64 protein-coding genes (1 of these 64 only partly in view) are annotated in these 56,476 nt (G+C 48.6%); 50 read left to right on the top strand and 14 right to left on the bottom strand.

Annotation, left to right across the window (positions count from 1 at the left end; translation table 11 throughout):
• From ACFSUO_RS08540 to ACFSUO_RS08515, 6 genes are all read left to right on the top strand, one after another.
• On the top strand, nt 1-69 hold the 3' portion of the coding sequence (locus ACFSUO_RS08540) for a F0F1 ATP synthase subunit delta (RefSeq protein WP_382393050.1). The gene continues 474 nt to the left of window position 1, outside the view; the window shows 69 of its 543 coding nt (coding positions 475-543); its start codon lies beyond the left edge, outside the window; the stop codon is at nt 67-69.
• A 21-nt stretch (nt 70-90) separates the two neighbouring features.
• Nucleotides 91-1,602: a F0F1 ATP synthase subunit alpha gene (atpA, locus tag ACFSUO_RS08535; RefSeq protein ID WP_382393048.1), complete on the top strand. Its 1,512-nt coding sequence runs from the start codon at nt 91-93 to the stop codon at nt 1,600-1,602.
• A gap of 99 nt (nt 1,603-1,701) precedes the next feature.
• Nucleotides 1,702-2,568 carry an ATP synthase F1 subunit gamma gene (gene atpG / locus ACFSUO_RS08530; RefSeq protein ID WP_382393046.1) on the top strand — a complete coding sequence of 289 codons (867 nt, stop codon included), beginning with the start codon at nt 1,702-1,704 and terminating at the stop codon, nt 2,566-2,568.
• A gap of 132 nt (nt 2,569-2,700) precedes the next feature.
• Nucleotides 2,701-4,104 carry a F0F1 ATP synthase subunit beta gene (gene atpD, locus ACFSUO_RS08525; protein WP_382393044.1) on the top strand — a complete coding sequence of 468 codons (1,404 nt, stop codon included), beginning with the start codon at nt 2,701-2,703 and terminating at the stop codon, nt 4,102-4,104.
• Nucleotides 4,105-4,296: 192 nt separating this feature from the next.
• The gene (locus ACFSUO_RS08520; RefSeq protein WP_382393042.1) at nt 4,297-4,692 is read left to right on the top strand and encodes a F0F1 ATP synthase subunit epsilon; all 396 of its coding nucleotides are present in this window, start codon (nt 4,297-4,299) and stop codon (nt 4,690-4,692) included.
• A gap of 48 nt (nt 4,693-4,740) precedes the next feature.
• The gene (locus ACFSUO_RS08515; RefSeq protein WP_382393040.1) at nt 4,741-4,971 is read left to right on the top strand and encodes a hypothetical protein; all 231 of its coding nucleotides are present in this window, start codon (nt 4,741-4,743) and stop codon (nt 4,969-4,971) included.
• A gap of 344 nt (nt 4,972-5,315) precedes the next feature.
• Here the strand turns inward: ACFSUO_RS08515 and ACFSUO_RS08510 are convergent, their stop codons facing one another.
• On the bottom strand, nt 5,316-5,456 hold the full coding sequence (locus ACFSUO_RS08510) for a hypothetical protein (RefSeq protein WP_382393038.1): 141 nt from the start codon (nt 5,454-5,456) through the stop codon (nt 5,316-5,318).
• Nucleotides 5,457-5,562: 106 nt separating this feature from the next.
• Here ACFSUO_RS08510 and ACFSUO_RS08505 point away from each other — a divergent pair, with 106 nt between their 5' ends.
• From ACFSUO_RS08505 to ACFSUO_RS08475, 7 genes are all read left to right on the top strand, one after another.
• Nucleotides 5,563-5,796 (top strand): DUF1146 family protein, encoded by a 234-nt coding sequence (locus tag ACFSUO_RS08505; RefSeq protein WP_382393036.1) that lies wholly within the window; start codon nt 5,563-5,565, stop codon nt 5,794-5,796.
• Between the two features lie 101 nt (nt 5,797-5,897).
• Nucleotides 5,898-6,614 carry a YwmB family TATA-box binding protein gene (locus ACFSUO_RS08500; protein ID WP_382393034.1) on the top strand — a complete coding sequence of 239 codons (717 nt, stop codon included), beginning with the start codon at nt 5,898-5,900 and terminating at the stop codon, nt 6,612-6,614.
• Between the two features lie 35 nt (nt 6,615-6,649).
• Nucleotides 6,650-7,984, top strand: a complete 1,335-nt coding sequence (gene murA, locus ACFSUO_RS08495; RefSeq protein WP_382393032.1) for a UDP-N-acetylglucosamine 1-carboxyvinyltransferase — start codon at nt 6,650-6,652, stop codon at nt 7,982-7,984.
• 361 nt (nt 7,985-8,345) lie between these two features.
• Complete coding sequence (locus tag ACFSUO_RS08490) at nt 8,346-9,281, top strand: ABC transporter permease (protein ID WP_382393031.1); 936 nt, start codon at nt 8,346-8,348, stop codon at nt 9,279-9,281.
• Nucleotides 9,278-10,237: an ABC transporter permease gene (locus tag ACFSUO_RS08485; RefSeq protein WP_382393029.1), complete on the top strand. Its 960-nt coding sequence runs from the start codon at nt 9,278-9,280 to the stop codon at nt 10,235-10,237. Before ACFSUO_RS08490 ends, ACFSUO_RS08485 begins: the two co-directional genes overlap by 4 nt.
• Nucleotides 10,238-10,247: 10 nt before the next feature.
• On the top strand, nt 10,248-11,255 hold the full coding sequence (locus tag ACFSUO_RS08480) for an ABC transporter ATP-binding protein (protein WP_382393028.1): 1,008 nt from the start codon (nt 10,248-10,250) through the stop codon (nt 11,253-11,255).
• A gap of 15 nt (nt 11,256-11,270) precedes the next feature.
• Nucleotides 11,271-12,917 (top strand): peptide ABC transporter substrate-binding protein, encoded by a 1,647-nt coding sequence (locus ACFSUO_RS08475; protein ID WP_382393026.1) that lies wholly within the window; start codon nt 11,271-11,273, stop codon nt 12,915-12,917.
• A 90-nt stretch (nt 12,918-13,007) separates the two neighbouring features.
• Here the strand turns inward: ACFSUO_RS08475 and ACFSUO_RS08470 are convergent, their stop codons facing one another.
• Complete coding sequence (locus ACFSUO_RS08470) at nt 13,008-13,427, bottom strand: hypothetical protein (protein WP_382393024.1); 420 nt, start codon at nt 13,425-13,427, stop codon at nt 13,008-13,010.
• A gap of 28 nt (nt 13,428-13,455) precedes the next feature.
• Between ACFSUO_RS08470 and ACFSUO_RS08465 the strand changes: the two genes are divergently transcribed.
• From ACFSUO_RS08465 to ACFSUO_RS08435, 7 genes are all read left to right on the top strand, one after another.
• A complete protein-coding gene (locus ACFSUO_RS08465; protein WP_382393164.1) occupies nt 13,456-14,415 on the top strand; it encodes a S66 peptidase family protein in 960 nt (319 codons plus the stop codon).
• Between the two features lie 18 nt (nt 14,416-14,433).
• Nucleotides 14,434-15,528, top strand: coding sequence for a mandelate racemase/muconate lactonizing enzyme family protein (locus ACFSUO_RS08460; RefSeq protein WP_382393022.1), 1,095 nt, complete (start codon nt 14,434-14,436; stop codon nt 15,526-15,528).
• A 122-nt stretch (nt 15,529-15,650) separates the two neighbouring features.
• Nucleotides 15,651-15,773, top strand: coding sequence for a hypothetical protein (locus ACFSUO_RS08455; protein ID WP_382393020.1), 123 nt, complete (start codon nt 15,651-15,653; stop codon nt 15,771-15,773).
• A gap of 108 nt (nt 15,774-15,881) precedes the next feature.
• Nucleotides 15,882-16,130, top strand: coding sequence for a hypothetical protein (locus ACFSUO_RS08450; protein ID WP_382393018.1), 249 nt, complete (start codon nt 15,882-15,884; stop codon nt 16,128-16,130).
• Nucleotides 16,105-16,263 (top strand): hypothetical protein, encoded by a 159-nt coding sequence (locus ACFSUO_RS08445; RefSeq protein WP_382393016.1) that lies wholly within the window; start codon nt 16,105-16,107, stop codon nt 16,261-16,263. The genes ACFSUO_RS08450 and ACFSUO_RS08445 overlap by 26 nt, the downstream gene beginning before the upstream one ends.
• A gap of 196 nt (nt 16,264-16,459) precedes the next feature.
• On the top strand, nt 16,460-17,419 hold the full coding sequence (locus ACFSUO_RS08440; RefSeq protein ID WP_382393014.1) for a C40 family peptidase: 960 nt from the start codon (nt 16,460-16,462) through the stop codon (nt 17,417-17,419).
• Nucleotides 17,416-18,429 (top strand): ABC transporter ATP-binding protein, encoded by a 1,014-nt coding sequence (locus ACFSUO_RS08435; protein ID WP_382393012.1) that lies wholly within the window; start codon nt 17,416-17,418, stop codon nt 18,427-18,429. Before ACFSUO_RS08440 ends, ACFSUO_RS08435 begins: the two co-directional genes overlap by 4 nt.
• A gap of 116 nt (nt 18,430-18,545) precedes the next feature.
• Here ACFSUO_RS08435 and ACFSUO_RS08430 read toward each other — a convergent pair whose 3' ends face one another.
• A complete protein-coding gene (locus ACFSUO_RS08430; protein WP_382393010.1) occupies nt 18,546-18,935 on the bottom strand; it encodes a hypothetical protein in 390 nt (129 codons plus the stop codon).
• 208 nt (nt 18,936-19,143) lie between these two features.
• Here ACFSUO_RS08430 and spoIID point away from each other — a divergent pair, with 208 nt between their 5' ends.
• The 6 genes from spoIID to ACFSUO_RS08400 all read left to right on the top strand — a co-directional run bounded on the left by spoIID (nt 19,144) and on the right by ACFSUO_RS08400 (nt 24,771).
• Nucleotides 19,144-20,277, top strand: coding sequence for a stage II sporulation protein D (gene spoIID / locus ACFSUO_RS08425; protein ID WP_382393008.1), 1,134 nt, complete (start codon nt 19,144-19,146; stop codon nt 20,275-20,277).
• A 322-nt stretch (nt 20,278-20,599) separates the two neighbouring features.
• Nucleotides 20,600-21,643, top strand: a complete 1,044-nt coding sequence (locus tag ACFSUO_RS08420; protein ID WP_382393006.1) for a peptidoglycan DD-metalloendopeptidase family protein — start codon at nt 20,600-20,602, stop codon at nt 21,641-21,643.
• 508 nt (nt 21,644-22,151) lie between these two features.
• Nucleotides 22,152-23,162 (top strand): AimR family lysis-lysogeny pheromone receptor, encoded by a 1,011-nt coding sequence (locus ACFSUO_RS08415; RefSeq protein WP_382393004.1) that lies wholly within the window; start codon nt 22,152-22,154, stop codon nt 23,160-23,162.
• Nucleotides 23,163-23,274: 112 nt separating this feature from the next.
• Entirely contained in the window at nt 23,275-23,409 is a 135-nt protein-coding gene (locus tag ACFSUO_RS08410; RefSeq protein ID WP_382393002.1) for a hypothetical protein, read from the top strand.
• Nucleotides 23,410-23,886: 477 nt separating this feature from the next.
• Entirely contained in the window at nt 23,887-24,174 is a 288-nt protein-coding gene (spoIIID, locus tag ACFSUO_RS08405; RefSeq protein ID WP_382393000.1) for a sporulation transcriptional regulator SpoIIID, read from the top strand.
• A gap of 456 nt (nt 24,175-24,630) precedes the next feature.
• Complete coding sequence (locus ACFSUO_RS08400) at nt 24,631-24,771, top strand: hypothetical protein (protein WP_382392998.1); 141 nt, start codon at nt 24,631-24,633, stop codon at nt 24,769-24,771.
• A 349-nt stretch (nt 24,772-25,120) separates the two neighbouring features.
• On the opposite strand, the gene ACFSUO_RS08395 is transcribed toward ACFSUO_RS08400, so the two are convergent.
• Complete coding sequence (locus tag ACFSUO_RS08395) at nt 25,121-26,164, bottom strand: nuclease-related domain-containing protein (RefSeq protein WP_382392996.1); 1,044 nt, start codon at nt 26,162-26,164, stop codon at nt 25,121-25,123.
• 203 nt (nt 26,165-26,367) lie between these two features.
• On the opposite strand from ACFSUO_RS08395, the gene ACFSUO_RS08390 reads away from it, so the two are divergent.
• The 9 genes from ACFSUO_RS08390 to ACFSUO_RS08350 all read left to right on the top strand — a co-directional run bounded on the left by ACFSUO_RS08390 (nt 26,368) and on the right by ACFSUO_RS08350 (nt 32,653).
• Complete coding sequence (locus ACFSUO_RS08390) at nt 26,368-26,571, top strand: hypothetical protein (protein ID WP_382392994.1); 204 nt, start codon at nt 26,368-26,370, stop codon at nt 26,569-26,571.
• Nucleotides 26,572-26,982: 411 nt separating this feature from the next.
• Nucleotides 26,983-27,399 (top strand): hypothetical protein, encoded by a 417-nt coding sequence (locus ACFSUO_RS08385; protein WP_382392992.1) that lies wholly within the window; start codon nt 26,983-26,985, stop codon nt 27,397-27,399.
• 473 nt (nt 27,400-27,872) lie between these two features.
• Nucleotides 27,873-28,874, top strand: coding sequence for a rod shape-determining protein (gene mreB, locus ACFSUO_RS08380; RefSeq protein ID WP_382392990.1), 1,002 nt, complete (start codon nt 27,873-27,875; stop codon nt 28,872-28,874).
• Nucleotides 28,875-29,010: 136 nt separating this feature from the next.
• Nucleotides 29,011-29,310, top strand: coding sequence for a hypothetical protein (locus ACFSUO_RS08375; RefSeq protein ID WP_382392988.1), 300 nt, complete (start codon nt 29,011-29,013; stop codon nt 29,308-29,310).
• A 167-nt stretch (nt 29,311-29,477) separates the two neighbouring features.
• Nucleotides 29,478-30,359: a DNA-directed RNA polymerase subunit beta gene (locus ACFSUO_RS08370; RefSeq protein ID WP_382392986.1), complete on the top strand. Its 882-nt coding sequence runs from the start codon at nt 29,478-29,480 to the stop codon at nt 30,357-30,359.
• A gap of 240 nt (nt 30,360-30,599) precedes the next feature.
• Nucleotides 30,600-30,794: a hypothetical protein gene (locus ACFSUO_RS08365; protein ID WP_382392984.1), complete on the top strand. Its 195-nt coding sequence runs from the start codon at nt 30,600-30,602 to the stop codon at nt 30,792-30,794.
• Nucleotides 30,764-31,228, top strand: a complete 465-nt coding sequence (locus ACFSUO_RS08360; protein WP_382392982.1) for a hypothetical protein — start codon at nt 30,764-30,766, stop codon at nt 31,226-31,228. Before ACFSUO_RS08365 ends, ACFSUO_RS08360 begins: the two co-directional genes overlap by 31 nt.
• A gap of 267 nt (nt 31,229-31,495) precedes the next feature.
• Entirely contained in the window at nt 31,496-31,915 is a 420-nt protein-coding gene (gene fabZ / locus ACFSUO_RS08355; RefSeq protein WP_382392980.1) for a 3-hydroxyacyl-ACP dehydratase FabZ, read from the top strand.
• Nucleotides 31,916-32,245: 330 nt separating this feature from the next.
• Entirely contained in the window at nt 32,246-32,653 is a 408-nt protein-coding gene (locus tag ACFSUO_RS08350; RefSeq protein WP_382392978.1) for a hypothetical protein, read from the top strand.
• A gap of 131 nt (nt 32,654-32,784) precedes the next feature.
• Here ACFSUO_RS08350 and ACFSUO_RS08345 read toward each other — a convergent pair whose 3' ends face one another.
• Nucleotides 32,785-33,351: a hypothetical protein gene (locus tag ACFSUO_RS08345; protein WP_382392976.1), complete on the bottom strand. Its 567-nt coding sequence runs from the start codon at nt 33,349-33,351 to the stop codon at nt 32,785-32,787.
• A 140-nt stretch (nt 33,352-33,491) separates the two neighbouring features.
• Here ACFSUO_RS08345 and ACFSUO_RS08340 point away from each other — a divergent pair, with 140 nt between their 5' ends.
• From ACFSUO_RS08340 to ACFSUO_RS08325, 4 genes are all read left to right on the top strand, one after another.
• Nucleotides 33,492-33,992, top strand: coding sequence for a competence protein ComK (locus ACFSUO_RS08340; RefSeq protein WP_382392974.1), 501 nt, complete (start codon nt 33,492-33,494; stop codon nt 33,990-33,992).
• Nucleotides 33,993-34,643: 651 nt separating this feature from the next.
• A complete protein-coding gene (locus ACFSUO_RS08335) occupies nt 34,644-35,507 on the top strand; it encodes a TetR/AcrR family transcriptional regulator (protein WP_382392972.1) in 864 nt (287 codons plus the stop codon).
• 286 nt (nt 35,508-35,793) lie between these two features.
• Nucleotides 35,794-36,663, top strand: a complete 870-nt coding sequence (locus tag ACFSUO_RS08330; protein ID WP_382392970.1) for an efflux RND transporter periplasmic adaptor subunit — start codon at nt 35,794-35,796, stop codon at nt 36,661-36,663.
• Nucleotides 36,660-39,722, top strand: a complete 3,063-nt coding sequence (locus tag ACFSUO_RS08325) for an efflux RND transporter permease subunit (RefSeq protein WP_382392968.1) — start codon at nt 36,660-36,662, stop codon at nt 39,720-39,722. Before ACFSUO_RS08330 ends, ACFSUO_RS08325 begins: the two co-directional genes overlap by 4 nt.
• Here ACFSUO_RS08325 and ACFSUO_RS08320 read toward each other — a convergent pair.
• On the bottom strand, nt 39,719-40,345 hold the full coding sequence (locus tag ACFSUO_RS08320) for a hypothetical protein (RefSeq protein WP_382392966.1): 627 nt from the start codon (nt 40,343-40,345) through the stop codon (nt 39,719-39,721). The two genes, ACFSUO_RS08325 and ACFSUO_RS08320, sit on opposite strands and share 4 nt — an antisense overlap.
• 117 nt (nt 40,346-40,462) lie before the next feature.
• Between ACFSUO_RS08320 and ACFSUO_RS08315 the strand changes: the two genes are divergently transcribed.
• On the top strand, nt 40,463-41,419 hold the full coding sequence (locus tag ACFSUO_RS08315) for a nuclease-related domain-containing protein (RefSeq protein WP_382392964.1): 957 nt from the start codon (nt 40,463-40,465) through the stop codon (nt 41,417-41,419).
• A gap of 35 nt (nt 41,420-41,454) precedes the next feature.
• On the opposite strand, the gene ACFSUO_RS08310 is transcribed toward ACFSUO_RS08315, so the two are convergent.
• Complete coding sequence (locus ACFSUO_RS08310; protein WP_382392962.1) at nt 41,455-41,718, bottom strand: hypothetical protein; 264 nt, start codon at nt 41,716-41,718, stop codon at nt 41,455-41,457.
• 347 nt (nt 41,719-42,065) lie between these two features.
• On the opposite strand from ACFSUO_RS08310, the gene ACFSUO_RS08305 reads away from it, so the two are divergent.
• Entirely contained in the window at nt 42,066-42,356 is a 291-nt protein-coding gene (locus tag ACFSUO_RS08305; RefSeq protein ID WP_382392960.1) for a hypothetical protein, read from the top strand.
• Between the two features lie 153 nt (nt 42,357-42,509).
• On the opposite strand, the gene ACFSUO_RS08300 is transcribed toward ACFSUO_RS08305, so the two are convergent.
• The 4 genes from ACFSUO_RS08300 to ACFSUO_RS08285 all read right to left on the bottom strand — a co-directional run bounded on the left by ACFSUO_RS08300 (nt 42,510) and on the right by ACFSUO_RS08285 (nt 45,735).
• Entirely contained in the window at nt 42,510-42,947 is a 438-nt protein-coding gene (locus ACFSUO_RS08300) for a threonine/serine exporter family protein (RefSeq protein WP_382393162.1), read from the bottom strand.
• Between the two features lie 129 nt (nt 42,948-43,076).
• Nucleotides 43,077-43,847, bottom strand: coding sequence for a threonine/serine exporter family protein (locus ACFSUO_RS08295; RefSeq protein ID WP_382392958.1), 771 nt, complete (start codon nt 43,845-43,847; stop codon nt 43,077-43,079).
• 541 nt (nt 43,848-44,388) lie between these two features.
• Nucleotides 44,389-44,817 carry a DUF2935 domain-containing protein gene (locus tag ACFSUO_RS08290; RefSeq protein ID WP_382392956.1) on the bottom strand — a complete coding sequence of 143 codons (429 nt, stop codon included), beginning with the start codon at nt 44,815-44,817 and terminating at the stop codon, nt 44,389-44,391.
• A gap of 159 nt (nt 44,818-44,976) precedes the next feature.
• The gene (locus ACFSUO_RS08285; protein WP_382392954.1) at nt 44,977-45,735 is read right to left on the bottom strand and encodes a hypothetical protein; all 759 of its coding nucleotides are present in this window, start codon (nt 45,733-45,735) and stop codon (nt 44,977-44,979) included.
• Between the two features lie 640 nt (nt 45,736-46,375).
• Between ACFSUO_RS08285 and ACFSUO_RS08280 the strand changes: the two genes are divergently transcribed.
• The 3 genes from ACFSUO_RS08280 (at nt 46,376) to ACFSUO_RS08270 (ending at nt 48,405) form a co-directional block, all read left to right on the top strand.
• Entirely contained in the window at nt 46,376-47,452 is a 1,077-nt protein-coding gene (locus ACFSUO_RS08280) for a glycosyltransferase family 4 protein (RefSeq protein WP_382392952.1), read from the top strand.
• A gap of 101 nt (nt 47,453-47,553) precedes the next feature.
• Complete coding sequence (locus tag ACFSUO_RS08275; protein WP_382392950.1) at nt 47,554-47,838, top strand: AbrB/MazE/SpoVT family DNA-binding domain-containing protein; 285 nt, start codon at nt 47,554-47,556, stop codon at nt 47,836-47,838.
• Nucleotides 47,839-48,006: 168 nt separating this feature from the next.
• A complete protein-coding gene (locus ACFSUO_RS08270) occupies nt 48,007-48,405 on the top strand; it encodes a putative toxin-antitoxin system toxin component, PIN family (protein ID WP_382392948.1) in 399 nt (132 codons plus the stop codon).
• A 57-nt stretch (nt 48,406-48,462) separates the two neighbouring features.
• On the opposite strand, the gene ACFSUO_RS08265 is transcribed toward ACFSUO_RS08270, so the two are convergent.
• The gene (locus ACFSUO_RS08265; RefSeq protein WP_382392946.1) at nt 48,463-48,645 is read right to left on the bottom strand and encodes a hypothetical protein; all 183 of its coding nucleotides are present in this window, start codon (nt 48,643-48,645) and stop codon (nt 48,463-48,465) included.
• Nucleotides 48,646-48,907: 262 nt separating this feature from the next.
• On the opposite strand from ACFSUO_RS08265, the gene galU reads away from it, so the two are divergent.
• Nucleotides 48,908-49,795 carry a UTP--glucose-1-phosphate uridylyltransferase GalU gene (gene galU / locus ACFSUO_RS08260; protein ID WP_382392944.1) on the top strand — a complete coding sequence of 296 codons (888 nt, stop codon included), beginning with the start codon at nt 48,908-48,910 and terminating at the stop codon, nt 49,793-49,795.
• Nucleotides 49,796-50,896: 1,101 nt separating this feature from the next.
• Nucleotides 50,897-52,357, top strand: a complete 1,461-nt coding sequence (locus ACFSUO_RS08255; protein ID WP_382392942.1) for an APC family permease — start codon at nt 50,897-50,899, stop codon at nt 52,355-52,357.
• Nucleotides 52,358-52,406: 49 nt separating this feature from the next.
• On the opposite strand, the gene ACFSUO_RS08250 is transcribed toward ACFSUO_RS08255, so the two are convergent.
• Nucleotides 52,407-52,679, bottom strand: coding sequence for a hypothetical protein (locus ACFSUO_RS08250; RefSeq protein ID WP_382392940.1), 273 nt, complete (start codon nt 52,677-52,679; stop codon nt 52,407-52,409).
• Between the two features lie 223 nt (nt 52,680-52,902).
• Between ACFSUO_RS08250 and ACFSUO_RS08245 the strand changes: the two genes are divergently transcribed.
• Nucleotides 52,903-53,565 carry a hypothetical protein gene (locus ACFSUO_RS08245; RefSeq protein ID WP_382392938.1) on the top strand — a complete coding sequence of 221 codons (663 nt, stop codon included), beginning with the start codon at nt 52,903-52,905 and terminating at the stop codon, nt 53,563-53,565.
• A gap of 96 nt (nt 53,566-53,661) precedes the next feature.
• A complete protein-coding gene (locus ACFSUO_RS08240) occupies nt 53,662-53,871 on the top strand; it encodes a YdbC family protein (protein ID WP_382392936.1) in 210 nt (69 codons plus the stop codon).
• A gap of 244 nt (nt 53,872-54,115) precedes the next feature.
• Here ACFSUO_RS08240 and ACFSUO_RS08235 read toward each other — a convergent pair whose 3' ends face one another.
• Nucleotides 54,116-54,805, bottom strand: coding sequence for a C39 family peptidase (locus tag ACFSUO_RS08235; RefSeq protein ID WP_382392934.1), 690 nt, complete (start codon nt 54,803-54,805; stop codon nt 54,116-54,118).
• A 143-nt stretch (nt 54,806-54,948) separates the two neighbouring features.
• Between ACFSUO_RS08235 and ACFSUO_RS08230 the strand changes: the two genes are divergently transcribed.
• Complete coding sequence (locus ACFSUO_RS08230) at nt 54,949-55,767, top strand: hypothetical protein (RefSeq protein ID WP_382392932.1); 819 nt, start codon at nt 54,949-54,951, stop codon at nt 55,765-55,767.
• A gap of 141 nt (nt 55,768-55,908) precedes the next feature.
• A partial coding sequence (locus ACFSUO_RS08225; RefSeq protein WP_382392930.1) for a UTP--glucose-1-phosphate uridylyltransferase occupies nt 55,909-56,476 on the top strand: 568 nt, incomplete at its 3' end.

Here is a 56,476-nt window from a genome sequence, read left to right as displayed (position 1 = left end):
ACCATTTACGATGGATCTATTCAAGGCAAACTGAAACGGATCGAACGGGGTATTTTAACGGCAAACTAATGAAGATAGGGGTGAAATGGTATGAGCATCAAAGCTGAAGAAATCAGTTCGCTGATTAAACAGCAAATCGAGAATTTTGACTCTGATATCGAAGTCAGCGATGTTGGCACGGTTATTGAAATCGGTGATGGTATCGCACGTGCTCATGGCCTTGATGATGCCATGGCCGGTGAGCTAGTTGAATTTTCGAACGGTGTCATGGGTATGGCGCAGAACCTGGAAGAATCAAACGTCGGTATCGTCATACTAGGCCCGTATGCAGATATTAAAGAAGGCGATGAGGTCCGCCGTACAGGCAGGGTCATGCAAGTACCTGTTGGGGAGGATCTTCTTGGACGCGTGGTGAACCCGCTTGGACAGCCGATTGACGGCAAAGGTCCAGTGGAAACATCAAAAAACCGCGCCATTGAGTCACCTGCACCATCCATCATGGATCGGCAGTCCGTTGACGAGCCGCTGCAGACCGGTATTAAAGCGATTGACGCATTGGTGCCAATCGGCCGCGGACAGCGTGAATTAATCATCGGTGACCGTCAGACAGGGAAAACAACCATCGCAGTCGATACAATTTTGAACCAAAAAGAAGAAGATATGCTCTGTATCTATGTGGCAATCGGACAGAAGGACTCAACCGTCCGCTCAACAGTGGAAACATTCCGCCGCCACGGTGTGCTTGACAAGACCATTGTCGTGTCCGCCGGCGCGTCAGAACCTGCACCACTATTGTACCTTGCACCATATGCAGGGGTGTCCATGGGTGAAGAGTTTATGTATAACGGCAAGCACGTGCTTGTTGTCTATGATGACCTGACAAAACAAGCCGCTGCATACCGCGAACTTTCCTTGCTGCTGCGCCGCCCGCCAGGCCGTGAAGCATTCCCAGGGGACGTTTTCTACCTGCATTCACGTCTATTGGAGCGTGCAGCGAAACTGAATGACGATAAAGGTGGGGGATCGCTTACCGCACTGCCATTTGTTGAAACCCAAGCTGGCGATATCGGTGCCTATATCCCGACGAACGTCATATCCATCACGGACGGACAAATCTTCCTGCAGTCCGACTTGTTCTTCTCCGGTGTACGTCCGGCGATTAACGCAGGTCTGTCGGTATCCCGTGTTGGTGGTTCGGCACAGCGGAAGGCGATGAAGAAGGTTGCCGGAACACTGCGTCTTGACCTTGCGTCCTTCCGTGAACTGGAAGCATTCGCACAGTTCGGTTCGGACCTTGACAAATCAACACAGGCCAAGCTTGACCGTGGTGCCCGCACAGTTGAAGTGCTGAAGCAGGGGCTGCATAAACCGCTGGCCGTTGAAAAACAGGTTATGATCATCTACGCCCTGACAAAAGGATTCCTTGATGACATTGCAGTCGAGGATGTGACAAGATTCGAGGATGAATTCCATATATGGCTCGATGAAAACCGCAGTGAACTGCTTTCCGTTATCCGCGAAACAGGTAAACTAGCGGAAGCAGAAGACATGAATGAAGCAGTCGAAGCATTCAAAAAGAAATTTATGCCGACTGAAAAGTAATAACGGACGATAAGAACAGGTTTGGAATAGAGGTCCCGATTGCCGGAATATGACCTCTGACCTCCTGCCTCTTTGTGAAGGAAGGGTGGTGAACAAAGCTTGGCATCCCTTAGAGATATACAAAAACGTATTGATTCAACATCAAAAACGAAAAAGATCACCAAAGCGATGGAGATGGTTTCCGCTTCCAAAATGAACAAAGCAGAAGCAAATGCAAAGGCATTTGTGCCATATAGCGAAAAGATTCAGGAAGTGGTCGCTAATATCGCAGGCAGCAGCGTTGATGCATCTCATCCACTGCTGCAGAAACGGGAAGTAAAGAAAACCGGCTATTTCGTCATTACATCTGACCGCGGCCTGGCCGGTGCCTATAACAGCAGCGTTCTGAAAAAGACATATGAAACCATTCATCAAAACCACCAATCGACGGATGAATATACCATTCTTGTTATCGGACGTGTCGGCTATGACTTTTTCAAGAAGCGCAATATGCCGGTGACGAAGCATATCATTGGTATGGCAGACCAGCCGGATTTTAATGATATTAAAGAACTTGCGGCAGAAACGGTGCAAATGTTTATTGATGGGGAAATTGATGAACTGAAAATGGTCTACAACCATTATGTTAGTGCCATCTCGCAAGTGGTCACGTCCAAAAAACTGCTCCCGCTGACCGACATTGGGCAGGAAAGTGGAGCCTCTAGTGTCAGCCAGTACGAGTACGAACCAGATCAGGAGCAGATTCTGAAAGTGCTGCTGCCGCAATATGCGGAAAGCCTGATTTACGGTGCGCTTCTGGACGGCAAAGCCAGTGAGCACGCAGCACGGATGACGGCCATGCGCAATGCAACCGATAATGCGAATGACCTTATCGATGATTTGACATTGTCTTACAACCGTGCACGTCAAGCGGCGATCACACAGGAAATCAACGAAATCATTGGTGGAGTGGCTGCACTCGAATAAATAATTTTATCAGCAGGCTGTTTTGCAGATGCTGCAGAACAAGTAATACAGCTGTATGACTTCGGAAGTGCATGCTGTTCTGAAGACAACCAATTGATGCATTTTTCATAGAGTAAGATAGGAGGGAAATCAATGAGCAAGGGACACATTACACAAGTCATGGGCCCTGTTGTCGACGTTGCGTTCGACGAAGGAGAGCTGCCGGACATTTATAACGCACTAACGGTCAGTGCCGATGACGGGGATAATGCAACCGAACTGACGCTGGAGGTTGCACTACACCTTGGTGACAACGCAGTACGCACGATTGCCATGTCCTCAACAGACGGGATCAAACGTAATATGCCCGTTGTCAACACTGGTGCGTCCATCTCAGTGCCAGTAGGTGAACAAACGCTCAGCCGTGTGTTCAACGTACTTGGCGACCATATTGATCTTGATGAACCAATTCCGGATGATGTGCGGCGTGATCCGATCCACCGCCAGCCTCCTGAATTCGAAGACCTGACAACAGATACAGAAATTCTGGAAACAGGAATTAAAGTTGTTGACTTATTGGCACCATATACAAAAGGTGGTAAAATCGGCCTGTTTGGCGGTGCCGGAGTCGGTAAAACCGTTCTGATCCAGGAACTGATCAACAACGTTGCACAAGAACACGGCGGTATTTCCGTATTTGCCGGTGTTGGTGAACGGACACGTGAAGGAAACGACCTTTACTATGAAATGAAAGATTCAGGTGTTATTCAGAAAACTGCCATGGTTTTCGGACAGATGAACGAACCGCCTGGAGCTCGTATGCGTGTCGCCCTGACTGGCCTGACAATGGCTGAGTACTTCCGTGATGAAGAAGGCCAAGACGTGCTGTTATTTATCGATAATATCTTCCGTTTTACCCAGGCAGGTATGGAAGTGTCCGCACTACTTGGCCGCATGCCGTCAGCCGTTGGTTACCAGCCGACACTGGCAACGGAGATGGGCCAATTGCAGGAGCGTATCACGACAACGGATAAAGGATCGGTTACATCCATTCAGGCAATCTATGTTCCGGCCGACGACTACACGGACCCAGCACCAGCGACTACCTTTGCCCACTTGGATGCGACAACCAACCTGGACCGTTCCTTGTCCGAGCAAGGTATCTATCCAGCCGTGGATCCGCTTGCTTCCACATCACGTGCGCTTGACCCGGAAGTTGTCGGTGACGAGCATTACAACGTGGCCCGTGAAGTACAGCAGACACTGCAAAAATATAAAGAACTGCAGGACATCATCGCCATCCTTGGTATGGACGAACTGTCCGACGAAGACAAAATGACAGTATCACGTGCACGCCGCATTCAGTTCTTCCTGTCACAGAACTTCCACGTGGCAGAGCAGTTCACAGGCCAGCCAGGATCCTATGTACCGGTCTCTGAAACCGTACAAGGGTTCCGGGAAATTCTGGACGGCAAATACGACGACTTGCCAGAAGATGCATTCCGCCTTGTCGGACGCATTGAGGACGTTGTCGAAAAAGCAAAAGAAATGGACTAATTAATCAGGCATCACCGGATGAAACAGCATAAAGGGTAGGCGTTTGGACACAAGGCAGACGTGGTATTGTCATGTGTGCGGGGGCTGTGAGGTTGGTATGCAGCTTGTACTGTTGTGCAGCTATCACCTGACGTGCGCTCACCCCCGAACGCTGTCTCATCCGGCTATGCCATTGTCTGAGGAGGGGTTACATTGAAAACACTGGATGTGAGTGTTGTTACTCCTGATGGCCCAGTATTGGAAGATCAATTTGAAATGGTCAGCTGTAAAGCCGAAAACGGCGAACTCGGTGTTTTGCCTGGACATATTCCAATGGTTGCCCCATTATCAATCAGTTCCGTCCGTCTTAAACAAGACGATGATTCGGTAGGACTGGCTGTCAATGGCGGATTTCTTGAAGTACGTCCTGACAAAGTGACCATCCTGGCACAGTCGGCAGAAAAACCGGCAGAAATAGACGTCCAGCGCGCAGAAGAAGCAAAAAAACGCGCCGAGCGACGCCTCGAATCAAAGCAGGAAAACGTCGACTTCCAACGGGCAGAATTAGCACTCAAACGAGCAATTAATCGATTGGATATCTCACAATAAAAGGAAAATCTCTTGTAACAATGTGTTATAAGGGATTTTTCTTTTTTGTTGTTGTGTGGGTTGAGTGGCGTGTATCGACCGTTCGTTGGGGATAATCAACCGGTTAGGGCCGAGAATCGACCGTACACCAGTAAGAATCAACCAGTCAGTGGGAGAATCGACCGTTCGTTGGGGATAATCAACCGGTTAGGGGCGAGAATCGACCGTATACCGGTAAGAATCAACCAGTCAGTGGAACAATCAACCGTTTGGGTCCCGGAATCGATCGTACACCGGTAAGAATCAACCAGTCAGTGGGATAATCGACCGTTCGGAAGAGAAAATCAACCGATTAGGTCCCAGAATCGACCGTACACCGGTAAGAATCAACCAGTCAGTGGAATAATCGACCGTTCGGGAGAGAGAATCAACCGGTAAGGTCCAAGAATCGACCGTACACCAGTAAGAATCAACCAGTCAGTGGAATAATCAACCGTTCGGGAGAGAGAATCAACCGGTCAGCTCCAACTATCGACCGGTCGCCGCCGAGTATCAACCACTCGACAACAAAAATCGTCCTGTTCACGACAATCATCGTGCCGAGGCTATCAACTACTAGCCAGAAAACGTCAAACATCTGCTGTTCATCTTAAAAATAGTAATCCCATGACAAAACCCGGCACTTCATCCATTATTGACAGCATCTGCACATCCATATGGAACAAATCCTGCACATTTCCCGTTATTGGTGTCGATATTTCCCGGGAAATGATGGCGTTGATCATTTGATGTATTACCCAGTCTTAAAATAATTGACATCCAACGGCTTTGGTGGCAAAGTAACAGGTAGACTTAAGGTACTATGAATATTTAAAAGCAAGGTGTGGAGTTATGTTTTCATCAATAGGTATTACCGCATTAATTGGAATGCTATCACATTTACTATTCATCTATATTACATGGCGTGTCATTACGACTATCAATTTTGACCCGCTGATCAGAAAGGGCCGTGAAACGGAGGCCAGGCTGCTCATTATATTTGTTGCCATTGCTATCGGCACAAACGTCAGTCGATTTTTCCTCGACTTCATCCAATGGTCACAGGATTTGCTGTTCCTATTTTAATAAGCAGGGCGCTTCCATCCTATGAACAACAAAAAAATACCCGTTTAAGAGAAATCCCTTTTGTTCATACTAAGAGTATAGTGAACAAGGGGGATTTTTCTATGCGAAAGATGGCATTTATCATATCTATTTTTCTAGTTTTTGTAGGGAATGCTGTGGCGGCTTCCGGTCAGACGAATAAGATGGTGGATCTGGCATCGATTGTCTCTGATGCTGGGCTTGAAGCGGAAAGCTGGCAGGTGACGGTTAAAGAAGAAATGGACCGGGAAACGCTGAACCAATATGTTGATCAGCTGCAGGCAAAAGATAGTTATATTTCCTCAAGCAAAGAAGGGGAAAATAGTATAAAATATTTATTTGAGTACGGTCAAAATCAGGAAGGTATTTCCGAATATTATCAAGTGGTTATTCCAAAAAATCCGGTGCATCAAGCGGAGTTTGTTGCGGTGTTCAAGGGTAAATCGTGGGACGGCAAGGTGGAAGAAACATATCGTTTCCGAATGAATAAAGTAAAAGATACATATTTTAGCGGAAGTTCAACAACATTTGCTTGTCTGACTGCACCGATTGATGGTACAATGGGAAGTGTTTATTTTTTTGATAAACTGAAAGAGTCTATGAATCTGACTTTGACGCAAACGCAGCACGACACCGTGAAGAAATCGAGTATGGAAAAAATAGTTTATGGGCATACGCCTATGTGGAATGAAGAAATTGTGATGGAGAAGCCGATGAATGTACAAATGGTGCTGAAAGACAACGAATCTGACAAAGCATCACTGACGATAGGCACACCTATCCTGATTACTGAATACTAATATAGTGAAATCGGATGATAAGGGGATTAAAAAATATGGAAAAAATCATCGTAAGAGGTGGGCAGCGACTGCATGGCACTGTCAGGGTCGAAGGTGCTAAAAACGCAGTATTGCCTGTCATAGCAGCAAGTATGCTCGCAAGTGAAGGCGAAAGTGTCATCACTGATGTCCCTGTCCTTGCTGACGTGTATACCATTAATGAAGTTTTGCGCAATATGAATGCCAGTGTAACTTTTACCAATAATACAGTTTACGTGGATACATCCCGGCAGCTAATGACGGAAGCTCCATCGGAATATGTGCGGAAAATGCGCGCATCTGTCCTGGTGCTCGGTCCTTTGTTGGCCCGCTATGGCCATGCAAAAGTTGCTATGCCAGGCGGATGTGCTATTGGGTCAAGGCCGATTGATCTGCACTTAAAAGGCTTTGAGGCAATGGGCGCGAAAGTCCACGTTGGCAATGGATTTGTGGAATTGGAAGCAGAAGGACGCCTTCACGGGGCGAAAATTTATCTGGATATGCCAAGTGTGGGAGCCACGGAAAATATTATGATGGCTGCAGCACTGGCTGAAGGCACCACGACGATTGAAAACTGTGCCAAAGAACCGGAGATAGTCGATCTGGCCAATTTCCTGAATAAAATGGGTGCCAAAGTCGTCGGCGCCGGTACGGAAACGATACGGATCGAAGGCGCTGAAAAACTTCACGGTGCAAATCATTCCATTATCCCGGACCGGGTGGAGGCTGGAACCTTTATGGTTGCTGCAGCTATTACCGGCGGGAACGTCCTGATTGAAAATGCAGAAAGCGAGCATCTGCGCTCAGTTATTTCCAAACTGGAGGAAATGGGCGTAACGATTTTTGACGAAGGGGACGGCATTCGTGTCCTTGGACCGGATAAACTGCTGGCAACAGATATAAAAACATTGCCGCATCCTGGATTCCCGACAGATATGCAGTCCCAGATGATGGCACTGATGCTGAATGCGTATGGAACGAGTGTCATCACGGAAACAGTATTTGAAAACAGGTTCATGCATGTTGAAGAGTTTCGCCGCATGAATGCCAAGATGAAAATTGAAGGCCGCAGTGTGATTATTGAAGGCCCTGGAGATCTGCAGGGTGCGGAAGTTGCTGCGACGGATTTGCGTGCAGCTGCAGCACTCATTCTGGCAGGATTGCGGGCAGATGGAATCACACGTGTGACCGATCTGAAGCATCTGGATCGCGGCTATGTAGATTTCGCCAATAAACTGTCTGCGCTCGGAGCATCGATTGAACGCGTCGATGCGAATGGGGATGCGGTAAACCCATTTGCCCATTTGAGCGAGCGACCGGTGAGTTTCTTGACATATCTCTCCCGGTCCTGATTGTGATACGTTTGATTGGTAGTTAGATATAATACTGCCAAAATTTTCCTCCAGTGAAAATGAAATACGTGCGTAAAAACAGGTGCCTCTATGCACCTGTTTTTTTGTGCGACAAACTCCTCCTAATCCCACTATCATTCAAAATCTTGTTGCATTTCACCAGAAATCTGATAAAATTAAAAGAAAATTACAAATCATGAAAACGGATTCAATAGCTGGTGATGATGAGGTGCTTAAGATGATACATATATCAATCCCTAAAGCTATATCTATGTAAGTAAGTAAATCATCATGACCATTTCAGGATGCAACCAGTAATGGAGCCAGCATCGCAATAACAGTTTCATAGAGGGGGGACAGCATGCTGCGATATATTTTGAAACGGTTTGCCATTATGGCGATGACATTGTGGATTATTGTCACATTAACATTTGTCCTGATGGTAACCATACCAGGCTCACCGCTGAACGAGGAGCGAACAACAAATGAAGTCGTTCAAGAGAATCTGGAAGAACATTATAATCTGGATGAGCCTTATTACATTCAGTATATTCTTTATTTGAAATCAATTGTCACGCTTGATTTCGGTCCATCAATCAAGCAGCCGAACGAAACGGTAAATGATCTTCTGGGCCGGGGGTTTCCGATTTCCTTTGAACTGGGGATTATCACAATCGTGGTGGCTGTCATTTCCGGTGTGATTCTGGGTATTTTTGCGGCACTCAAGCACAACGGTATCATTGATTATTTGGCGATGACGATTGCGGTTCTCGGGATATCGATTCCCAACTTCGTGCTGGCAACACTGCTCATTCAAGTGTTTGCCGTTTATCTTAACATTTTGCCGGCCGCAACATGGTCAAGTCCGGTGCACATGATTTTGCCGACGGTAGCACTTGCCACGGGACCGATGGCGATTATTGCACGTCTGACCCGCTCGACCATGCTGGAGGTACTGACACAGGATTATATCAAAATGGCGCGTGCCAAGGGGTTGAAACCGTGGAAAATCATTGTGAAGCACTCACTGAAAAACGCCCTTATGCCGGTAGTTACGATTATGGGGACACTGCTGGCAGGTATTTTGACAGGAACATTTGTCATTGAACAAATTTTCGGCATCCCGGGCATGGGCAAATATTTTGTCGAAAGCATTAACCAGCGGGACTACCCCGTTATCATGGGAACGACAGTATTCTACAGCGCGTTTTTGATTTTGATGTTGTTTTTAGTCGATATTGCGTACGGGCTTCTGGATCCGCGCATCAAGCTGCATGAAAAAGGAGGCAAGTCATGACACAGCCGGAAAAAGACTCGACATCCATTCACTCTCCTGCTGCAGTCCCGGATGAATGGTTTTCCTGGAAAAAGAAAGACCTGGATGCAGCAGAATCGGTAGCACGTCCATCCCTCTCCTACTGGAAAGATGCGTGGCGGCGCCTCCGGAAGAACAAACTGGCCATGGCCGGACTTGTTTTCCTAATCATACTTGGAATTATGGCTATTATCGGGCCGATGATCTCGCCCTATTCCGTTATCGATCAGAACCGGCCGAATCAGTTCAGGCCACCGTCGATGGATCACTTATTCGGTACTGATTCCCTTGGCCGCGATGTGTTCACCCGGACATGGTATGGGGCCAGAATCTCGCTGTTTGTCGGACTGATGGCGGCATTGATTGACTTTTTTATCGGAGTTATTTATGGGGGCATTTCCGGTTATAAAGGTGGCCGCACGGACAGTATCATGATGCGGATCATTGAAATTTTGTACGGACTTCCGTATTTATTGGTCGTTATTTTGCTTCTGGTCGTCATGGGACCGAGTCTGACGACGATTATTATCGCGCTATCGGTGACCGGCTGGGTCGGGATGGCCCGGATTGTCCGCGGGCAAGTTCTGCAGATAAAAAATTTCGAGTTTGTGCTCGCTTCCCAGTCGTTTGGTACGAAAACACCGCGCATTATCCGTAAGAATCTGCTCCCGAATACGATGGGGCCGATTATTGTGCAGATGACGCTAACCGTTCCGAACGCAATTTTTGCCGAGGCATTTTTAAGTTTTCTCGGGCTGGGCATCCAATCCCCGTTTGCAAGCTGGGGTGTCATGGCGAATGACGCGCTTGGAGCGATTTTGTCCGGATACTGGTGGACATTATTTTTCCCGGCCTTTTTCATATCGTTTACGATGTTTGCATTTAACGTATTAGGCGACGGGCTGCAGGATGCGCTTGATCCGAAGCTGAGGAAGTAGGTGAGGAGAAATGGAGAAAATACTCGACGTCAACGATTTGCACGTAACCTTTTCCACATATGGCGGGACGGTTAAAGCAGTAAGAGGGGTCAGTTTTGATCTGCACAAAGGGGAGACGCTCGCTATTGTCGGGGAGTCCGGCTGCGGCAAAAGTGTCACATCCAACGCCATCATGCGGCTGATTCCTGATCCACCCGGCAAAATTTCCAAAGGGACGATTACATTTAAAGAAAACAATCTCACCAATATGTCGGAAAAAAAGATGCGTTCCATTCGTGGTGTGGACATATCGATGATTTTTCAGGATCCGATGACCGCCTTGAACCCAACACTGACCATCGGGACCCAGCTGATGGAAGGGCTGAGAGAGCACAGCAAAACGTCGGGTGCCGAAGCGAAAAGAAAAGCGATTGAAATGATGGAGCTCGTCGGGATACCGAACCCGGAGGAACGGTTCAAACAGTATCCGCACCAGTTCAGTGGCGGGATGCGGCAGCGTATCGTTATTGCGATTGCCCTCATCTGTGAGCCGGAGCTGTTGATTGCGGATGAACCGACGACCGCGCTGGATGTGACGATACAGGCGCAAATTCTGGAACTGTTTGAGCGCATCCAGGAAAAGACGGGTGTTTCCATCATTCTGATCACCCATGACCTCGGGGTGGTGGCGAAAATAGCGGACCGCATCATTGTGATGTACGCCGGAAAAATTATCGAATCCGGCACAAGGCGTGAGATTTTTTACAGCCCGGAACACCCGTATACCAAAGGGCTTTTGCAGTCCGTGCCAAGACTTGATATCAAAGGGGAAAAACTGATCCCGATTGACGGGACACCACCTGATTTATTCTCACCTCCACAAGGCTGTGCGTTCACAGCGCGCTGTCCGATGGCAATGGAGGTGTGTAATAAAGTTTACCCGGTCCAGACGGAATTAAGTGATACACACAAAGTGGATTGCTGGCTCCAGGATGACCGGGCGAAGCAACTATTGGCTGAAACGGCCGATAAAACATAATAAGGGGGAACAGGTATGAAGAAGGGTTTGCTGTGGCTCATCGCACTTCTCGCTATTGCTGTGCTGGCGGCATGTACAACGTCCAGCGGCAATGAAAGTGACGCAGATGAAGGAAGTGATTCCGGTAACAAGCAAGCGGAGGAGGGTTCGAGTGATGAAAAAGTGCTGTACATGAACAACGGGGAAGAACCGACATCCCTTAACCCGCCGATTGGCTTTGACTCGGTATCCTGGAACGTCCTGAACAACATGATGGAAGGGCTGACTAGGCTGGGCAAAGATGACGAACCGAAGCCGGCGATGGCCGAGGACTGGGAAAAGTCGAACGGAGGCAAAACATATACGTTCCAACTCCGTGAAGATGCGAACTGGTCGAATGGCGATCCTGTTACGGCTGAAGACTTTGTCTATGCCTGGAAACAGTTGCTAAATCCGGAAACAGGCTCATCAGCCGCATTTCTCGGCTACTTTATTGAAGGAGGGGAAGCGTATAATGCCGGTGAAGGCTCAGCCGACGATGTCATGGTGAAAGCAATTGATGAAAAAACATTGGAAGTCACCTTGACAGCACCGACGAACTTTTTCCTGCAAGTACTGACTAACCCGGCATTTTTCCCGGTCAATAAGGAAGTTGCCAAAGAAAATCCAGAATGGCATGCCGAAGCGGATTCGTTTGTTGCCAACGGACCTTTTAAGCTGGAATCATGGGAGCATGACAAGGAAATGGTCATGGTGAAAAACGACCAGTACTGGGATAAAGACACCGTCAATCTGGATAAAATTCACTGGGCGATGGTTAACGATGTCAATACAGAATACCAGATGTTTGAAAGTGATGAATTGGATATGACCGAAATTCCGTCCGATATGGCCGAGCAGCTGATTGACGGGGACAATGTTGTGATTGAGGACCAGGGTGGCGTGTATTTCTACCGGTTCAACGTCAACATGGAACCATTCCAGAATGAAAAAATCCGGAAAGCATTTGCACTGGCCGTCAATCAGGAAGACATCGTCAATTATGTCACGAAAAACAAGGAAAAAGCAGCGAAAGCGTTTGTGTCACCAGGCTTCACAGGCCCATCAGGCAAAGACTTCCGTGAAGTAAACGGTGACCTGGTAAACTTTGACCCGGAAAAAGCAAAGCAGCTGCTGGAAGAAGGCATGGAAGAAGAAGGGTATGACGAACTGCCACAAGTAACATTGACGTACAACACGAGTGAGTCCCATAAAGCGATTGCCGAAACACTGCAAAATATGTTCAGTGAAAATATCGGCGTCGATGTGGAGCTGGCCAATACAGAATGGAACGTCTTTCTGGAAGACCAGAAACAGCTGAACCTGCAATTCTCCCGGAGCTCGTTCATTTTTGACTACCCGGACCCGATCAACTTCCTGGAAAGCTTTATTACCGGGTCGTCCATGAACCGCACTGGCTGGTCGAACGAGAAATATGATGAACTGATCGCCCAGGCGAAACAGGAAGGCGATGAGGAAAAACGGTGGGAGCTAATGAACGAAGCCGAAAAACTGCTGGCAGAAGAAATGCCGATTTTCCCAATCCATTACTACAACCAGGTGTACATTTATAAAGATGACGTAACAGATGTCGTCCGCCACCCAGTTGGCTATCTCGAGCTGAAATGGGCAGATAAGGAATAAAACTATAATGGATTTCCGGCGGGGGCCGGAAATCCTCATTTTGATTGGACGGGATTAGGAACGCATGCTGGCGGTGTGAAGCGAGAGCGCCTAAAACTCGAGCGAGAGCGCCTCGAACTCGAGCGAGGGCCCCTTGAACTCGAGCAAGGGCGTCTCAAACTCGAGCGAGAGCGTCCAGAACTCGAGCGAGAGCACCTCAAACTCGAGCGAGAGCGTCTCAAACTCGAGCGAGGGCGTCCTAAACTCGAGCGAAGGCGTCCTAAACTCGAGCGAGAGCGCCTCAAACTCGATCGAGAGCGCCTCGAACTCGAGCGAGAGCACCTCGAACTCGATCGAGAGCGCCTCGAACTCGAGCGAGAGCGTCCAGAACTCGAGCGAGAACGCCTCAAACTCGAGCGAGAGCGTCTCGAACTCGAGCGAGCGCGTCTCGAACTCGAGCGAGCGCGTCTCGAACTCGAGCGAGAGCGTCCAGAACTTGAGCGACACCTCGGATAAAGGAGCCTGTCCCACGTCCTCATTTTTACAGAAAGAAGGCTTGATACAGGTGAAACCGGAACGTCTGCATGAAGGGGACACTATTGGCATCATCGCACCAGCAAGCCCGGTGGAAAAGGAGCATCTGGAGAAGGCCGTTCCCTTTTTTAGGAAAATGGGTCTCCACGTCAAACTTGGCTCGACGATTGGCAGCCAGCACGGGTACTTGGCTGGAACGGATGAGGAGCGGCTGAACGATTTGCACAGCATGATTGCGGATGAGTCCGTCCGTGCGATTATTTTTGCCCGTGGTGGATATGGGACAGCCCGGATTGCCGATAAGATCGATTATCAGTTGATCCGGAAACATCCCAAAATCATTTGGGGCTACAGTGACATCACGTATTTGCACACAGCCATTCAGCAACAGACAGGGCTCACAACTTTTCACGGGCCAATGCCGGCATCTGACATCGCGGATAAGGATTTTGACCAGCTGTCAGCAAGCCTGTTCCGGCAACTGTTTTTTCCAGCGGAACTGCACTATACCGAGTCGATTTCTCCGCTGGAAATAATGGTGCCCGGTGAAGCGGAAGGACCACTTACCGGTGGGAATCTGTCTCTTTTGGTCAGCACGCTCGGAACGCCATTTGAAATGGATACAAATGGGAAACTACTGCTTATCGAGGATATCGGGGAAGCGCCGTACCGGGTTGATTCGATGCTGAACCAGCTACGGCTCGCCGGCAAACTGCAGGAAGCGGCCGGGATTATCGTCGGTGATTTCCGTAATGCGGAACCGGATCCTAAACAGCCCTCCCTCACATTGCAGCAGGTGTTTGACGATTATTTTGCCGAGCTTGCTTGTCCGGTCATCACCGGGTTTAAAATCGGGCATTGTTTGCCGCATTTCGCCGTTCCACTCGGTGTTCATGCTTATTTATCAGCATCGAAGCGATCGTTGACGGTAGAACCAGGAGTGAAGAACGATCCCCGGCCAGAACAAAATTGGCGGCTGCCGTAGCAAAAAGGAGACATGATGATGAACATACAGACAATCGAAACAGGCTATGCGTCGATTCCACTAAATACGCCGTTCAAAACAGCACTGCGCACCGTGACTGATGCAAAGACGATTATGGTGAAGGTGACGTGTGATAACGGCATTACCGGCTGGGGGGAAGCACCCCCGACTCATGTGATCACCGGTGACAGTCTGGCCGGGATTGACGCTGCCATCAATGAAATCATTAAACCAAAGCTTTGCGGCATGTCATTGCTCGCCCGTGAACAGGTGTTTGAGGAACTGGCTAAAAGCGCTGTCGGCAACACGAGTGCCAAGGCTGCCGTTGATATGGCCCTGTACGACTGCCTTGCTCAATATGCTGGCATGCCGCTGTTTACATTTCTGGGCGGGTACCAGTCTGCAATCGAAACCGACTACACGGTCAGTGTGAACCAGCCGGATGAAATGGCTGCCCATGCCCAAACCTGTATGGATCAAGGATTCAACGTTCTAAAGGTAAAAGTCGGCAGCGATGACAGCCTGACCGACATTAAACGCATCGAAACCATCCGGGAGCAAGTCGGACCGGAGCCGCTGATTCGCCTTGACGCCAACCAGGGCTGGCAGGCAAAAGAGGCAGTCAAGACCATCCGTAAAATGGAAACACTCGGGCTGGACATCGAACTGGTTGAGCAGCCGGTCAAGCGCCATGACCTGACTGGATTGCGCCATGTAACAACAAACACCGGCACCCTGATCATGGCGGACGAAAGTGTTTTTTCCGTTCACGATGCAAGACGGGTGCTGGAAACGCAGGCAGCAGATCTGATAAACATCAAGCTGATGAAGGCGGGCGGTATCCATGAGGCACTGAAAATTGCCAAACTCGCCGAAGCCTATGAGGTGGAATGCATGACCGGCAGCATGATCGAAACCGGCATCGGCATCACAGCTGCAGCCCACTTTGCCGCCAGCCAGCCGAATGTAACCAGGTATGATTTTGATGCCCCATTGATGCTTGCCAGCGACACGATGGAAGGCGGCATCCGCTACGACGGCAGGCATATAACATTTGGTGAAAAGCCCGGCCTTGGCATCAGCCGGATTAATACAGAAATGGTTAGCTGGTAGTTTGCTAGGAACCGGATGCCGACTGGGAAGGGCGAGTGAGGGTGGACGGTGACATGGACAGTGAGGCGGTGTCTCATGGCTGGTGATATCAACCGGATTCGGACGACTATCAACCTGTTTGTGTGAGAAATCAACCGCTGGAAAAGGAAAATCACCCGGCGGTGGCAAAAATCACCCGGATTGAGGTGGGAATCAACCGTTGGGCAGGAGGAATCGACCGGTTTACGGGAGAAATCACCCGGTAGATGGCAAGAATCACCCGGATCGAGGTGGGTATCAACCGTTGGGCAAGAAGAATCAACCGGTTTACGGGAGGAATCAACCGCTAGGCGGCAAGAATCACCCGGGTCAAGGTGGAAATCAACCGTTGGGCAAGAAGAATCACCCGGATTGGGGTGGGAATCAACCGCTGGGCAAGAAGAATCAACCGGTTTACGGGAGGAATCAACCGTTGGGTAGGCAGAATCACCCGAATTGAGGTGGGAATCAACCGCTGGACAAGAAGAATCAACCGGTTTACGGGAGGAATCAACTGGTCGGTGACAAGAATCACCCGGATTGAGGTGATATCAACCGTTGGGCAAGAAGAATCAACCGGTTGACGACAAGTATCAACCGATTTCAGGAAGTATCAATCGGTCGGCAGCAAGTACCAACCGCACAGCGGCGGCTGGCAACTCGATCAAGGCAAACATCAACCCGTCAATTGGGAATATCAATCCATCCTCAAAATAATCACCCTATCGGCGGAAGAAATCTCCCGCCAGAGCGGACACATTCTTGTCAGCTGTAATGGTAAACTCTGCGTCACGAAAGCAGCAATTTTTCTTTAAAATAATCCCGTCCACTGCCAGCAACGGTCTGGCCGGCAGCACAAAAATTAACCGGGCATAAGAATCATGACAGATACAGCGCAAAGGGGGAGCAAAAGATGACTGAACAAACGTTTGATCAATATTCAGGTGAGCGATGGGTGACGGCGGTGCAGGTGGCGACTGTCTGGACTTCAGCCGTATCCCCGCGTGAGGTTGACCGCCCCGGTATTACCAACCCGACCGATATTGACCAGTGGCTAGCTTGCCTGACGTACGAGACGAGGCTTGCCCTGTCAGAAGAAAACCGGGTGCAGTCGCAGTTATTGTACGGTGAGCCTGTTGTCGTCACCGAGACGGATGTCGAGTGGGCACATGTGGTCATTCCGACACAAAGTTCTATCAAAGATGAGCGCGGCTATCCGGGTTGGGTGCCATTGGCGCAACTGAAGCGCGTCGGCTCGTCGTATTGGGAGCGCACTTTTTCCGCCGCTGTAACGGATAAAACTTTGTGGCTGGAAAATGAATCCGGGGAAAAAATGATGAAGCTCAGTTATATGACGATACTGCCTGTAATAAATGAAACAGAGGACCGTGTCCGTGTCGCCGCGCCACACGGGGACCGCTTTTTGCCGAAGGAGGGTGTCGAGCTGTTTCGTTCCAAGCATGGTCTGGAGAAGCAGCCGGGGACACAGCTAATCACAGACGGCGAGCGGCATCTCGGCCTATCCTATTTTTGGGGCGGCATGAGTGCGTTCGGCTATGACTGCTCCGGTTTCACGTATGCGATGCATAAAGCGAACGGCTACCTCATCCCACGCGATGCCAGTGACCAGGTGCAGGCGGGGGAAGTGGTCCCAGCTGGTGAGCTTCAGCCAGGTGATTTACTATTTTTTGCCTATGAAGAGGGAAAAGGGAAGGTGCACCATGTCGGTTTTTATTGTGGTGACGGCAAAATGCTGCACTCCCCGCAGGCCGGAAAAGGCATTGAAGTGATTCCACTTGCCGGGACGAAATATGAGAAAGAACTATGTGCCACCAGACGCTACTGGCAGGAGACGGAGGGGCGATCATCATGAACGATGCGGTTTTACAAATCAACAACCTGTATAAGCAATTTTCCATGGGCAAAGGCAGTGTGCTAAAGGCGGTCAATGACGTTACGTTTCAAGTCCATAAAGGGGAAACATTCGGGCTTGTTGGGGAGTCGGGCTGCGGAAAAACAACCATCGGCCGGACGATCATGGGCCTGTATAATAAAACCTCAGGCGATGTCATCTATAACGGACAGGAAGTGCATGAACTGGATGATAAGGAAAAATTTCAGTTCCACCGGACGATGCAAATGATTTTCCAGGATCCATACGCATCTCTGAATCCGCGCTCGACCGTTAAGGAAATTATCGCTGAGCCGATGGAAGTCCACGGCATGTATTCATCAAAAGAGGAGCAGCTTGACCGGGTCATCGAGCTTTTGGAGGAAGTTGGGCTAAACCGCGGCCACGCCGAGCGCTACCCGCATGAATTCAGCGGCGGACAGCGGCAGCGGATTGGCATTGCCCGTGCCCTGGCTTTGGACCCGGACTTCATTATCGCTGATGAACCGATTTCCGCTCTGGATGTATCCGTCCAGGCACAAGTTGTCAATCTATTGAAAAAGCTGCAGGAAGAAAAAGGGCTAACTTTCCTGTTCATCGCCCACGACTTATCTATGGTCAGGCAAATCTCCGACCGAATTGGCGTCATGTATTTAGGGAACATGGTCGAGCTGACCTCGAGCGATTCCCTTTATGTAAACCCGCTGCACCCGTACACCCAGGCACTATTGTCCGCCATCCCGATTCCTGATCCGGACATCGAGGACGGCCGAGAGCGGATCATCCTGGACGGGGAACTCCCAAGCCCGGTCAATCCGCCGAGCGGCTGCGTATTCCGGACACGCTGCCCGTATGCCATGGATATCTGCGCGGAACAAAAGCCGGCATGGAAAGAAGTTGAACAAGATCATTATGTCGCCTGTCATTTACATGATCCAGCAGTTATCGAAAACAGCCAGTCCCCAGTCATCAACATGCGGACAAGGTCATAAAAGATGTGCTGCCCAATTGGTGTGGATTTTTTCGCGGGGTGGGTGGCGGACAGGTCAGATATTTTGCCAGACAAAAAACGCTCGGGCAACAAGCTCCGGGCGTTTTTAGCGTTGTTTTATTTAACAAACGACAACTGGTTGATGCTTGTCCCCGTCCGGTCGATACTCGGCCCAAACTGGTTGATACTTGTCCCCGTCCGGTCGATACTCGGCCCAAACTGGTTGATACTTGTCCCCGTCCGGTCGATACTCTGCCCAAACTGGTTGATACTTGCCCCAGTTCGGTCGATACTCGGCCCAAACTGGTTGATACTTGTCCCCGTCCGGTCGATACTCTGCCCAAACTGGTTGATTCTTGCCCCAGACCGGTCGATACTCGGCCCAAACTGGTTGATTCTAGCCCTGGATCGGTCGATATTCGCCCTTAATTGGTTGATTCTTGCCCCAGACCGGTCGATACTCTGCCCAAACTGGTCGATTCTTGCCCTTAATCGGTTGATATCCACCCCAAACCGGTTGATACACCACCCTCAAAATGAAAAAATCCACCATCCACCAGCAGGAACTACTCCCCGCTTTACCGAATCCTTTATTAATCTTTTCATATTTATGGTTCTATTAGTTTCGCAAACTGTATAAATTTAATAGCAGGAATGCTAGAAGATGAAGCTATCCGATCAGACAATCATAATTCCTTAGCGAGGGAGGCAGTTCATGAAGAAAAAACCAATCGTTCCGAAAGCCTTGAAGAAAAAGAAGTCGAAGAAAAGTCAGTCGAAAAGTGAAAAGCTGCAGCTGCTTCAGAAAAATAAACAGCCGCTATCGCTCGGCAAGTTAGCTTTACCATGGAAAACGCCGGCCGTCGTGTTCCTGGTGAGCTTGTTGACCATCATTTTAATCGTTCCGTCCGCTGTGGTTGTCCCATTCATGTCTGATAACAGCAGTAAAGGGGAGGCGGTGGAAAAGGCTGCAGCTGATACGAAGATTGCGATGGGGGAGTCGCCATTTTCGGTGGAGGTGGCGCGGGCGAGCACGGATAAGGTGGAAAATGTTCCGCTGGAGACGTATGTTTCCCGTGTCGTGGCATCCGAAGCCCCGGCGGAATTTGAAATGGAAGCATTAAAGGCGCAGGCCCTGGCCGCCCGAACATATATCGTTAACCAACTGCTTCATCAGGAGAATAAGGACGCGCCGGATGTGACCGACACGACTGGTGACCAAGTTTATCATAATGAAGAGGAACTGCGGGAAACAATGGGAAGTGACTATAATAAAGAAATGAACAAGATTAAAAAGGCTGTCAAAGCAACGAAAGGCGAAATTTTGACATATGAGAACACGCCGATCACGCCAGCTTATTTTTCCACGAGCAATGGCTACACCGAGGATTCTGAGGACTACTGGAAGAATAAGGTTCCATATTTGCGCAGTGTGAAAAGCCCTTGGGATAAAAACACACCTAAATTTATGGATCAGCAAATATTTGCCCTGCAGGAAGTGGAAAAGAAACTGGGAACCGACCTGCCAAGCATTGAACAGCTCTCGATGGAAATTGCCCGGACGGACAGCAACCGTGTCAGTAAGCTGACCATTGGCAGCGATACGTATTCGGGCAGGGAAGTGCGCGAGGCGCTCGAGCTCCGTTCTAGTGATTTTTCCATTGAGAAAAAGAATAACCATCTTATTTTCACAACGAAAGGATTCGGGCACGGCATCGGCATGAGCCAATACGGTGCAAACGGCATGGCCAAAGAAGGCAAATCATATGAAAAAATTGTCAAACATTACTATCAAGGTGTCAAAATCAGCACCGTCAATGACGCCGTACCAACCCTTGTATCCAAATAAGAGCGGGAAGCGAGGTTCGCCGCCCCAGCGGGTCATGGGGTTCCTCGCCCACCTTGTCCCGGAACTGCGGCTGCACGGTTTTCGTCCCACGAAACGCGTCTGCAAGGATTCCGGGAATTTTCACCCTGGAACGTGAACAGCTGCCGCGCCGATAACGCGTATTGCCTCATGCAAAATCAATACTTTCAAAGGGTACAGCCACGTCTGAAACCCTTACGTTTCCCTGTTTGAGCAGAAAAATGCATCAAACAGGGATTTTTTTATGAATAAAATGTATAGTTTTTGATTTTTGTGCTCAGAATGGTTGTTGAGGTGATGAGATATGAAAGAAGAAAACAACGGAACTCCAAAAAACAAATGGAGTCGCATTTTTCGGAAGAAGTGGTTCTTTCCAGCAGTGTATCTGACGATTGCTGCGATGCTTCTGTCACTGGTCGTATGGTACCAGAATATTGGCAATCAGGTGGATGAGGCCCAGGATGAGGAAATCTCAGAAGACTATTCACCAATCGAGCATGATCAGGAAGCAAAGCCCGTCGTTGATCAGCAGGAAGTCATTCAGATGCCTGTTGAAAACAAGGATCAAGCAGAAATCGTAACTAAATACTATGACTATGACGCAGATCAAGAAGAGCAGGAGAATGCCCTTGTCGTCTTCAACAATCGCTACTACCAGAGCAAAGGCATTGACATCGCATCTGCTGATGGAGAAACGTTTGATGTGCAAGCGTCATTAAGTGGTACAGTTACGGAAGTCAAGGAAGACCCACTGCTTGGTAACGTCGTGACACTGACACACGAAAATGATGTGACAACGCATTATGCCAGTCTCGGCGAAGTAGATGTATCTGCTGACGATGAGGTTGAGCAGGGCGATGTCCTTGGAACCGCCGGTGAGAACGTGTTTGGCAAAGACAACGGGACACATCTTCACTTTGAAATCAGAAAAGATGGGCAAGATGTTAATCCGGAAGAATTTTTCAACCAGCCGGTAAGTGCGCTTGACGAAGCATTGGCTGAAGAAGAAAAATCCGAAGACAACAGCTCGGAATCTGACGAAAATGCCGAAGAAGGCGAATCGGATGCCAGCAAGGAAGAAAACAGTGAATCCGAAGACCAAGTTTCTGATAAAAAGGATGAATCGGGCGAATCCGAAGACCCTACATCAGATGATAAGAGCGAATCGGATGGATCCAAAGACTCGGAATCTGATGAAAAGAGCCAATCAGATAAATCCGAAGACCCAGCATCTGAAGAAAAGAGCGAATCCGACGAATCGGATGCGTCAGCCGGTGACAAATCGACTGAGGATGCGAACAACAACGATAGCAAAGAATCATCAGATAGCGAAACAAACAACGAATAACGCAAGCAACCAACAGCCCTAGCCTCCCCCGCTAGGGCTGTTTTTATGCCAGGGCGCGGGACAGGCTTTTTGTCCCAGCCCCCTCTGCGGTGCTGTGTCTGGCTAAAGTCCAGTTTTCCAATCCGCCCCAGCCCGACCTGTCAAAAGCGGGCAGCTCGTCCGTCCGGATTCGCTCTTATCCATAGCTTATCAAAGCACGAGCGCTCCGTCCAATTCGCTTGTAATTAATGATGTGCAGCACTCTCGCCTTCCCTTCCATGACGCCTCTGGAATTGACGACTCCTTCATGCACGCTGGCTATTTTTTCTGCGGCAGCCCAGAAAATAATTTAAAAATTTACTCCGATCTATTACATTTTTCTGAATAATGTGGTACTATTAGTGTACGCAGTCGATTTTGCACGAAGATGGTTGAATGTTGTCAGTCAGTTCATTCAACCAATCCGTTCACACCACTTTTTCATGGAGAAAGGGGGGCAATGTCCATGCACTATCCAGGGGCGGGTGCCATGAATAACGTAATTCCGAGTATAGCAGCCAGTAACCAGATGACCCTTGAGCAAGTGATGTTGGCGCTGCGGCAAGACCATGACGAAAGGACTGCACAGCAGCTGACAAGGAAATATTGCCTTCAGACCACTTCGGATGAAATAAAGAAAAAAGGCATGGAATTTTTATACATGAACGGGTACTATCACGATTTGCAGCAGCTAATCGGGATCAACAACAATTCTGAGTATCTGTCGAACCGGAATTGGGCATCTGTCTATCAGTTGGCACTCGACCGGAAACAGGAGAAGTATTCGCCTGAAGAAATCCTTCGCCGTGCAAACGGACTGCAGACTGATGAGCCCGAGCTGAAGGCGTTGCTTGAGTTCATCAAAATCACCATTCATTACGGTAGAAATAGGTATGGCGAGTTTGGGAATTTTTTGGAAAGGCAGCAAAAACTATTTGACAAAATAGAGGACAGATTCCTTCTATCCTTTTTTCACGTCCGGTTAAACCAAAACCTTTTCGTGTATTACCTTGTCCGCAATGAAGTGATTATTGCCAGGAAATATGCATTTCAGGCTTTGAATCAAGTGACCAACCCGATGACAAAAATAAGCCTGCATGTCAATTTGGGATTATCGTATGTTTATGAAACGTACGAACAGGGTATGTACCATTTGCGTAAGGCACTTGAAATTGCCCAAGCGGAAAATATGAGCTCGCTGGTTGAATTAATTGAACAGCGGAATATTCCTTTTCTGTCGGCGCACTTTGGCAGGGTTGATGGCATCACAACAACAGACAAAAGCGAACAAGCCCACATTGCGATAGCCAAGGGGAACTACGCCAAAGCAGAGGCGATTTTAAGTGACATTGATATGAACAGCCCGTTCAGACTGTACTACCTGGGGATGGCGAAGCAGAGTAAAGACATCCTTCTTCAGTCGTACAGCTACTTCATCGAAAAACGAAGCGATTACTTCTTCAGCAGATTGCCACTCAACGCGCTTCAAAAACTGGGCTGATACCAACCACCATGAATCGGGATAAAGACAGAAACCCACACATAACGTTTTCCATTACAACAAAATAAGGCGCGGCTTTCATGTTAAATTGGGATGAAAGGGGACATTTATGATGAAAAAATTACTTATAACTTTAGGTGTTATGGCAACTTTACTTTTCAGCATTTCAGGATTTAATGCAACGGATATGGCAGCCCTGCCTAGTATCGAACCAATGGTTGATCCGGGACTGGGTGATCTGGACTAACATCAGCCTGCTCCAGCCAATGTTCCAGCAAGAACCCCAACAGAAGATGAAGGATGCAGGATGGATTATTTTCGTGTACGAGCCCGCCGCCTTATTTTTTTTTGCCCATTGATGGAAAATTATTACAGTATTACAAGTGCCGGCAATGTCCGCTAAAACCGCAAAAATACTGCATGTCCGTGACTTCAAAAGACGGAATTTAATCATAATCCCCGCCCAAACGTAATAAAATGGTACAAATCAAGATTCAGAAAAGTCTGAGGTGAGAGCTTGTGTAGCTTTCCTTCCAACAACTATACTTTTGTACCTAATACATACCAACTTCATAGTAAGCTTCCTTTCCTATTCTGATTAATTGTGAAATCACAGCCACAGCTGCACACAGTACCCATTGCCAGAAGATGAGTGAAGCGTGACAATGTATCACCTTGTCTCAACCCACACCTCGGAAATATCCAACTTAGGGAGGCGAACGGTGTGCACGATTACATCAAAGAAAGGACTATCAAGATAGGGAGATATGTCGTGGAGACGAGGAAAACCGTCCGATTGATAGCAAAAGAATTCGGAGTTTCCAAAAGCACAGTCCACAAAGATTTAACGGAACGGCTGCCGGAAATCAGTCCGGAGCTATACAACCAAGTCAAAAACGTACTCAACTACAACAAATCCATACGCCATCTCCGCGGAGGCGAAGCAACCCGGAATAAATACAGGGATGACGAAGAAGAAGCGGAAGAAGCAGCCGCCAAACCAGTGGGATGATCGGTCACTTCCTTGTCTAAACATGTCCGAAAGAAGAATCTCCATTATTAAAAATGCGAGTTCAAAAAGGGGGTTGAAAAGGGCCGGTCGGCTAAGGTCGTCACGTCTTGTCGGGGGCCTGCATTAGTACATCCTGTGCGTCGAACGTTCCAGGCGGCACAACAGCCGAGTGGTAGATTTCCATAGGATTTGATGACCCCGACAGTTCGCGATTGATTGTGTCGGTATTTAGTCGAAGGGTCCCCTGTCGTAGTGTCATTTTTTACCGGACTTTTTGAACAACCTCTTAAAGGAGGTGGTGCAACACCCGAGATTAGCGACCAAAGAGCTGCATTTCACTCCTGAAAAATTAGCGGTAGCAAAAACTCAGCCTTATGGAGGCTGGGTTTTTGCGTGTGGGTGCAGTGTTGGCGGGTATGGCATAAGGTAGCCCGGGACTGTTGGAGTCGGGTATCAATGGTTCAGGAGCGGTATCAACCGATCGGGAGTGAGAATCGACCAATCGGCGGCGCAGGTGAGAATCGACCGATTGCAAGTAGGAATCAACCGTTTCCGGGTAAGAATCAACCGAAAAGGTGGGAGAATCACCCGTTGTGATCGAGGAATCGACCGTTCAGGATAAGAATCAACCGATTTCGGGCAAGAATCGACCGTCCAGGATGAGAATCAACCGTTTCCAGGCAAGAATCGACCGTTCAGGATAAGAATCAACCATTTCCGGGTAAGAATTGACTAAACAAGCGGGCATATTAACCGGTCGGAGGTAAGAATTAACCGGATCACCGTAAGAATCACAACCGTTTAAGGTCAGTTATCAATCGGTATGGTATGGTAGGCGGTCCACTTTCCTCCATTAGTGAGAAAAGTCGGTTGGACCGCTCCGTACATCAACCTTTTACGCGAGGACACCCCCCGTTGGTTTAACATATCATCACAAGCACTTCAGTTAGTCCAGGCTCAGTTTTGCAAAATGATGCTGAAAATTGACCGGAACCTTGGAATTTTGAGGAAAACTTTGGATAGATGGTGAATAATATATCCTACCACGATTATTTCCAGATTTTCGGAGGTTCATCGAATTAAGAAAGTTGTAGGCCATTCGCGGCGAGTCAATCTGCAGCAGGTTGCGGCATTCCTTGTTTGTGATGGTCTGCTGATGAAGGAGAAAATGGTCCAGAATGGTACGTTCATGGGCTTTCGGATTAATAGACGAGCATTTCGGGCATTTCCAGTTTTTGTTTAGACGTTGTATCGGGGCATAACCGCATTGTTGGCATGGGGTGCCTTTGATCAAATGACGGTCGCTGACGCCGTGCTTTGCTAACACGTCTGTCCATAAGGGGATATCCTTAGCTTTTAGAGTGTGGCACAATTTTTTCAGCTGTGCGTTTGTCAGTATATTGTCCGGATGGTTGTTACTCAGCCGAGTCAGGTGCTGGTGCAGGCTTTCGCGGTGAATGATTTGGTTGTACACGTCCGGATCTTCCCTGACATTTTCAATGATTGTTGACGGATAGGCAATGACAACAAGCCCCACAATGGGGATATTGAAAATTCCATGCATCGCCAGCCATTCCCGCAGCTGCGTTTTTTGCGCCTCCGCTTGCAGGATTGGGTCCTTGTGGGATATGATCTTTCCGTCAATTTCTTGTATCATCTGTTTTAACTTGGAATCATACTTGAGGGTTCCTTGCTGATTTTTAATTTCAAGAATGTAAATCAAACGTCGTGTCAGGATTAGTGTATCAATTTGGAAGTGAAATGGGGGATTTTCCAGCCGGATGCCTTGAAAAACGTAGAAACCTTTTTGCGGGAAGGTGGAAAGCTTATAGTCAACATTCCGTTCGCCATCGTAACCGGCCTTTTCCCGTTTGTATTCTGAAACGATGGCCTCATGATGACGGTAATTCGCTAAAAGCTGCCTGAACAGTGCCTCATAGGCAAGCAGAGCATGGGGCTTACTTCTCGGTTTTGCAACGGTTGGGCTCAAATGTGAATCACTCCTATTATAAAAATTTCTTGTGCTCAAATTAACTATTCGACACTTTCATACAAATTCCTGCTGGTGAAAGCAAATAATTAAAAAGTTTTTTCGTGTCGGCGGGGGAAACGTAGAGATAGCCTGGTATCGAGGTGTGGATCCCGAATGGTGCACGGATTTTGGAGGTGGATATCGACTGAACAGGTCCAAGAATGACCCCATCGGAAGAGAAATCGACCGTTTTCGGTGAGGAATCAACCGGTCTGGTGCAAGAATCGACCGTTCGGAGCCAAGAATCGACCCGTCGGAAGAGAAATCGACCGTTTTCGGTGAAGAATCAACCGGTCTGGCGCAAGAATCGACCGTTCGGAGCCAAGAATCGACCCGTCGGAAGAGAAATCGACCGTTTTCGGTGAAGAATCAACCGGTCTGGCGCAAATATCAACCGTTCGGAGCCAAGAATCGACCCGTCGGAAGAGAAATCAACCGTTTTCGGTGAAGAATCAACCGTTATGTCGCAAATATCGACCGGTCGGGGGCAAGAATCACCCCGTTGGAAGAGAAATCGACCGTTTTCGGTGAGGAATCAACCGGAATGGAGTAGATATCAACCGTTCGGAGCCAAGAATCGACCCGTCGGAAGAGAAATCAACCGTTTTCGGTGAAGAATCAACCGGTCTGGCGCAAATATCAACCGTTCGGAGCCAAGAATCAACCCGTCGGAAGAGAAATCGACCGTTTTCGGTGAAGAATCAACCGGTCTGGCGCAAGAATCAACCGTTCGGAGCCAAGAATCAACCCGTTGGAATAGAAATCAACCGTTTTCGGTGAAGAATCAACCGGTCTGGCGCAGGAATCGACCGTTCGGAGCCAAGAATCAACCCGTTGGAATAGAAATCAACCGTTTTCGTGGAAGAATCGACCGGCCAGGTGCAAGAATCGACCGTTCGGAGCCAAGAATCAACCCGTTGGAAGAGAAATCGACCGTTTTCGGTGAAGAATCAACCGGTATGGCGCAAGAATCAACCGTTCGGAGCCAAGAATCAACCTGTCGTAAGAGAAATCGATCGTTTTCGGAGGAATCAACCGGAATAGTGCAGGAATCGACCGGCCAGGACCAAGAATCATCCCGTTGGAAGAGAAATCGACCGTTTTCGGTGAAGAATCAACCGTTATGTCGCAAATATCGACCGGTCGGGGGCAAGAATCACCCCGTTGGAAGAGAAATCGACCGTTTTCGGTGAGGAATCAACCGGAATGGCGTAGATATCAACCGTTCGGAGCCAAGAATCACCCCGTTGGAAGAGAAATCGACCGGTTTCGGTGAAGAATCAACCAGTCGGGCCAAAGAATCAACCGGCGGACCGCAATAATCAACCGGTCAGGCCCAAGAATCAACCTGTCGGAAGAGAAATCAACTGATCACAGGCAGTCATCAACCGGCCAGAGAATTCACATCAACCGGTCCCCCTCAATCATCACCCAACCCACCCAGACTGAACATCCACCCAATCACCAACGTCAGATTCAGCCCTTGCCGAACAACCCACCACCCGTGGCACCCAGTCCCCATACTCTCTCCCGTACATGCATTTTTCCCCAACATTTTTTGCGAAATTTGCAGTTATATGGTGCGTTTTGTGGTAAAATATATTATTAGTAGGAAAATGTGCTTTTACGGATGCGAGAAAGTATGAGAGCAGGGAGGCTTTAATGCATGTTTGCAAGGGATATTGGGATTGACCTTGGAACCGCCAATGTGTTGATCCATGTGAAAGGTAAAGGAATTGTTCTGAATGAGCCATCCGTCGTGGCGATGGACCGCAACACCGGCCGTGTGCTGGAAGTTGGGGAAGCGGCGCGACGCATGGTCGGGCGTACTCCTGGAAATATTGACGCGATTCGCCCGTTGAAAGATGGCGTGATTGCTGATTTTGATGTGACCGAAGCGATGCTGAAGTATTTTATAGATAAAATAAATGTCAAGGGGTTTTTGTCCAAGCCGAAAATGCTGATTTGCTGCCCGACGAATATTACGAAGGTGGAGCAGAAGGCCATCAAGGAAGCGGCGGAGAAGTCCGGCGGTAAAAAGGTTTACCTGGAGGAAGAGCCAAAAGTGGCGGCGGTTGGCTCCGGGATGGAAATTTACCAGCCGAGCGGCAACATGATTGTCGATATTGGCGGTGGCACGACAGATGTCGCTGTATTGTCGATGGGAAATATTGTTACGGCTGAATCGGTTAAAATGGCCGGCGATAAATTTGATGTCGAAATTTTGCAGTACATCAAGAAGAAATATAAATTGCTGATCGGCGAGCGGACAGCGGAAGATATCAAAATAAACGTCGCGACCGTTTTCAAAGACTCACGCCACGAGGAAATGGAAATCCGCGGCCGGGATATGGTCAGCGGGCTGCCGCGCACGATTACGGTTGAATCGGCGGAAATTGAGGAAGCCTTGCGTGAATCAGTTTCCCTCATTATACATGGCGCAAAACAAGTGCTGGAACGGACACCACCGGAACTGTCCGCAGATATCATCGACCGCGGGGTAACGCTAACCGGCGGGGGTGCGCTCGTGCACGGAATCGACCGGCTCCTTGCTGAGGAGTTAAAAGTGCCTGTATTCCTGGCAGAAGAACCGATGAATTGCGTTGCCAAAGGTACTGGCATCATGCTGGAAAACATCGATAAAGTCGAACGGAAAAAGATTGTGTAATACACTATTTCCGTGCTGTAACATTCGTCGATGCCTGGTCGAATTATAATGACAGTGAGCACCTGACAAAAATTTTTTGCAGGGGCGCCTGACGCCAGACGGTATCCGCGTTGGCTCAGGCGCAAAGCTTGGCTCGGTGGCTATCGATTTAAGACCAGGCGCCCTGAAGAAAACCGGACGTGCACTGGATGTTGCGCTCACTGGCAAAAATTATCTGTTCCAAATCCAGGTGACCGCGGGTAACGGCACGGAAACCCGTTATACACGCGACGGGTCATTTTATCTGAGTTCCATGAATAATAATGAGGATGTCATGCCGACGACAAAGGACGGCCATCCGGTACTCGGCAAAAATGGCCCGATGGTGTTTGCGGACGGATTTGACAGCATCTCCAACCAGCCAAACGGACATGACTTCTACGCAGTGGTCTTATGAACGATTTCAATGTCCGATCAGATACAGGGCCTAGTCAACCAGCTGAGGTAATGGGGAAACCAGCTGGAGCGGTTGGATAGCCGAGTGGAGCGGGCGCGGTCCACTCGGCTGTAATACGAGCTGCACCGACAGCAGCGTGCAACAAACGGAGTAAGGAGAAACAAGCCATGCCAACAGATCAAAGAGAGCAAGCGGAGGAACAACGGCATACAAACGGTGGAGAGCAACCCGCTGTAAAGGAAAAAGAAACGCAGCAGGATGCCGAGTCTGCTGAGGAAGCGAGCGGGCAGCGCTATGCTGAGACCTCCGATGGGGAAACGGAAGAGCACCAGCATGAAACTGGGCCACAGCGTGCGGGAATTTCTGATGATCAAGCGGAAGAGCGTTTACATGCCGCGACTGCAATTGAAGATCCACAGCGCGACGAGGATTTCGATGAACAAGCTGGAGGGAACGATGCTGGGACACCGAATATGCCTGATGCTGAGGTGAATCGTGCCGGCATTTCCGATGAAACATTCGGGGAGCAGGACGAAAATCTCTGGGAGCGGCATGAGCAGGAGGTCGTGGAAGTAGCGGCTGGCCAGCAGGAAGAAAATCCCACTGGGCCGGAAGCGGCAGCCACCGCGGTACAAACACGAACAGAACGGCGGAAAGAAAAAGGTTCATCCAAGCAGCGCCAAGGAGAGCAGGAAGAAGCCGCTGCAGAAGCACAAACACAAACAAAGCCCCTGGAAGAAACCGCTCCGGACGAGCAAAAACGGAAACAGCAGCAGGAAACCGGGGACGCAGCCGATAAAGTGACCCGGAAACAACAGAAAAAAGAACAAAAGAAAAAACAAAAGGAAGAAAAGCGCCGCAATAAAAAACCGCGCCGCCGCATTTTCCCAATATGGTTGCGCATTATCGTCGTACTCGCACTGTCCGCCGCCGCACTCGCTTCCGGACTAATGATCGGCTACGGCGTCGTTGGAAACGGCAACCCCACCGACGCACTCGAATGGGAAACATGGCAACACATCATCGATATCGTGATAAAACAAGGATAAGCATGCCCCCGGATATAGGGCAGCTTATTTTTTTGATTGGGTACGGTGATGGGCGGTTAGTTCAATTGGTAAGGGCTCCTAGATTGGTGACAGGCCGGAGGGAGATATTGTCTCGTTTATAGGGGTATCAACCGGTTTGGGGTGAGAATCGACCGTTGGGTGCGGAAATCAACCGGAATGGGGAGAGAATCGCCCGTTCGTGTGCGAGAATCAACTGGTTTTGGGTGAGAATCGACCGTTGTGTGCGAGAATCAACTGGTTTTGGGTGAGAATCGACCGTTCGTGTGCGAGAATCAACCGGTTTGGGATGAGAATCGCCCGTTTGGTGCGAGAATCAACCGGAATGGGGTGAGAATCGACCGTTGGGTGCGGAAATCAACCGGAATGGGGAGAGAATCGACCGTTTGCGTGCGAGAATCAACCGGAATGGGGTGAGAATCGCCCGTTTGGGTGCGGAAATCAACCGGAATGGGGAGAGAATCGCCCGTTCGTGTGCGAGAATCAACCGGAATGGGGTGAGAATCGACCGTTGGGTGCGGAAATCAACCGAATTGGGAAGAGAATCGACCGTTGGGTGCGGAAATCAACCGGAATGGGGAGAGAATCGCCCATTCGTGTGCGAGAATCAACCGGAATGGGGAGAGAATCGCCCGTTCGGGTGCGGAAATCAACCGGAATGGGGTAGGAATCGACCGTTTGCGTGCGAGAATCAACCGGAGTGGGGAGAGAATCGCCCGTTCGTGTGCGAGAATCAACCGGAATGGGAAGGTAATCGCCCGTTTGGGTGCGGAAATCAACCGGTTTTGGGAGAGAATCGCCCGTTCGTGTGTGAAAATCAACCGGTCCTCTCAAACATCCGCTCGTTGTGAACAATCAAAGATGTCGTGGACATTTATCGACCGGTCGTCAGCAGATATCAACACTGCCACCTCGTGCCTTAGCCCGTTCGCAGGAAATATCGCCTCATCTCCAACAAACATCCGCCCGTCGCTACCTAACGTCGGCCTCGAACACACATCGGAACTAATCCTTTTCCACTCCCCCTTGCACGTCAGGAAAATGCCCGCCACCGCACGCATCTTTTTCTATTTTTTGCTATAATGGACGCAGCATACATACGATAAGGAGAGATTCGGATGGATATTCAACAGATTAAGGAAACGATTCCGCACCGTTATCCATTTTTGCTTGTTGACAAAGTGACAGAAATCGAGGAAGGCGAGCGGGTTACTGCGGTGAAAAATGTGACGGCCAATGAGCCTTTTTTTCAGGGTCATTTCCCGGATTATCCAGTGATGCCGGGCGTTCTGATTGTGGAGGCGCTGGCGCAGACGGGGGCAATTGGCGTTCTTGGGATTGAGGAAAACAAAGGGAAAATCGGCTTTTTGGCCGGGCTGGACAAATGCCGTTTCAAGCGCCAGGTTAAACCGGGGGAACAGCTACAGTTGGAAGTGGAAATTGTTCGGATTAAAGGCCCAGTTGGCAAAGGAAAAGGCGTGGCTACCGTTGATGGTGAGGTGGCTTGTGAAGCGGAAATAACATTTGCAATTCAGTGAGGCACCGTAAGATAAACGAAGCCTCTACAATCTACAAACCATATAGAAATTGCGGTGAGGCGAAGCAGCATGCGGACAGAACCGCTGGCGATGAGGCATTTCGCCAATTTAGTACAAACACTGCAGATGAAATTCTCCACATTATAGTGGAGAATTTTTTGGCAGAAGTTACATGCCAAAAATTGACGAAATCAAAAACTGGCGACAATAATAAACATATTTCAACATTTTTCCGCACGCATCCCACCATTTTTCGAAAAAATAAGTATCAGTTCCCAGCAAAATGGTAAAGCTATTGGCGATACCGAACAACAAAGGAGGGAAACTGTTATGCAAAAAAAGTGGCTTTTTAAAATTGGTGCGCCGATTCTGGCTCTTTCATTGGTAGCTGCGTGCGGAAATGACAACCAGGACGATCCAGCTAATGATGGCGAAGATGAAGCACCATTGAATCAAGAGGAAGAAAATCCTGATATGAACGGAAATAATCAGGACGATCCGCAGCTTGACAACAATGACGAAAATGGCACCAATCAGGACGGCACTGATACAAACCAGGATGGTGCTGAGAACAATCAAGACGGCACCGGTACAAACCAGGATGGTGCTGAGAACAATCAAGATGGCACCGGTAACAATCAGGACGAGAACAACGGTATGAACAACGACGAAAACAATTTTAACAATGACCGTACCAACAATAACGACACGAACGATGACGAAGATAACAACCAGTAATATCGTTCGCTGATTGAATCAAAAATCCCCTGATTAAAAGGGGATTTTTTAGCATCCGATGGCAGGTGGATGATGATAGGCGAACCAAAAACGTACCATTCCGGATAAAGTTTACCTATTAGACTGACCAGTCAACCACGAGTGTCGGATGAGGCGGGGATGGCACATATGATTGCTCCAGTATTTCGATCAAGTGCCGGGTTGATACCTGCCGCACACCGGTTGATAATCGCCCCTAACCGGTTGATACCTGCCGCATATCGGTTGATATTTGCCCCTAACCGGTTGATACCTGCCGCACACCGGTTGATAATCGCCCCTACCCGGTTGATACCTGCCGCAAACCGGTTGATAATCGCCGCAAACCGGTTGATACCTGCAGCATATCGGTTGATAATCGCCGCACACCGGTTGATACCTGCAGCATATCGGTTGATAATCGCCGCAAACCGGTTGATACCTGCAGCATATCGGTTGATATTCACCCCTAACCGGTTGATACCTGCCGCACACCGGTTGATAATTCCCCTAACCGGTTGATACTTGCCGCACACCGGTTGATAATCGCCCCTAACCGGTTGATACCTGCCGCATACCGGTCGATATTTCCCATAATCGGTTGATACTTGCCGCACACCGGTTGATATTTCCCCTAACCGGTTGATACCCACCGCTCCGCTGCCAATCCGAATTCCCACCAACCCATCTGAACTACTATTTCCCGAAATTATTGGAAAAATGTTTCTAATATAAATAGATTATCGAGGGCAATCGTAGTACAATAGTCTTAGTTTAATTTTTTAATTCACATACTAATACATTGGCCGGAGGGGACGATATGGAGGGACATTATGCATCACCGATTTATATGATTTCGCAGCAAACGAAGGCGATTTTAACAAAGGATTCGGCGTATTACCGCTCACTTATTTTGGAAACGGGGCGCAAAAAACATTCGGTGTACCGTCCGGAGCAGATTATTGATCATTCGTGTGTGTTGTATGGCTCGACGCTTGAGGGCAGGCGGAAGTCCGTGCGTAAGATGCTGAATGTGAACAGCAAGGTACCGGTGCCGGTTATTCCGGAAAAAGGGGTGTATATGCTGCCGACATCTTCGTCGAAAAAGAAGGATAATGTCTGGCTGTCTTACTACCATATTAAAGCGGTAGAGCAGCGTGATGACCGGACGTATGTGACCTTTTATGATGGAACCGGCTTGTATGTAAATGCTTCCTTACAGTCGTTTGATCAGCAGGATAAGCGGACGAGTCAGATTATCGCCAAGATGAATCGCTCGTTCTTTTTCGGGGATAATGCCTTTCCATGGAATCCGTATTGAAATGGTCTCCTAGCTACGCAGTGGGAATATACTACGACGCACAAGACGTGCTAGTGCAGGCGCCCGCGAGTGTCGCCGCGAACGCAGCCTTCCATCCCGCAGGATTCTTAATGTTCCCGCTGCTGATAGAGGATGAATAACTGCATGCCACGGATTCCAGGTAATTAGCAGCCAGCCTGCGTGACCCCCCAAAAAATATCTCCTCACAGGCAAAATGTTTTTTCTTGAATTGATCTCTTAAAAGCAGTAAAATGGGAAACTGACTGACTGGTTAGTATAGAACGGAACGGAACCTCTTGAGGGTCTGCTCGCAACGATTGAGCGTCGGCCAAACGCCGCAGCTCGAGCTGCACGGTACTGCCCGAGCGCCGGCCACAGCCCGAGCCAAACAGCATCGCCTGAGCACCCGGCCATGCGTTCCAGCCCGGGCATCCGGCTATATGCCCAGCCGGAGCCAAACTACGTCTTCCGAGCGCCAGGCCAAAATGCCGCCAGCCCGAGCACCAGCCGCCAGCCCGAGCTACATAGCGTCTCCCGAGCGCCAAGCATCCGGCCGCGGCTCAAGTCCGCATTCCCCGGGGAAAGCTGCCCGCACCAGTTCGTCCGTTTCGCTGTCCCCACATTTCAAAAAAGAAACAGGTGTTAGCAATCATGAATCCGAAAAAAATGAATTTAATCGAGGCCGGGATGAAGCTGATTGCGGAGAAAGGCTATTACCGTACGTCCATTGAGGAAATTGCGGCTGAGGCCGGGGTTTCCAAGGGTGCGTTTTATTTGCACTTCCAATCCAAGAAGGACTTTATCCTGACGGCGCTCGATCATTATCACGAGGAGATTAGTAGGCAGGTGGAGGCGGCGAAACAAGAGGACCTCTCTCCACGCGAGCGTCTGGCCCGGCAAATTGAAGTAGTGGCCGGTTATTTGTACGAATATAAAGATTTTCTTACGATGCAGCTGCGCGAAAACATTACAATGGGCACACAGTCGGAGATGGCCATCCGGAAAATGAAGCGGGAGCATTTTTTTTGGCTCCGAGAAAATATAATCGCCATTTACGGAAGCAGCATGTCGCCGTATGTTACGGACCTTATTATTCAGATGGAAGGGCTAATGAACGGCTATTTCAAATGGATGGTTATGGATGATATGCACATTAGTGGGAACCAATTGGGTGCCTATCTCGTACGAAGAATGGACGACGTAGCAGCGGGTATGCGGAGACAGGGGGAGGCGCCGCTGATCAAAGAAGAGGCAATTCCTGCGATGTACCAGGGCGAGCAGGCGATTCAGGATATTTTATTTTCCATGAAATCGACGATCGACTCAGTAAAGCTGCCGGAAGAGAAAACCGAGCAACTCCATGAAGCGATGGCGGTGCTGTTAGAAGAGACTGGCAAGGAACATCCGCAGCCAGTGTTGGTGCAAAGTCTGCTCGTTCATTTTCAGCGCATACCCGAACTGCGAAATGATTGTGAAAAAATAGCTCATCTCATGCATATAGATTTGCTGGAATGAATGAATTTCATAAATACTTTATACGAACTTATAACTGAAAATACACTTAATCATTCGTACTCCACCTTAGAAGATTGGAACGGAAGGCGGACGACTCCTGCGGGATAAGAGGCCTAGATGAGACCCCGCAAGGCGTTAGCCTGAGGAGGCTCATCAGCCGCCCGCGGAAAGCGTCCGCCTGAAGTGGAAATCAAACGCAATAACCAAATAGTTCGTATTTCAAAGGTAGATATTGAATTATGAAATTCACTCGGAATAATAAAACCAAAGAAGAGGAGTCTGAGTCATGCGAAAATTGCTTTTGATTGCAGCGATGCTGGTTTTGACCAGTGTGATTGCTGCATGCAGCGAAAACAATGGAGAATCCAACGATGGAAAGGAAGAACAGGTCGTCCCAGTTGAAACGGCTAAGGCGGCGAAAGATGATATGGTGGTGGAAAAATCACTGTACGGCCGCATGCAGCCAAGCGGGACGACACCGGTAATGGTGCAAAACCCTGGCGAAATTACCGAGCTGAACGTGGCCAATGGTGATACGGTGGAAGAAGATGACCACCTTGCTACTATTCAAACGTCGGCAGGCAATCAGACGATCTATGCATCCACGGCGGGGGAAATCGCCCAATTGAATGCTGAAGAGGGGTCAATGGCTTCTGGGTCTGACCCGCTTATGGTGATTGCCGACTTTGACCCGATGCTGATGACCGCATCCGTAACAGACAGTACACGTGGCCTATTGGAAACAGAGGAGATCTATACCGTCACGATCAATGATAAGGATTATGATGCGGAGCTGACATCCCTGGGTACGATGCCGGATGACACTGGCCTGTATCCGGTGGAAGCAGAAATTGCTCAGGATGAAGGCAAAATTTTAACCGGAATGACGGCTGTAATGAACGTGCCGGAAAAACGCGTGAACGACGCTATTATTGTGCCGACCGAAGCGGTAGTGACCGAAAGCGGTGAAACGTTTGTTTACGTGGTAAAAGATGAAAAAGCAGTAAAAACAAACGTCACCATCAAGGAAACGCAATCTGATGAGACGGCAGTAAAAGGTGATGTTCAAAAAGGAGACCAGGTCGTTGTGAACGGGCTCCTCACATTGTCCGATGGCATGACCGTCGAGGTGTCCGAAGAGGGGGATAACTCTTGAAGCTTGTCAAAACATCCGTCAAGCGCCCCGTCGGTGTCGTGATGATCGTGCTCGCGATTATCGCGCTGGGCGTTGTTTCTGTGCGTAATTTAAATGTTGATTTGCTGCCGAAAGTTGATTTGCCGGTAGCAGTAGTGGCTACTTCCTATGAAGATGCCGCCCCGGAAGAAGTGGAAAAATTAATCAGCGAGCCGATTGAATCATCAGTCAGCTCGGTGGAAGGGATCGAGACGGTCCAGTCCCAATCCCAGGCAGGATCTTCGCTTGTGATGATGATGTTCAGCAGCGGGACCGACCTTGATCAGGCGCTCCTGAACGTACGGGAAAGTGTCGATCAGATTAAAGGACTTTTGCCGGATGGGGCTGCCAACCCAAGCATACTGCGGTTCAATCCGGAGCAGATGCCAATTATGTCGGTCGGTTTGACAGGGGATAAGGCTTCCAAACTGACAGAGGTTGCCAATGACCAGATTGTGCCGTTTTTCGAGCGGCAGAGTGGTGTCGCATCGGTAACCGTGGAAGGTGCCAAAGACCGGGAAATCCAGGTTGTCCTTGACGAATCGAAGCTGCAGCAATACGGTGTGACAGCCCAGGGCATCACTCAGGCGCTCAACAATGCCAACCAATCGGCATCGGTCGGTGTGGTGGAAAAAGGGAATAAAGATCTGCAGCTCCGGGTGACCGGGGAATTTGAATCGGTGGACGATATTAAACAAACGATTGTTCAAACCGAACGGCAAGGAACAGTCCATGTGAGCGACCTTGCCGACGTAAGCGACACGTACAAGGAATCATCCGGCAAAACGCTCGTCAACGGTGAAGAAGGCGTTGTTTTGTCAATCATGAAAAAGACCGACGCCAACACGGTCGAAGTCGCGAACAACATCAACAACAGCATGGATGAAATCGAAAGTGACCTGCCATCAGGTTTTCAGACGAATGTCATTATTGATACATCGGAATATGTGAAGATGTCGATCAATTCCGTTGTACAAAATATCCTGATCGGTGGCCTTATTTCGTTTTTCGTTCTGCTATTGTTTCTGAAAAGCGTTCGAGCAACGATTGTTATCGGTCTGTCGATTCCAATCGCCATCATCTCGACATTTACCCTGATGTACTTTACCGGGGAAACATTGAATGTCCTGACACTTGGTGGGCTTGCGCTCGGCCTCGGAATGATGGTCGACAGCTCGATTGTCATACTCGAGCACATATTCACGTACCGGCAGCGCGGCTATTCGCTTGTTGATTCTGCCATTAAAGGTGCATCCGAACTAGCGCCGGCAGTCATCGCCTCCACGACAACTACATTGGTCGTCTTTCTGCCAATGGTCTTTGTCGAGGGGATTGCGTCCGACATGTTCGCTCCATTGGCGCTGGCCGTGTCATTTTCCCTGATTGCGTCATTGATTGCGGCCGTAACGCTAGTACCGATGCTGTCGTCCAAACTGCTGGCGAAAGCAACCGAAGACAGTGGGCGGCGCTACTGGTTCAACCGCTTTCTGGATAAAGTGAACAATGGCTACCGGGCCGTGCTACGCTGGGTTCTCGGCCACCGGAAAACAACGGTATTTGGAACGATTGCCATCATCGCAGGCAGTCTCGCGCTGATTCCGATGATCGGGGCATCCTTCATGCCATCGTCCGACCAGGGCGAACTCCAGGTGAGTGTGGAAACACAGCCAGGCAGCTCGTTCGAACATACCGAAGCCGTAACGGAGAAAGTCGATAAAAAGCTGGAAAAATACGATGATGTCATGGAAACGAGCTACCTGAATGTCGGTGGTGGCGGTGCCATGGCGATGGGCGCAACCGGCGGATCAGCAACATACATGATGCAGCTCGTTCCGTCATCCGAGCGGGACCGGTCGACCGGTGATATCGTTCAGGACATGAGTGACGACTTGCAAACAGTGGCTGGCGCAGAAATTTCGGTATCCGCTACTGACAGTGCATCTGGAATGGGGAATCCTATCCAAATTAGCCTGAATGGTCCGGAACATGAAGTGCTCCGGCAGCTGGCAGGTGAAGTGGTCAACACCATTTCCGAGGTCGACGGCGTGCATAACGCAACTTCATCCGCTGAAGCCGGCGTTCCGCAAATGCGCATCCAGATTGATGCAGAAAAAGCGGCCCAATACGGATTGACCGAACAGCAGATTATGGGCCAAGTCCGGCTGCACTTTACCGGCCAAGTCGCTTCACAGTATAGAGAAGACGGCGATGAAATGGATGTCACATTGATGTTTCCGGAAGAGGAACGAAGCACCATCAGCGACCTGGAAGATATGAAAATTAACTCTCCAAGCGGCGCGACCGTCCCACTGGCTTCATTAGCTGATTTTAAAGAAGTACAGGGGCCTGTATCACTGCAGCGCGAAAACCAGGAGCCGCAAGTAAACGTCAGCGGTGAACTTGGCGACCGCGATCTCGGCAGTGTCACCAACGACGTGAAGGAAAAATTGGACCAGATGAGCCTGCCAGAAGGATACAGCTATAAAGTGGGCGGTCAAGCGGAGGATATGGCCAAATCATTCTCTGACCTGGCAATCGCACTCGTCTTTTCCATCTTTCTGGTTTATGCCGTCATGGCGGTGCAGTTTGAAAACTTCCTGTTCCCATTCGTTATCATGTTTTCACTGCCAGCAACCGTCGTCGGCGTTCTTGGCGGCCTGTTCATAACCGGCCTGCCACTCAGCATCCCGGCATTCATCGGCGTCATCATGCTCGCCGGAATCGTCGTCAACAACTCAATTGTGCTCGTCGACTATATCAATATCATCCGGCGAAAAGGCGTGGACCGGTACGAAGCCATTCTCGAAGCCGGACCAAGCCGACTGCGCCCAATCCTGATGACGACACTAACGACCATTCTGGCCATGGTGCCGCTCGGACTCGCACTGGGCGAAGGCGCCGAAATGCAGCAGCCACTGGCCGTAACGATCATATTCGGCCTGACCGTATCAAGCATATTCACCCTGCTCCTGATACCAGTCGTCTACACCTTATTCGACGACCTAACTGCAAAATTCACACGCCGGAACAAAAAACATTAAAAGGAAGCTTCCTGCTCAGGCAGGAAGCTTTTTTGGTTGGGTGCGGTGGGTGTGGCTCTTGCGGGAGGCGCGTGTTGGCGGCCGAGTTGAGGCTGCTTCGGCTTGCGTGAGCGGCTGATGCGGTGGTTTAGATTGAGCGAGAGCAGCGCCAAATCGAGCGAGAGCAGCGCCAAATCGAGCGAGAGCAGGTCCAAATCGAGCGAGAGCAGCGCCAAATCGAGCGAGAGCCAGCTCAAATTGAGCGAGAGCAGGTCCAAATCGAGCGAGAGCAGGTCCAAATCGAGCGAGCGCAGCGCCGAATCGAGCGAGAGCAGGTCCAAATCGAGCGAGAGCAGGTCCAAATCGAGCGAGAGCAGCGCCAAATCGAGCGAGAGCAGGTCCAAATCGAGCGAGAGCAGCGCCAAATCGAGCGAGAGCAGCGCCAAATCGAGCGAGAGCCAGCTCAAATTGAGCGAGAGCAGGTCCAAATCGAGCGAGAGCAGGTCCAAATCGAGCGAGAGCAGGTCCAAATCGAGCGAGAGCAGCGCCAAATCGAGCGAGAGCAGGTCCAAATCGAGCGAGAGCAGCGCCAAATCGAGCGAGAGCGGGCTCAAATCGAGCGAGAGCACCCCATCGCTTAGCATTTTCAATACGTTGATTTTCGGCCGCCGCCGAAAATCTTCATCCTGATTAATACCCTTTTATTAAATTGTGTGTTATATTGATCCTAATATTTCAAAAACAAAATAAAGGAGCCAATTATGATAATTAAAACAAGAACAAAACCCCTTCCATTAACAAAACTCGAGTCAGCTATTCCCCGCTTGTCACCCCAATTTCCGGCGCTATCTGCTATGAAAGAGGATCTCAAAAAACGCTGGAAAGGTTATTCCGGTGAACTCCAAGTTGACTATCATCTTGGAAATCTGGCAACAAGTTGTACCATTCTTCAAGACGTCTATCTTCGTGTAAATGGCAAGAATGTTCAAATAGATACGACAGCTAATGCCGGGCGTAGCATTCACCTTATCGATGCGAAAAACTACAGTGGTACTATTACGTTTGATACGGATCTCAAACAGCTCACCCGCAGCGACGGTAAAATTGAAGCAGGTTTCGAATACCCCCTCACCCAACTTGAAAACCAAAAATTCCTTCTAAGCAATTGGCTCCAACAGCATAACCTTTCTAATATTCCAATTTACTATTATGTTGCTATAGCAGATCCTTCCACTATAATAAAAGTGGAGGGGGATCGTAATAAAATAGCTAAATTCGTTGCACACGGAGCGGCCATACCCAAAATGATAATGGATAAGGAACGAGAACTCGCCAGGGCAGGACAACCCAAATTAGCACAATATCAGATTGGTAAAATGATCTTGCAAGAGTGTGGCACATTTGATAAGGATATAATGAAGCAATATGGGGTCACGCGGAAGGATATACTACCCGGAGTCATCTGCCCTGATTGCGGATTGCGTGGGATAGAGCGAAAGCACAGTGGTTGGTGGTGCAGCAAATGTAAACAAAAATACTATAATGCCCATCTGAAAGCTCTCGCCGACTATTTCCTATTAGTAAATGACTTTATTACTAATACAGAGTGCATGCGCTTTCTGCAACTGACGTCCAGAAATACGGCTACTAGAATTCTAAAAGCAAGTGGCTTAGTTTATATAGAAAAGCACAGGCATTGGGTGTGGAGAAGATTGTAACATTCGTTTGATTTTCGGTTTGCCACCGGAAATCGTCAATCTAACTGAAAAAGCGTAAGCAGGCCCAAATCGAGCGAGAGCGGTGCCAAATCGAGCGAGAGCAGCGCCAAATCGAGCGAGGGCAGCGCCAAATCGAGCGAGAGCGGCTCCAAATCGAGCGAGAGCAGCGCCAAATCGAGCGAGAGCAGCGCCAAATCGAGCGAGAGCCGGTCCAAATCGAGCGAGAGCGGCGCCAAATCGAGCGAGAGCAGCGCCAAATCGAGCGAGGGCAGCGCCAAATCGAGCGGGAGCGGCTCCAAATCGAGCGAGGGCCAGCGCCAAATCGAGCGAGGGCAGCGCCAAATCGAGCGAGAGCGGCTCCAAATCGAGCGAGAGCAGGCCCAAATCGAGCGAGAGCAGCGCCAAATCGAGCGAGAGCAGCGCCAAATCGAGCGAGGGCAGCGCCAAATCGAGCGGGAGCGGCTCCAAATCGAGCGAGAGCCAGCTCAAACCGAGCGCGAGCAACGCCAAATCGAGCGCAACCTACCTCACCCCTAACCCACGCACCCACTCCCAACAAAAAACAAAATTTTCCCGGAGTACCATTCGTTTTTTTGCAGGAAAATATGCTATGCTTAAAAGAGGATTTTCGATTGGAGGACGTATCATGTCGTTATCACGTATTATGAAGTTTATCACGGGCGGGAGCGAGGCGTTTCTTGGCATTCCGTTTGTTGGCGGGGCGTTTGTTCTGAGCACTTCCTGGGGTGCGCTGTTTGTAATGTTCATCGCGCACCTGGTCACGCTGATTATCGCACGGAAAGCAAATGGGAGCATGGCGGGCAGCATCCTCGGTATGATTACATCGTTTGTTGGTGTGATTCCTGTCGTCGGTATGACGATGCACATTATTACAGCTATTATTCTGCTGGTCGACGCCATTATTCACAAGCAGTAGCCGCCGAATAAGCAGTGGCTGGCGCAGTTGTTTGGAAAAAATATCCATATCATCACTCCGCACCCAGCCCATCAAGTGCATCCCATCCACGCCGGCCGCTCATCACCCGGTCACCACGCCACACCAAACAGCACATTCATCCGGCATCTTCACTCAAGCGGACCGAGCTGCACTGATTTTTTTGATCATCTGGTTGGCGACTTCAGAGAACATCAGCCCGATGGCAATCGCCCCGGCGAGGAGCATGACTTTTGCCGACAGCTGGACAGCCGTATGATAGTCATTTTCCACAAAATGCCGCATCGCATCGTAGGCAACACCGCCCGGCACAAGTGGAATAATGCCGGAGACGCTAATCGTGATGACCGGCAATTTGAACAGCTTGGCGCAGATTTGGCTGAGGACGCCGGCAAGTATCGCGCCGAAAACGGTCGCAGGCACCACGTCCATGCCGCCCGATGACAGCATATAATACAAAATCCAGCCGGACATGCCGACCGTACCACACTGCACAAGTGCCCGTCTCGGCGCATTGAACAGCACGCCAAACCCCGCCGCAGCTATGAAACTCGTTCCCAATTGTGCAATAATCGTAAGCAAAACCAGTCATCCTTTCTCCTTCAGGGACGTCGCAGTCGCTCCGGACAGAATTTTACCCAAAATCCCATCAGCAGCCCGCAACCCTTATCTAAAATATACCTGCGCACCTTTTTTACGGCCTTAAAATGCAAACACAACTGCCACACCAGCTCCAATGGCAAAAGCGGTCAGCACGGATTCAACGCCCTTGGACACACCTGCAACGAGGTGCCCAGCCATCAAATCGCGCACCGCATTGGTAATGTGAAGCCCCGGCACTAGCGGCATGACCGCGCCAATAATCACTTTATCCAAACTGGCACCATACCCGTTGGCGATAAACAGCATGGCCAAGAGCCCCAAAATGAACGATGCAATGAAATGCGCGACAAAACTCACTTCCACCAACTTGCCCGCACCGACCATCGCGGCGTAGCCAACCCCGCCGGCGACAAATGCAGGAATAAAATCAGGCCACGTTCCGCCAAACATAATGGCAAAACTGCCGCTCACAAAAGCCGCCGCAATAATCTGCATCCAATACGGGAACGTGAGCTGCGCCTGATCAACATCATTCAGCTTCCCAAGCGCCTCGTTAATCGAAATTTCCTCCGCGGTAATAGCCCGCGAAATGCTATTCACCGCAGCAATTTTATGCAAATCCGTTGCCCGGTTTTGAATTCGGATAAAGTTCGTTACATCCGCAAAATCAGCCGAAAAATTAATGCCAGTCGGCGTCGCATAGCTTTGAACATTTTCCAACCCAAACGCCTGCCCAATCCGGTTCATCGTATCCTCCACACGATACGTCTCCGCACCACTTTCCAGCATAATCTTCCCCGCCAGCATACTCACCTTCGCAATCAACACCCGATCCATCATCACCGCCACCACCTTCCATAACAATAACATTATAAAACCTCCAGCCCCATTTGGAAAGCAGCGGGACAGGCTTACTGTCCCAAGTGGAGCCGGAACGTAGGGGCAGGCGCCTTGTCCCAGTGCGCCGCGGGTCAAATCGAGGGGCGTGGGGGAACTTGAGAGGGCGGCCCTGAATTGCGCAACCGTGACTAAGATTTCCCAGCATTTCAATATCTGATAGAAAAACCTTCAGCTATAAATCGTTTCTTTCAACTATAATCGTACACAACCAGAAAAGGTGTCATGATTTTTAAAAATAAACATCACACCTTTTCTGTATCCGATTCGATTATAGGGTAACACAATGAAATGGGAGAGCTGCACATACAGAATGGTTTTTGAAGTGGGAAAGGTACCCAGCACGCTGCTTTCAAGCAGTTACCAAAGATGGAGGATACGCCGCCCTGCCATTCACCTTTACTTTGAGCTCAAACCGTGTTTTGCCTACAGAACGGGGGAACCTACTGATAAGTATCTTTACAGGTAATGCGCTCCATAAAAAAAGGACACCCAGACAAGGGCGTCCCTATGATCAATACTGCTCATACAAAATGGTCTGGGCGATACCGGTAAAATACTCGGATTCATCCACAATATGGTCAACAACGACTTTTGCGGTATGATTGCCCGAAACGACAGTACTCTCTGTTTTCACCTGTCTGCAAAATTGGATAAATGCCTGGCTTTCCTGCAGACAGAAGGAAACAAGGTCAAGTACTTGCTGGTACAGCGCCGGTGAAATGTGCTTGTTGCTCCGGACGACCGACTCAATGAACCGCTTCACATGCTGATGCGTGGTATTCAGCACTTCCTCCCAATGCTTCAGCGCCTTCACATATTTTTCTTCCAAATCCGTGACGAGCTCCCGCATGACAACCGTATGCTCCGCTTCCTGCTCCTTCCAGAACTCAGCCTCATCGAGCACCCGAAGCGGCATTTGCCCCCCATAATAAAACTGCATTCAAACTCATCCTCCCGATCTCACAAAAATTGATGTCCCACTAATAGCTATGCAGCCAGTAGGACATTCATGCCAAGGGGGGACGAGGGGACAGGCTTACTGTGCCGGCGGGGGAAAGCGGATCGAATTCACTTAATAGCACTTCGATGAACAAACATACTAGGACTTTATATAAGTATTCCTTCCTAAACCGGTTAAATGGTCTTTATATCCTAGTAATAAGCCCAGCATGGTGTTTGGATAACCTAACGTTTCTCTTAATTCCTTAGTAGAGCATTCTGGATTTCGCAACAAGATTTTTTGAACCTTTGTAATTTCATTCATGTCAAATGCAATTTTATTAACCATAAATGGTGAAAGATATTCTGCGATATTTATTTGTGTTAATTCCTCGTTCCCTGTCCATTGAAACAATCTAATTTGTTGTTGAAAACGTTCGAGATTGTTTTTTTCAATAAGGAACCGATAAATTAAATCGCTTTTAATTTTAGAAACATCTGTGTCTTTTAAGTAATTCCTTTCCAAAAGAAAAACTACCATCCCCATAAAAGTATCGATTATTTGCAGGGGAATTGATTTTGTGGAATCTTGTGATATTACTTTGTTTACACGATAATTTTTATTTCTGTAAGCTGAGTGAGCATTCATCTGTTCTATAAGTTTTTCATTTAAATGAAGTTTTTCATACTCATCATTCTGATCAATTTTAATTTTGACATTGACTAACTGATTACCGGAATCTAAATGGGAAAGATCTCTAGTCAGACCGTAGAAAAGTCTTTCCGGAATTTTTATATAGAATAAGCTCCTTAGCTCTTGTGCAGTTAAACCTATATTAGCTGCCGAATGTAATGCATCTTCATTGTTTACAATTAAGATATTTATTCTAATGTCTTCATTTATTACTGTATCCAGCATCTGAAAATACTTTTTAAAATGTCTATCCTTTGTATAATCGGCAAAATGCAGCTCGCTATTAGAATGAGTGGTTTTAAAAATATCCCTGACTTTCTTTACAATTTAAGCTAAGGATGAATCTGTACCACCGTAAGCTCCGTAATATGAAAACTTATCATTAAATTGATCAATTTTGGTTGACTCATCAAAGTAAATTAAATAATTCATAGCAAACTCCCAACAATTTTTGTATTGACAGTTATTCGCAAATCATGTAATCTAATAGTAAATTGTATTAGTTTCTCCGCTACCGACAAATGCAGAGCTGCTAATACAAAAAAATATTAGCTTTTCTCCGCTACCGTTCTTGCAGGGCTGAGCTAACTTATATTTAAAATGAGATGAGGCTAGGTTACTAGTCTCTTTTATTATACCATATTTTGTTTGGTAATGTTCGGAAAATTAATATTTCAATTGGATTTTGTTTCGTCTCATTCTGAAGCAGTGGAACCTGACGGCAGTAGTTGTGACGCTTAGACGCCAGCTTCCGCCCTGGTACCTGCCTCCCACACCAATAGTTTGCCTCGCCCGCGCTCCATCCGCTATAATGTTAGCTAATACACCAATGTTCGACATCCAATTTCAAACAAGGAGACACACCATGTTTGCTTATACCGATATGGCGGCAGCTTTTGCGATCGCGTTGCTGTCGGCATTTCTTCTTACATACCCGGTCAAAAAGCTGGCCATCCTTATTAAAGCGGTTGACCTGCCGAACCATCGCAAAATCCATACCGAAGTGACACCAAGACTGGGCGGCCTGGCCATATTTATGGGCGTTCTGCTCGGTGGACTCTATTTGCAGCCGCACCACGAGCATCTGCCGGAGATCCTGCTCGGTGCCATCGTCATCCTCATTACCGGTGCACTTGATGACCGTTATGCGATCCGCCCGGTGGTGAAGCTGGCCGGCCAATTAATTGCGTCTTCGTTTCTCATTTCCTCAGGCCTGATCATCGAGCGGATCACGATTCCGGTGTTCGGCATGGTCGACCTCGGATTTATGAGCGTGCTCATCACCGTGCTCTGGGTTGTCGGCATCACCAACGCGATCAACCTTATTGATGGGCTCGACGGCCTTGCTACCGGTGTCACGACGATTGCGCTTACCAGCATGTTCGTCATGGCGATTATCGACGCGCAGGTTGTCGCGGCCTATTTGTGCATCGTTCTGATTGGCGCGAATCTCGGCTTTTTGTACCACAACTTTTACCCGGCAAAAATTTATATGGGGGATACCGGTTCGAATTTTCTTGGATACATGATCGCCGTCGTGTCGGTTGTCGGCCTGTTCAAAAATATCGCCCTGTTCAGTTTCATCATCCCGGTCATCGTTCTGGCCGTGCCAATTTTTGATACGCTGTTCGCCATCGCGAGGCGGGCTTACAATAAGGAGCCGATCATGATGCCGGACAACAAGCATATTCATTACCAGCTGGTCGCAGCCGGATTCAGCCACCGAAAAACCGTTCTGATTATCTATGCGTTCAGCGCGTTGTTTGGCACCCTGGCCGTGCTGTTTTCGTATGCAAGCCTGTCGACCGCTCTTGTCGTCACGTTTCTCATCCTGCTTCTGCTGCAGCTATTTGCTGAAATTAGCGGCGTGGTTGCAGGCGGCAAAAAACCGGTTATCGGTACGTTCAGGAAAATGGTTTGGCGGCGGGGGAGAGAGTATTAGGTGAATTGGTGTGGGGGGATTAGGAGTAGCTGATTGTACGTCATTGGTATATAATAAGGGTAAGAAGGTAAGAAACTAAGGAAGAAAGGAGAAAATGTGAAATGGGTATTTTTAAATCGAAATATGCCCGTCTGACCGCAAAGGGACAAATTACCATCCCCAAAAGCGTCCGCCAGGCGCTTAATGTTGAAGAAGGCGACCAGCTTATATTCACAAAAGATGAAGATGGTAAAATGGTTGTGAAAAAAGGCGCGCTGGTTGCTTTTGACGAATTTGCAACTGCAATCGGCCAGGAAGCAGAAGATAAAGGAATTACTGAAAAAGAGCTGCTTGAAGACTTGAAGGAGGTACGGAAGGAGATGTGGAATGAGCGAAGGGAGAACTAAGCTTCGGGAAGTTATTCAAAAAGTCCGGTAAAAATGACACATCGAATTTCTTTGTTGGCTTGCTTTTCCGCTACTCATGTATCTTTCTACATACATTCTGTTGCTCAAAGCTGCGCCGCCTAGAACTTCTCGGTCCTTTTTATCCTCCTTTCTGAATACAAGCTTCGAGTGTTTGTTGATTCAAATGTATTTATTTCAGCACTGATTTCAGAAAATTCACCTTGCCGGCAATTGATAAAAGTGGTCATCCGAAGTCATCAACTTATTCTATGTACACAGTCATTACAAGAAATCACGCGTGTTATAAAAAAGAAATTCCCTGGTAAAATTGTTGAATTGGATACTATGTTAGCCAGCCTCGATTTTGAACTAGTGTATACACCTAAAGATACCTCTCTGCTTGATATACCATATATTCGAGATTCTGAAGACCTTCCTATTTTAATTTCCGCTATAATTGCTAAATCAGATATATTCGTAACTGGTGATAAAGACTTTCATACAGAGGAAATACAAGAATCTCTATATGTTTGTACACCTGCAGATTTTCTTAGCAATTTCACATAAGACTGTGGAAACTAATTCATTCTCAGGAATTAGTGTGATTACTTTTGAAAATCATTCCTAATCATTGTTTTTTTCATCTGCTAATCCACGAAGAAAGTCTGAACGTTTTAAAAGATTATCTTCTGCCTTTCCTGCCAGATCATTGCCTTCTGTCCAGTTATCCATATGTTGGCGTTCGGCCAATAACGCTGCAGCTTGCGTGTTATCCAATTCTTCTTCTAAAGTGTCTATATACTTCATCATGGCAACATAAGCATCTTTGGACAGCTCGTTGACCGGCCTAATTGGGTAACATTGATATAACCATCAACGGAATGAAAACCTCCTTTATGCCTCGTTATTATCACCTCCGTTGTACTATTAATCATATTTTAAAACACAATTTAATGTGATTTTAATTACATTAAATTGTGTATTTTAGCCGAAACGAAATTATTCTAAACCAGCATTCCATGCATACGCGGAAAAATTCCTATACAATAGAGGGAAGAGGAGGAGAATTATGCAGCAAATCAAGAAAGCAATCATCCCAGCAGCAGGTCTTGGCACGCGGTTTCTGCCGGCAACAAAGGCGATGCCAAAAGAAATGCTGCCGATTGTGGACAGGCCGACGATCGAATATATCGTCGACGAGGCGGTCCAGTCGGGCATCGAAGACATCATCATTGTTACCGGTAAAGGCAAGCGGGCGATTGAAGACCATTTCGACCATTCGCTTGAGCTGGAAGACAACCTGATGAAAAAGGAAAAATTCGAGCAGCTCGAGCGCATCCGGAAATCGGCAAATGTGGATATTCATTATATCAGGCAAAAAGAGCCAAAAGGACTGGGACACGCCGTCTGGTGCGCCCGCAAATTTATCGGGGACGAGCCATTTGCGGTCCTTCTGGGCGACGACATCATCCAGAGCGAAACACCCGGCCTAAAGCAGATGATGAACCAGTACGAAAAAACCAAATCTGCTATTATTGGTGTCAAAAGTGTTCCGGACGACGAAACACATCGCTACGGCATTATCGATTCCCAGGAAAAAGAGGGTGGGCTGCAGCAGGTAAAAAACCTTGTGGAAAAACCAAAACAAGGAACCGCGCCGTCCAACATGGCAATCATTGGGCGCTACATCCTGACACCGAAAATATTCGACTTTCTGGATCAGCAAAAAATAGGTGCCGGCGGCGAAATCCAGCTGACCGATGCTATTCAGGAACTGAACAAAACTCAGTCCGTCCACGCGTATGAAATTGACGGGAATCGCTATGACGTCGGTGAACAGCTCGGCTTCATCCAGACAACCATCGAAATCGCCCTAAGCCGGGACGACCTGCGTGAGCCGCTGCTCGAATACTTAAACAACCTCCAAGGAAACCTAAAAGAAAAAACGAGCAACTAAGTTGATTTTCGGCGTGAGCCGAAAATCTTCATTTTGGTGCAGGACATAGGGGCGGTGGATCTTCCCAGGAAAAGGGCGGGATAAGGAGACGGAGGAACTGTCTCAGTCATTTATGTGCCCGGTAGGAAGCGGGTGAATTGGTACATTGAAGCATGTTTTATTCCGGCAGCAATGGGGAAGAAGAGTGAAAGCTGGAACTTGATACGTATGGAGTAGATGAGGGCTTAACAATAGGACGAGCGTGTGAACCAACTCGAGCGAGCGGGGGCTCAACTCAAGCGGGAGCAGCCGTAACTCGAGCGGGAGGCGGCTCAACTCGAGCGAGAAGTGGCTCAACTCGAGCGGGAAGCGGATCAACTCGAGCGAGAAGCAGCTCAACTCGAGCGAGAAGCACCTCAACTCGAGCGGGAGCAGCCGTAACTCGAGCGGGAAGCGGCACAACTCGAGCGGGAAGCGGCTGAACTCGAGCGGGAGCAGCCGTAACTCGAGCGAGAGCAGCCTCAACTCGAGCGGGAGGCGGCCCAACTCGAGCGAGAAGCAGCCCAACTCGAGCGGGAGCAGCCGTAACTCGAACGAGCACGACCCAAAGTCGCGCGGCCCGAGCCGAAACTCGCGCGAAAACCAGGAAAGTCGCGCGCCCCAGGCCGAATCTCGCGCGAAAACCGAAAAAGTCGCGCGCCCAGGCCGAAATTCGCGCGAAAACCGAAAAAGTCGCGCGTCTCAGACCGAAACTCGCGCGAAAATCGGGAAAGTCGCGCGGCCCGAGCCGAAACTCGCGCGACCCGGGCCGAAACTCGCGCGAAAATCAGGAAACTCGCGCGCCCCGGGCCGAAACTCACGCAACCCAAGCCAAGACTCGCACCACCAAACTGGGACAAGGAGCCTGTCCGTCCCGCCTGAATCGGCAACTCGACTGCACGACGCTTGGTATCGCCCGAAATTCATTCAAATTTTGTTTTCTCGCTCATAGGTTCGTATATAGCACCATTTTAAGGGTACATACCTCCCATATTCCTAGTCATATGAATTTTGCGAACATATACGGTATCTGGTATAACAGAAGATGTACCAAAAAAGCGCTACACTTAAAGGAGACGAAACATGGAAGAACGAACGACACTGAAGAAGACACTGAAGCCACACTGGGTCTGGGCAATTGCGCTGGGATCATCAATTGGCTGGGGGGCATTTGTGCAGCCGACAACCTGGATGTCCACAGCCGGGCCATTAGGTGTTATTCTTGGATTCAGCATCGGCGCACTTTTAATGATGCTGATTGCTGTCAGCTATGGATTTCTCATCAAAAGCTTTCCCGTTTCAGGAGGCGAATTCGCCTATTCATATATCAGCCTCGGACGGACGCACGCGTTTATCAGCGGATGGTTTTTAACACTCGGCTACCTGTGCATTGTCGCACTGAACGCATCCGCATTCGCATTAATGGTTAAGTTTGTTTTTCCGGCAGTTCTCGAAAATGTTCATATGTACACAATTGCTGGCTGGGATGTGTATTTGATGGAGGTCATCATCGCATCCGCCATTCTCGGCATCTTTGGGTATTTCAACATTAAAGGTACGGGGCTCTCCGGCCGCATGCAGTTTGTATTTTGCTCCGTCATGGTCATCGGCGTCATCACTATTACATTTATGGTGGGCGCGCAGCCTGGTTCCGGTTTGTCGAATGTCGCACCGCTGTTTCCGACCGACACAACCGCATTTGCTGCCATCATCTCGATTGTTGCGATCGCGCCGTGGGCATATGTCGGTTTTGACAATGTTCCACAGGCAGCGGAGGAATTTCATTTTTCCTCCAGAAAAGCATTCATGCTCATCATTTTGGCCATTTTCTTTGCGGCGCTCTTGTACAGCATGATGATCATTGCCACATCAATGATTGAACCGTGGCAGCAGCTCGTCTCACAGGAAGCGACGTGGGGCACAGGAGCAGCCATCCAAGGCCTGCTCGGCAACATGGGGCTCGTCATTCTCGTGACCGCACTGACGATGGGGATTTTTACCGGCCTGAATGGATTCATCATTTCATCAAGCCGTCTGTTATTCGCCATGTCACGTGCGAAAATTATTCCGGGAGCATTTTCCAAATTGCATCCGAAATATAAAACACCATATATTGGGATCATTTTCACGGTCGTTGTTGCAGCCATTGCGCCATGGTTCGGGCGCCAGGCACTTACGTGGGTGGTTGACATGTCATCGATCGGCGTGACGATAGCGTATTTCTATACTTGTTTTACCGCGTTCACCCTATTCAAATGGAAAAAAGATAAGGACTTCGATACGAAAAAACATGTCGTCGCACCATGGAAAAAAACAATCGCCGGCCTGGGCATGCTGGCAAGCGTCACATTTCTTGGGCTCTTGTTAATACCCGGCTCCCCGGCTGCATTAGGGATTGAATCACTAATCGCACTTGTCATCTGGATCGCACTTGGCGTCGCATTCTACCTCGCCAACCGGACCGAACTGAACAATATACCAAAAGAAGAACTCAATTACCTCATCCTAGGCAGTAAAAAAATCGAAGCCAAAAACCGAACATAAAATATGAAAAGCCCCGGTGCCATCCGGGGCTTTTCTATTGGAGGCCGGGTTAGGGGGGAGCTGAATCCAGCGAGAGCACCCGCAACTCGAGCGAGAGCAGCACCAAATCGAACGAGAGCAGCACCAAATCGAGCGACAGCACCCGCAAATCGAGCGAGGGCGCCTCCAACTCGAGCGAGAGCGGCCCCAACTCGAGCGAAAGCAGCCCCAACTCGAGCGAAAATCGGGGAAGTCGCGCATCCCCGGGCCAAACTCTCGCGAAAACCGAGAAACTCGCGCGTCCCGGCCCCAAACTCGCGCGAAAATCGGGAAACTCGCGCATCCCGGCCCCAAACTCGCGCGAAAATCGGGAAACTCGCGCGTCCCGGCCCCAAACTCGCGCGAAAATCAGGAAACTCGTGCAACCCGATCCTAATCCACCCCCAGCCAACCCCGCACGACAAATAAACTGTGATAAGGAGACTGTCCCCACGTCCGGCTATGCATTTTTTTGTGCACCGTTCATGTTATAGTGGGAATACGAGATTGAAAGGGAGAGATCAACGATGAAAAAAGCACTTTTATTTATTATTCCACTTCTGTTTTTGTTCGCGGCTTGCAGCGATGATACATCCAATGGTGACGCGCAAACAGCGGATGACAAGGGAGCTGAAGAAGAAAATGCTTCAAATAAGAACGCATCTGAATCTGAATCCGATGACGATGAGAAAATTGAGGTAGACAAAAATTTGTTTAGTGTAACCGTCACACTGCCAAAGTCTTTTGTGGAATCGGATGCGCAAAATATTGATGAGACGATTGCAAATGCTGAAGAAGAGGGCATGAAAGTCACACAAAATGATGATGGCAGTCTGACGTACAAAATGACCAAAGCGAAGCACAAGGAAATGATGGATGAAATGAGGTCGAGCGTTGAAGAATCAATCGAAGAAATAAAAACTAGTGGAGATTACAAGTCGATTCAGGATATTACCGCAAATAATTCGTTTAGTAAGTTTCAGTTAATTGTAAATAAAAAGGAATACAACAACAGCATGGATGCGTTTGCCATCCTTGGACTTGGAATGAACGGCATGATGTATCAGCTTTTTGATGGTGCTTCCGAGGAGGACTATGACGTAACCATTCAAGTAAAAGACGCCGAAAGTGGGGAAGTTTTCGAAACCGTCCAATACCCGGAAGCCTTGGATACAGAAGAACAAAACTAATCAGCAACCCATCCATAATAGAGGAAATGGGTTGAAATAAAGGCCCCAAAAATGTACCTTTGAAAGGACAACGATAACCATAAAGGAGACCTTCACATGGCCGGCATAAACTTTGAAATCAAGGAAACAATCGGTGTGCTATCTGAATCGCCTAAAGGCTGGACGAAGGAATTGAATCTCGTCAGCTGGAATGGCCGCGATCCAAAGTACGATTTAAGAGACTGGTCACCTGACAAGGAAAAAATGGGTAAGGGTGTCACACTGACCGAAGAAGAACTGGAAAAACTAAAAAGCCTATTGAAGTAAAGGGATGATGGGAGCCCTACCGCTTTCCCCAATCGCCCTGATCCGATTGGGCATGGGGACAGGCTACTGTCCCACATGTCCCATTTTATCAAGTTCGAACCATCGCAAATCGAGCGGAACCATCCCCAAATCAAGCGCTATCTCAAATCAATCGAGCACCTGTCCAAAATCAATCGAACAATCGTCCCAACCGAGCAACAACGCCACTTCAGTAGCGCTCCCGAGCTCAACCGCGTACCACTTCTCACACGTCCAACGTCACGGTACGCCCGCCCATCGAGCGCCAATTTCGTTCAAACAGCTCACGGTCATAGTGCTCCGCCTTGCCGGTATGCGGATCATGCGCAATCACATCATCACCGTCAATTCCGACAATCACCACGGCATGCTCATTTTCATACCAGTCAACCACGTCCCCATCCGGATCGGTCCATGATAATCCGTAAAACGTCTGTCGCTGCTCAAGCGTCGTCCACGCCAGCACCGGCTTTTCCGCACGAACAACGTCAAGCAGCACATCAAAAGGCTCTCCAGTCAGATCCACACCACGGCCGGGCATGAACGCATCAAGCGCCTCCAGAATCGGCCCCTGAAACACGCCATAACTGCCATCATCCGAGTCGGTATACGGATCCCCAACAAACGCCTTATTCGGATTCGGGCCTTTCCATCCATCGCCCGCTCGATGCACTTTATCCCCCTTCGGCAGCGCATCAGCCACGGCATACTTGCTCACATCTTTACCTAGTCCCCAGCTTAATAGCATCGCTAAGGACGTTGCCTCGCACCCGGTCGGCAGCTGCGGGTATTGGTAATACAATGGAACGTTTTTAATCTCCGTTTTTTCTTCCATTGTTTTGCTTCGCAGCTTTATTGCAGCCACAACCCCACTAACTGCCAGTAGACATAAGGATGCAGTTCGTTTGCTTATCAATATTTTTTCCCCCTTTGACTAAATAATCAAATCCATTCTAATATAACACAAAATGCAAAATATTCTATTTGCCCTCGTATCTTGATTTACAATAGGGTGAATCTCTTATATGATAAAGCTAATCCATATTTTGGAGGTGCCCTATGAGTACACAAAAAATAAGAAAATTAATTGTCGCAGGGAATATTATTGGGGTTATAGCTATTATATCTATTATTTTCTTTCATGAATACAAGACTCCATCTACAGCAGTCCAGTCAAGTGAATCTGAAATGAATGATTCCAATCAAGATGGGAGCGATAACCCCCGAAATATATTGCTGGGCAACAGCCTGGACTATGCTTTTATGGATAGGAAGAAGTTTCAAATTGATTTAAGGCAAAACGAAACTGAAAAGAAACCTGAAGAAACAACAGAAGATCCTCCTGAAGAAGAAGTGGAAGGAGTGCAAGAAAAAGAAAACCAAGTCAGGACGAGCACAACGAATTCACAGGATACTGATGGAGAAGATTCAAGGAATTATGGCAACAATTCCGAATATGAATCTGAAAGCGTGAAGAAAGAAACGATAACAATAGACGAACCAAAAACGGAAAAGAAAGGTACAAAAGGTAATAAACCAGGTGGTGAATCGACAGAAACAAATAAGCCATCACCACCAAAAGAAGAGAGGCCTACTGAAGGTGGACAAAGTGAACAAGATGACGGACAAAAGAACAAAGAAGACAAAACGGAAGATGACAATGAAAAGAAAGAAGAGGGCGAGCTAGATAAGCCAGACAGAGATAAAGACAATAATGGGGAGTCACCTTCACCCCAAGAACCTGACAAAGATGAAGAACAGCAGCCCGAAGAACCTCCATCCACAGATAAAAATGAAAATGAGAAAACAGATAATAACGACAGACAACAAACCCAAACAAACGACGCATCCCGGCAACAAGAATCTCCTAACAAATAACTCCTAAAAAACTTGGTTAACCACACACCAAGTTTTTTTATTTTGTGGCACTCCAGCAGTGTCAATTGATTACCATTAAACCCGGTGATAAACTTACATTATGGTTGCCGCAATGAAGTTTATAATAAAGGAGAACATTTTATGAAAGTCAAAAAGGCCATTATACCTGCTGCTGGCTTGGGGACGCGCTTCTTACCCGCTACAAAAGCCCAGCCAAAAGAAATGCTGCCGATCGTTGACAAACCAACTATCCAGTATATTGTGGAGGAGGCAGTTGCCTCTGGAATTGAAGATATCATTATTATATCAGGCAGAGGAAAGCGTGCTATAGAGGATCACTTTGATATTTCCTATGAACTGGAAGAGAAGTTATCTGCTAAAGGCAAGACTGAAATGCTTGAAATGGTGCAATCCATTTCCAATTTGGCAAACATCCATTATATCAGACAAAAAGAGCCTAAAGGACTTGGACATGCTATTCAATGTGCCAGCAGCTTTGTTGGGAATGAGCCATTTGCTGTCCTCCTGGGAGACGATATAGTGGAAGCAGATGAACCGTGTTTAAAACAGCTTATGAACGTTTATGAAAAGTATAATTCATCTGTCGTTGGTGTCCATCGTGTACCGGAAGCAGATGTGTCAAAATACGGCATTATCCAGCCAGGTGCGCAAGATTATGGCCCATCAGTTAAAGCGATAGACTCACTGG

The sequence above is a fragment of the Lentibacillus juripiscarius genome (assembly GCF_042685205.1).
Classification (GTDB): domain Bacteria; phylum Bacillota; class Bacilli; order Bacillales; family Amphibacillaceae; genus Lentibacillus; species Lentibacillus juripiscarius.
This window is presented reverse-complemented; position numbering and strand designations above follow the sequence as displayed.

Excerpts from the sequence above, each read along its gene's own strand:
- atpA (WP_382393048.1), top strand. The coding sequence starts at position 91 with ATGAGCATCAAAGCTGAAGAAATCAGTTCGCTGATTAAACAGCAAATC.
- atpD (WP_382393044.1), top strand. The coding sequence starts at position 2,701 with ATGAGCAAGGGACACATTACACAAGTCATGGGCCCTGTTGTCGACGTT.
- ACFSUO_RS08510 (WP_382393038.1), bottom strand. The coding sequence starts at position 5,456 with ATGATCAACGCCATCATTTCCCGGGAAATATCGACACCAATAACGGGA.
- ACFSUO_RS08505 (WP_382393036.1), top strand. The coding sequence starts at position 5,563 with ATGTTTTCATCAATAGGTATTACCGCATTAATTGGAATGCTATCACAT.
- ACFSUO_RS08500 (WP_382393034.1), top strand. The coding sequence starts at position 5,898 with ATGCGAAAGATGGCATTTATCATATCTATTTTTCTAGTTTTTGTAGGG.
- murA (WP_382393032.1), top strand. The coding sequence starts at position 6,650 with ATGGAAAAAATCATCGTAAGAGGTGGGCAGCGACTGCATGGCACTGTC.
- ACFSUO_RS08490 (WP_382393031.1), top strand. The coding sequence starts at position 8,346 with ATGCTGCGATATATTTTGAAACGGTTTGCCATTATGGCGATGACATTG.
- ACFSUO_RS08485 (WP_382393029.1), top strand. The coding sequence starts at position 9,278 with ATGACACAGCCGGAAAAAGACTCGACATCCATTCACTCTCCTGCTGCA.
- ACFSUO_RS08480 (WP_382393028.1), top strand. The coding sequence starts at position 10,248 with ATGGAGAAAATACTCGACGTCAACGATTTGCACGTAACCTTTTCCACA.
- ACFSUO_RS08475 (WP_382393026.1), top strand. The coding sequence starts at position 11,271 with ATGAAGAAGGGTTTGCTGTGGCTCATCGCACTTCTCGCTATTGCTGTG.
- ACFSUO_RS08460 (WP_382393022.1), top strand. The coding sequence starts at position 14,434 with ATGAACATACAGACAATCGAAACAGGCTATGCGTCGATTCCACTAAAT.
- ACFSUO_RS08440 (WP_382393014.1), top strand. The coding sequence starts at position 16,460 with ATGACTGAACAAACGTTTGATCAATATTCAGGTGAGCGATGGGTGACG.
- ACFSUO_RS08435 (WP_382393012.1), top strand. The coding sequence starts at position 17,416 with ATGAACGATGCGGTTTTACAAATCAACAACCTGTATAAGCAATTTTCC.
- spoIID (WP_382393008.1), top strand. The coding sequence starts at position 19,144 with ATGAAGAAAAAACCAATCGTTCCGAAAGCCTTGAAGAAAAAGAAGTCG.
- ACFSUO_RS08420 (WP_382393006.1), top strand. The coding sequence starts at position 20,600 with ATGAAAGAAGAAAACAACGGAACTCCAAAAAACAAATGGAGTCGCATT.
- ACFSUO_RS08415 (WP_382393004.1), top strand. The coding sequence starts at position 22,152 with ATGAATAACGTAATTCCGAGTATAGCAGCCAGTAACCAGATGACCCTT.
- ACFSUO_RS08410 (WP_382393002.1), top strand. The coding sequence starts at position 23,275 with ATGAAAAAATTACTTATAACTTTAGGTGTTATGGCAACTTTACTTTTC.
- ACFSUO_RS08400 (WP_382392998.1), top strand. The coding sequence starts at position 24,631 with ATGGTTCAGGAGCGGTATCAACCGATCGGGAGTGAGAATCGACCAATC.
- ACFSUO_RS08390 (WP_382392994.1), top strand. The coding sequence starts at position 26,368 with ATGACCCCATCGGAAGAGAAATCGACCGTTTTCGGTGAGGAATCAACC.
- mreB (WP_382392990.1), top strand. The coding sequence starts at position 27,873 with ATGTTTGCAAGGGATATTGGGATTGACCTTGGAACCGCCAATGTGTTG.
- ACFSUO_RS08370 (WP_382392986.1), top strand. The coding sequence starts at position 29,478 with ATGCCAACAGATCAAAGAGAGCAAGCGGAGGAACAACGGCATACAAAC.
- fabZ (WP_382392980.1), top strand. The coding sequence starts at position 31,496 with ATGGATATTCAACAGATTAAGGAAACGATTCCGCACCGTTATCCATTT.
- ACFSUO_RS08350 (WP_382392978.1), top strand. The coding sequence starts at position 32,246 with ATGCAAAAAAAGTGGCTTTTTAAAATTGGTGCGCCGATTCTGGCTCTT.
- ACFSUO_RS08340 (WP_382392974.1), top strand. The coding sequence starts at position 33,492 with ATGGAGGGACATTATGCATCACCGATTTATATGATTTCGCAGCAAACG.
- ACFSUO_RS08335 (WP_382392972.1), top strand. The coding sequence starts at position 34,644 with ATGAATCCGAAAAAAATGAATTTAATCGAGGCCGGGATGAAGCTGATT.
- ACFSUO_RS08330 (WP_382392970.1), top strand. The coding sequence starts at position 35,794 with ATGCGAAAATTGCTTTTGATTGCAGCGATGCTGGTTTTGACCAGTGTG.
- ACFSUO_RS08320 (WP_382392966.1), bottom strand. The coding sequence starts at position 40,345 with ATGCTAAGCGATGGGGTGCTCTCGCTCGATTTGAGCCCGCTCTCGCTC.
- ACFSUO_RS08315 (WP_382392964.1), top strand. The coding sequence starts at position 40,463 with ATGATAATTAAAACAAGAACAAAACCCCTTCCATTAACAAAACTCGAG.
- ACFSUO_RS08305 (WP_382392960.1), top strand. The coding sequence starts at position 42,066 with ATGTCGTTATCACGTATTATGAAGTTTATCACGGGCGGGAGCGAGGCG.
- ACFSUO_RS08295 (WP_382392958.1), bottom strand. The coding sequence starts at position 43,847 with ATGTTATTGTTATGGAAGGTGGTGGCGGTGATGATGGATCGGGTGTTG.
- ACFSUO_RS08290 (WP_382392956.1), bottom strand. The coding sequence starts at position 44,817 with ATGCAGTTTTATTATGGGGGGCAAATGCCGCTTCGGGTGCTCGATGAG.
- ACFSUO_RS08285 (WP_382392954.1), bottom strand. The coding sequence starts at position 45,735 with ATGCTGGATACAGTAATAAATGAAGACATTAGAATAAATATCTTAATT.
- ACFSUO_RS08280 (WP_382392952.1), top strand. The coding sequence starts at position 46,376 with ATGTTTGCTTATACCGATATGGCGGCAGCTTTTGCGATCGCGTTGCTG.
- ACFSUO_RS08275 (WP_382392950.1), top strand. The coding sequence starts at position 47,554 with ATGGGTATTTTTAAATCGAAATATGCCCGTCTGACCGCAAAGGGACAA.
- ACFSUO_RS08265 (WP_382392946.1), bottom strand. The coding sequence starts at position 48,645 with ATGAAGTATATAGACACTTTAGAAGAAGAATTGGATAACACGCAAGCT.
- galU (WP_382392944.1), top strand. The coding sequence starts at position 48,908 with ATGCAGCAAATCAAGAAAGCAATCATCCCAGCAGCAGGTCTTGGCACG.
- ACFSUO_RS08255 (WP_382392942.1), top strand. The coding sequence starts at position 50,897 with ATGGAAGAACGAACGACACTGAAGAAGACACTGAAGCCACACTGGGTC.
- ACFSUO_RS08250 (WP_382392940.1), bottom strand. The coding sequence starts at position 52,679 with ATGCGCGAGTTTCCCGATTTTCGCGCGAGTTTGGGGCCGGGACGCGCG.
- ACFSUO_RS08245 (WP_382392938.1), top strand. The coding sequence starts at position 52,903 with ATGAAAAAAGCACTTTTATTTATTATTCCACTTCTGTTTTTGTTCGCG.
- ACFSUO_RS08240 (WP_382392936.1), top strand. The coding sequence starts at position 53,662 with ATGGCCGGCATAAACTTTGAAATCAAGGAAACAATCGGTGTGCTATCT.
- ACFSUO_RS08230 (WP_382392932.1), top strand. The coding sequence starts at position 54,949 with ATGAGTACACAAAAAATAAGAAAATTAATTGTCGCAGGGAATATTATT.